At 61.5% G+C, this 57,671-nt stretch carries 49 protein-coding genes, 2 tRNA genes and 1 pseudogene (1 of these 52 running past the window's edge); 16 read left to right on the top strand and 36 right to left on the bottom strand.

Annotated elements, in window-relative coordinates; genetic code table 11:
- A protein-coding gene (locus DQ405_RS15980) for a DUF2333 family protein (RefSeq protein WP_168425135.1) crosses the window boundary here: on the bottom strand, positions 1-27 show its 5' end (the start). 1,029 nt of this gene lie to the left of the window's left edge; 27 of the gene's 1,056 nt are visible here — the first part of the coding sequence; its start codon is at positions 25-27; its stop codon lies off the left edge, out of view.
- 222 nt (positions 28-249) lie between these two features.
- Between DQ405_RS15980 and DQ405_RS15975 the strand changes: the two genes are divergently transcribed.
- Together DQ405_RS15975 and DQ405_RS15970 are read left to right on the top strand one after the other, a co-directional pair.
- Complete coding sequence (locus tag DQ405_RS15975) at positions 250-1,863, top strand: response regulator (RefSeq protein WP_168425134.1); 1,614 nt, start codon at positions 250-252, stop codon at positions 1,861-1,863.
- 48 nt (positions 1,864-1,911) lie between these two features.
- Entirely contained in the window at positions 1,912-3,876 is a 1,965-nt protein-coding gene (locus tag DQ405_RS15970; protein WP_168425133.1) for a methyl-accepting chemotaxis protein, read from the top strand.
- Positions 3,877-3,928: 52 nt separating this feature from the next.
- Here DQ405_RS15970 and DQ405_RS15965 read toward each other — a convergent pair whose 3' ends face one another.
- The 10 genes from DQ405_RS15965 to rnr form a co-directional block, all read right to left on the bottom strand.
- Positions 3,929-6,217, bottom strand: a complete 2,289-nt coding sequence (locus tag DQ405_RS15965) for a YgiQ family radical SAM protein (RefSeq protein WP_168425132.1) — start codon at positions 6,215-6,217, stop codon at positions 3,929-3,931.
- Between the two features lie 110 nt (positions 6,218-6,327).
- Positions 6,328-7,407: an alanine racemase gene (gene alr, locus DQ405_RS15960; RefSeq protein ID WP_168425131.1), complete on the bottom strand. Its 1,080-nt coding sequence runs from the start codon at positions 7,405-7,407 to the stop codon at positions 6,328-6,330.
- A gap of 111 nt (positions 7,408-7,518) precedes the next feature.
- Positions 7,519-8,913, bottom strand: coding sequence for a replicative DNA helicase (gene dnaB, locus DQ405_RS15955; RefSeq protein WP_168425130.1), 1,395 nt, complete (start codon positions 8,911-8,913; stop codon positions 7,519-7,521).
- Between the two features lie 110 nt (positions 8,914-9,023).
- Positions 9,024-9,470, bottom strand: a complete 447-nt coding sequence (gene rplI / locus DQ405_RS15950) for a 50S ribosomal protein L9 (RefSeq protein ID WP_168425129.1) — start codon at positions 9,468-9,470, stop codon at positions 9,024-9,026.
- Between the two features lie 20 nt (positions 9,471-9,490).
- Positions 9,491-10,384, bottom strand: coding sequence for a hypothetical protein (locus DQ405_RS15945; RefSeq protein ID WP_168425128.1), 894 nt, complete (start codon positions 10,382-10,384; stop codon positions 9,491-9,493).
- 34 nt (positions 10,385-10,418) lie between these two features.
- The gene (rpsR, locus tag DQ405_RS15940) at positions 10,419-10,649 is read right to left on the bottom strand and encodes a 30S ribosomal protein S18 (protein ID WP_019340128.1); all 231 of its coding nucleotides are present in this window, start codon (positions 10,647-10,649) and stop codon (positions 10,419-10,421) included.
- A gap of 28 nt (positions 10,650-10,677) precedes the next feature.
- The gene (rpsF, locus tag DQ405_RS15935; RefSeq protein WP_168425127.1) at positions 10,678-11,100 is read right to left on the bottom strand and encodes a 30S ribosomal protein S6; all 423 of its coding nucleotides are present in this window, start codon (positions 11,098-11,100) and stop codon (positions 10,678-10,680) included.
- Between the two features lie 180 nt (positions 11,101-11,280).
- Positions 11,281-13,449, bottom strand: coding sequence for a PAS domain-containing protein (locus DQ405_RS15930; protein ID WP_168425126.1), 2,169 nt, complete (start codon positions 13,447-13,449; stop codon positions 11,281-11,283).
- A 187-nt stretch (positions 13,450-13,636) separates the two neighbouring features.
- Positions 13,637-14,389 (bottom strand): 23S rRNA (guanosine(2251)-2'-O)-methyltransferase RlmB, encoded by a 753-nt coding sequence (rlmB, locus tag DQ405_RS15925; RefSeq protein ID WP_168425125.1) that lies wholly within the window; start codon positions 14,387-14,389, stop codon positions 13,637-13,639.
- A complete protein-coding gene (gene rnr / locus DQ405_RS15920; RefSeq protein ID WP_168425124.1) occupies positions 14,386-16,905 on the bottom strand; it encodes a ribonuclease R in 2,520 nt (839 codons plus the stop codon). The genes rlmB and rnr overlap by 4 nt, the downstream gene beginning before the upstream one ends.
- Before the next feature lie 204 nt (positions 16,906-17,109).
- On the opposite strand from rnr, the gene DQ405_RS15915 reads away from it, so the two are divergent.
- Both DQ405_RS15915 and DQ405_RS15910 read left to right on the top strand, forming a co-directional pair.
- Positions 17,110-17,196, top strand: a tRNA-Leu gene (locus DQ405_RS15915).
- Between the two features lie 103 nt (positions 17,197-17,299).
- A tRNA-Leu gene (locus DQ405_RS15910) sits at positions 17,300-17,386 on the top strand.
- A gap of 184 nt (positions 17,387-17,570) precedes the next feature.
- Here DQ405_RS15910 and DQ405_RS15905 read toward each other — a convergent pair.
- The 11 genes and pseudogenes from DQ405_RS15905 to DQ405_RS15855 form a co-directional block, all read right to left on the bottom strand.
- The gene (locus DQ405_RS15905) at positions 17,571-18,866 is read right to left on the bottom strand and encodes an adenylosuccinate synthase (protein WP_168425123.1); all 1,296 of its coding nucleotides are present in this window, start codon (positions 18,864-18,866) and stop codon (positions 17,571-17,573) included.
- A gap of 87 nt (positions 18,867-18,953) precedes the next feature.
- Positions 18,954-20,142: pseudogene (locus DQ405_RS15900) on the bottom strand (ATP phosphoribosyltransferase regulatory subunit).
- Between the two features lie 279 nt (positions 20,143-20,421).
- Entirely contained in the window at positions 20,422-21,294 is an 873-nt protein-coding gene (gene hflC / locus DQ405_RS15895) for a protease modulator HflC (protein ID WP_168425122.1), read from the bottom strand.
- A complete protein-coding gene (gene hflK / locus DQ405_RS15890; protein WP_168425121.1) occupies positions 21,294-22,475 on the bottom strand; it encodes an FtsH protease activity modulator HflK in 1,182 nt (393 codons plus the stop codon). The genes hflC and hflK overlap by 1 nt, the downstream gene beginning before the upstream one ends.
- A 98-nt stretch (positions 22,476-22,573) precedes the next feature.
- Positions 22,574-23,875, bottom strand: coding sequence for a ribosome rescue GTPase HflX (gene hflX, locus DQ405_RS15885; protein ID WP_168425120.1), 1,302 nt, complete (start codon positions 23,873-23,875; stop codon positions 22,574-22,576).
- Between the two features lie 12 nt (positions 23,876-23,887).
- Positions 23,888-24,142 (bottom strand): RNA chaperone Hfq, encoded by a 255-nt coding sequence (gene hfq, locus DQ405_RS15880; protein WP_168425119.1) that lies wholly within the window; start codon positions 24,140-24,142, stop codon positions 23,888-23,890.
- 89 nt (positions 24,143-24,231) lie between these two features.
- The gene (gene miaA / locus DQ405_RS15875) at positions 24,232-25,203 is read right to left on the bottom strand and encodes a tRNA (adenosine(37)-N6)-dimethylallyltransferase MiaA (RefSeq protein WP_168425118.1); all 972 of its coding nucleotides are present in this window, start codon (positions 25,201-25,203) and stop codon (positions 24,232-24,234) included.
- Between the two features lie 77 nt (positions 25,204-25,280).
- On the bottom strand, positions 25,281-27,158 hold the full coding sequence (mutL, locus tag DQ405_RS15870) for a DNA mismatch repair endonuclease MutL (RefSeq protein ID WP_168425117.1): 1,878 nt from the start codon (positions 27,156-27,158) through the stop codon (positions 25,281-25,283).
- A complete protein-coding gene (locus DQ405_RS15865; protein WP_168425180.1) occupies positions 27,155-28,570 on the bottom strand; it encodes an N-acetylmuramoyl-L-alanine amidase in 1,416 nt (471 codons plus the stop codon). The genes mutL and DQ405_RS15865 overlap by 4 nt, the downstream gene beginning before the upstream one ends.
- A 17-nt stretch (positions 28,571-28,587) precedes the next feature.
- Positions 28,588-29,058 (bottom strand): tRNA (adenosine(37)-N6)-threonylcarbamoyltransferase complex ATPase subunit type 1 TsaE, encoded by a 471-nt coding sequence (gene tsaE, locus DQ405_RS15860; protein WP_168425116.1) that lies wholly within the window; start codon positions 29,056-29,058, stop codon positions 28,588-28,590.
- Complete coding sequence (locus tag DQ405_RS15855; protein ID WP_168425115.1) at positions 29,046-30,545, bottom strand: NAD(P)H-hydrate dehydratase; 1,500 nt, start codon at positions 30,543-30,545, stop codon at positions 29,046-29,048. Before DQ405_RS15855 ends, tsaE begins: the two co-directional genes overlap by 13 nt.
- 171 nt (positions 30,546-30,716) lie before the next feature.
- Between DQ405_RS15855 and queG the strand changes: the two genes are divergently transcribed.
- Positions 30,717-31,790 carry a tRNA epoxyqueuosine(34) reductase QueG gene (gene queG, locus DQ405_RS15850; RefSeq protein ID WP_168425114.1) on the top strand — a complete coding sequence of 358 codons (1,074 nt, stop codon included), beginning with the start codon at positions 30,717-30,719 and terminating at the stop codon, positions 31,788-31,790.
- A gap of 178 nt (positions 31,791-31,968) precedes the next feature.
- Positions 31,969-33,117 (top strand): aldose epimerase family protein, encoded by a 1,149-nt coding sequence (locus tag DQ405_RS15845; RefSeq protein WP_168425113.1) that lies wholly within the window; start codon positions 31,969-31,971, stop codon positions 33,115-33,117.
- Between the two features lie 272 nt (positions 33,118-33,389).
- On the opposite strand, the gene dgoD is transcribed toward DQ405_RS15845, so the two are convergent.
- The 12 genes from dgoD to mpl form a co-directional block, all read right to left on the bottom strand.
- Entirely contained in the window at positions 33,390-34,538 is a 1,149-nt protein-coding gene (gene dgoD, locus DQ405_RS15840; RefSeq protein ID WP_168425112.1) for a galactonate dehydratase, read from the bottom strand.
- A 20-nt stretch (positions 34,539-34,558) separates the two neighbouring features.
- Positions 34,559-35,182 carry a 2-dehydro-3-deoxy-6-phosphogalactonate aldolase gene (locus DQ405_RS15835; RefSeq protein ID WP_168425111.1) on the bottom strand — a complete coding sequence of 208 codons (624 nt, stop codon included), beginning with the start codon at positions 35,180-35,182 and terminating at the stop codon, positions 34,559-34,561.
- Complete coding sequence (locus DQ405_RS15830) at positions 35,157-36,137, bottom strand: 2-dehydro-3-deoxygalactonokinase (protein ID WP_168425110.1); 981 nt, start codon at positions 36,135-36,137, stop codon at positions 35,157-35,159. The genes DQ405_RS15835 and DQ405_RS15830 overlap by 26 nt, the downstream gene beginning before the upstream one ends.
- Positions 36,138-36,174: 37 nt before the next feature.
- Positions 36,175-37,143, bottom strand: a complete 969-nt coding sequence (araH, locus tag DQ405_RS15825; RefSeq protein ID WP_168425109.1) for an L-arabinose ABC transporter permease AraH — start codon at positions 37,141-37,143, stop codon at positions 36,175-36,177.
- A gap of 21 nt (positions 37,144-37,164) precedes the next feature.
- Entirely contained in the window at positions 37,165-38,679 is a 1,515-nt protein-coding gene (araG, locus tag DQ405_RS15820; protein ID WP_168425108.1) for an L-arabinose ABC transporter ATP-binding protein AraG, read from the bottom strand.
- 84 nt (positions 38,680-38,763) lie between these two features.
- The gene (locus DQ405_RS15815) at positions 38,764-39,768 is read right to left on the bottom strand and encodes a substrate-binding domain-containing protein (protein WP_168425107.1); all 1,005 of its coding nucleotides are present in this window, start codon (positions 39,766-39,768) and stop codon (positions 38,764-38,766) included.
- Between the two features lie 134 nt (positions 39,769-39,902).
- Positions 39,903-40,721, bottom strand: a complete 819-nt coding sequence (locus tag DQ405_RS15810; protein ID WP_168425106.1) for an SDR family oxidoreductase — start codon at positions 40,719-40,721, stop codon at positions 39,903-39,905.
- A gap of 51 nt (positions 40,722-40,772) precedes the next feature.
- Positions 40,773-41,651, bottom strand: a complete 879-nt coding sequence (locus tag DQ405_RS15805; protein ID WP_168425105.1) for an SMP-30/gluconolactonase/LRE family protein — start codon at positions 41,649-41,651, stop codon at positions 40,773-40,775.
- 24 nt (positions 41,652-41,675) lie between these two features.
- Entirely contained in the window at positions 41,676-42,401 is a 726-nt protein-coding gene (locus tag DQ405_RS15800; RefSeq protein ID WP_045160726.1) for a FadR/GntR family transcriptional regulator, read from the bottom strand.
- A gap of 477 nt (positions 42,402-42,878) precedes the next feature.
- On the bottom strand, positions 42,879-43,178 hold the full coding sequence (locus DQ405_RS15795; protein WP_168425104.1) for a YceK/YidQ family lipoprotein: 300 nt from the start codon (positions 43,176-43,178) through the stop codon (positions 42,879-42,881).
- A gap of 73 nt (positions 43,179-43,251) precedes the next feature.
- Positions 43,252-43,881 carry a flavin prenyltransferase UbiX gene (gene ubiX, locus DQ405_RS15790; protein WP_168425103.1) on the bottom strand — a complete coding sequence of 210 codons (630 nt, stop codon included), beginning with the start codon at positions 43,879-43,881 and terminating at the stop codon, positions 43,252-43,254.
- 300 nt (positions 43,882-44,181) lie between these two features.
- The gene (mpl, locus tag DQ405_RS15785; protein WP_168425102.1) at positions 44,182-45,531 is read right to left on the bottom strand and encodes a UDP-N-acetylmuramate:L-alanyl-gamma-D-glutamyl-meso-diaminopimelate ligase; all 1,350 of its coding nucleotides are present in this window, start codon (positions 45,529-45,531) and stop codon (positions 44,182-44,184) included.
- A 204-nt stretch (positions 45,532-45,735) separates the two neighbouring features.
- Here mpl and exaC point away from each other — a divergent pair, with 204 nt between their 5' ends.
- From exaC to eutC, 4 genes are all read left to right on the top strand, one after another.
- Entirely contained in the window at positions 45,736-47,256 is a 1,521-nt protein-coding gene (gene exaC, locus DQ405_RS15780) for an acetaldehyde dehydrogenase ExaC (RefSeq protein WP_045160722.1), read from the top strand.
- A 163-nt stretch (positions 47,257-47,419) separates the two neighbouring features.
- Positions 47,420-48,868 (top strand): ethanolamine permease, encoded by a 1,449-nt coding sequence (gene eat, locus DQ405_RS15775; RefSeq protein ID WP_168425101.1) that lies wholly within the window; start codon positions 47,420-47,422, stop codon positions 48,866-48,868.
- Between the two features lie 13 nt (positions 48,869-48,881).
- Positions 48,882-50,276: an ethanolamine ammonia-lyase subunit EutB gene (locus tag DQ405_RS15770; protein ID WP_168425100.1), complete on the top strand. Its 1,395-nt coding sequence runs from the start codon at positions 48,882-48,884 to the stop codon at positions 50,274-50,276.
- 248 nt (positions 50,277-50,524) lie between these two features.
- Positions 50,525-51,334 carry an ethanolamine ammonia-lyase subunit EutC gene (gene eutC, locus DQ405_RS15765; RefSeq protein ID WP_168425099.1) on the top strand — a complete coding sequence of 270 codons (810 nt, stop codon included), beginning with the start codon at positions 50,525-50,527 and terminating at the stop codon, positions 51,332-51,334.
- A 101-nt stretch (positions 51,335-51,435) separates the two neighbouring features.
- Here eutC and DQ405_RS15760 read toward each other — a convergent pair whose 3' ends face one another.
- Together DQ405_RS15760 and DQ405_RS15755 are read right to left on the bottom strand one after the other, a co-directional pair.
- Positions 51,436-51,858 (bottom strand): RidA family protein, encoded by a 423-nt coding sequence (locus DQ405_RS15760; protein WP_168425098.1) that lies wholly within the window; start codon positions 51,856-51,858, stop codon positions 51,436-51,438.
- 18 nt (positions 51,859-51,876) lie between these two features.
- The gene (locus tag DQ405_RS15755; RefSeq protein WP_168425097.1) at positions 51,877-52,398 is read right to left on the bottom strand and encodes a carboxymuconolactone decarboxylase family protein; all 522 of its coding nucleotides are present in this window, start codon (positions 52,396-52,398) and stop codon (positions 51,877-51,879) included.
- A 150-nt stretch (positions 52,399-52,548) separates the two neighbouring features.
- Between DQ405_RS15755 and sigJ the strand changes: the two genes are divergently transcribed.
- The 6 genes from sigJ (at position 52,549) to DQ405_RS15725 (ending at position 57,619) form a co-directional block, all read left to right on the top strand.
- Positions 52,549-53,439 carry an RNA polymerase sigma factor SigJ gene (gene sigJ / locus DQ405_RS15750; protein WP_168425096.1) on the top strand — a complete coding sequence of 297 codons (891 nt, stop codon included), beginning with the start codon at positions 52,549-52,551 and terminating at the stop codon, positions 53,437-53,439.
- Between the two features lie 60 nt (positions 53,440-53,499).
- Positions 53,500-54,312, top strand: coding sequence for a M90 family metallopeptidase (locus tag DQ405_RS15745; RefSeq protein WP_168425095.1), 813 nt, complete (start codon positions 53,500-53,502; stop codon positions 54,310-54,312).
- Positions 54,313-54,451: 139 nt separating this feature from the next.
- On the top strand, positions 54,452-54,979 hold the full coding sequence (gene ppa, locus DQ405_RS15740) for an inorganic diphosphatase (RefSeq protein ID WP_045163730.1): 528 nt from the start codon (positions 54,452-54,454) through the stop codon (positions 54,977-54,979).
- 205 nt (positions 54,980-55,184) lie between these two features.
- Positions 55,185-56,474 (top strand): tyrosine-type recombinase/integrase, encoded by a 1,290-nt coding sequence (locus DQ405_RS15735; protein WP_168425094.1) that lies wholly within the window; start codon positions 55,185-55,187, stop codon positions 56,472-56,474.
- Between the two features lie 45 nt (positions 56,475-56,519).
- Positions 56,520-57,278 carry a DUF6387 family protein gene (locus DQ405_RS15730; RefSeq protein WP_168425093.1) on the top strand — a complete coding sequence of 253 codons (759 nt, stop codon included), beginning with the start codon at positions 56,520-56,522 and terminating at the stop codon, positions 57,276-57,278.
- A 113-nt stretch (positions 57,279-57,391) separates the two neighbouring features.
- Entirely contained in the window at positions 57,392-57,619 is a 228-nt protein-coding gene (locus DQ405_RS15725; protein ID WP_168425092.1) for a helix-turn-helix transcriptional regulator, read from the top strand.
- Positions 57,620-57,671: the final 52 nt, after the last annotated feature.

Raw genomic sequence — 57,671 nt, 5'->3', positions numbered from 1 at the left:
GCCGAAGCGGTTCTTCCAATCCAACATGGGCGTCTGTCCTTCTCGTTTTTCAGAAATTCAATGATTCGACCGCCGGTCACCGGGAGCGTTGCGGCATGTGAACCACTATAACGCAGCCGGTCCGCAGCAAGCCTCATAATGAGAACCAGACCGCCTTCGCAATGTCTTTCCAACAGCGAGATCAGTGGTAGCATGACGCCACTACAGAGGCCTCTGAAAGCACTGTTGCAGCAGGCCAGGGAACCGGACATGTCGGACCAGGAAGAATTAAAACAGCACTTCGCACAACGGGTCATTCACCAGGCACGTGAGGTGCTTGAAGTATGGCAACAGCTGCAGCGTAGCGAATGGAACGACAGCTACCGGACCGCGCTGGCCGACGCGAACCAGCGCTTGCGGCGGTTTGCCGAGCGCTTCGAGCAGACCGAGCACCGGCAACTCGCACTCGGCATCGAAGATTGCCTGGGTGATATCAAGGACAACCGTGGTCGATTGTCGAGCGACACCATCACCACCCTGAGCCAACTGATCTACCGCCTCGCCCGTACCGGCCTGCGTCATGGCGATCCTCGCGGGCAGTCCGGGTACGTCCCGCCATTAAGCAAGCCCGTCTATATCGCCCTGGAAGATCATGAGCGCGCCAACCACGTGGTCCGCCAGCTTGAGTTCTTCAGCATGACCGCCAGGGCATTCGCCAGCGACAGCGAGTTTCGTGCAGCCATGCATGAGCGCCATCCTGCGGCGCTGGTCATGGATGTCGATTTTCATGGTCCCGGCGAAGGCCTGAAGCTCGCCGAGCGCGTGCAGCTGGGGCTGGAGGAGAAGCTGCCATTGATCTTCTTCAGCCATCAGGAAACCGATACGCCCATGCGCCTGGCCGCCGTGCGGGCTGGCGGCCTTGAATTCTTCACCGGCACCATCGATGCATCGAGCCTTCTCGAGAAGATCGAAATATTTACCCGTACCGCCCACTACGAGCCCTTTCGCGTGCTCATCATCGATGACTCGCGCGCGCAAGCGACGCACACCGAGCGGGTCCTGAACAACGCGGGCATCATTACCCAGACGCTCAACGAGCCGATTCAAGCCATCGCCTATCTCGCCGAGTTCCAGCCGGACCTGATCATCCTCGACATGTACATGCCCGAGTGCATGGGCACCGAACTGGCCAAGGTGATTCGCCAGCACGAACGCTACGTGAGCGTGCCGATTATCTATCTGTCAGCCGAAGACGATCTCGACAAACAGCTCGATGCGATGAATGAAGGAGGTGATGACTTCCTGACCAAGCCGATCAAGCCCAGTCACCTGATCGCCACGGTGCGGACGCGGGCCGAGCGGGCTCGCCATCTCAAGGCCAGGATCGTTCGTGACAGCCTCACCGGGCTATACAACCATACGCACAGCCTGCAGCTGCTTGAGGATGCGGCGTCGCGGGCCCGCCGCGACGGCCAATCCCTGTGCTTCGCCATGATCGACATCGATCATTTCAAGAAGGTCAACGACACCTACGGACACCCCATGGGCGATCGGGTCATCAAGAGCCTTGCCCTGTTTCTCAAACAACGCCTGCGCAAGACCGATCATATCGGCCGCTATGGGGGCGAAGAGTTCGCCGTAGTGCTGCCGGACACCAATGCGCAAGACGCCATGAAAGTACTTGATGAGATCCGCCAGCGCTTTGCCGAGATCCGCTATCCGGCACAACCGGCCGATCTGGCTTGCACGTTCAGTTGCGGCATTGCCGAGCTTACGACTGACGCCGATATCAAATCACTGACGCAACAGGCGGACGAAGCCCTTTACCGCGCCAAAAAAGGCGGCCGCAACCGAGTGGAGCGTTTCACGCTGTCATGTGAGTGACATCAAATAGCCATACATTGCTGACCTCCCCATCGCTTGGAGGCCAGGATGCGCCTGAAGTCGCTCACCACACTCAACACTTTCCTGCTTATTGCGATCTGCCTCGCGCTGGGCCTCACTCTCTGGTGGTCGGAGCGCGAGCTGCAGCGTCCCTATCAATTGATGGATCGCTACCTTGGCCTTTCTCAGCGGTTCGAGCATCAGGTCGCGGGAAACGTCCGCGACTACCTGGCTGGCGGTAATGCGCTACGCCACAGCGCGGCCATGCAGGCACTGGATGGTCTCGCGACAGATCTAACAGCTTTGCCTAGCCAATTTGCCGATCGGCTACGACCAAGCCTGGAGCAGCTCAATCAGTTCACCGACACCGAGCTTCTAGCAGCCGGCAAGCTCGCAGGGGATCCTCAAGGCCTGTTGCTACAGGCCGAGCGGGAGATGGCCGGTACGCTATCACGGCTGCACCAGTATGCGGTGCAAACCACCCAGGTGGCGGCGAGCAGGTACCAGACGCCTCTGTTCGAGGCCGGCCGTCAACTGCTACGCCTTAGCCACGCGCGCGGCAAACTGGTCAGCAGCGGACAAGACGAACTGGCGGCTGACGTTGAGCAAGCCCTGCAGGCGCTGAGCAAGGAAGCCGCCCGGCTGGACGCACTGCCCTTGCTTGACATCACCAGCGAACAACGTACGGGCGCCAGTGCTTTCGCTGCATTACTGGACCTCGGCGATCAGCAGCAAGAGCAGGTCAGCGAAGACCAGGGCGTCGCACCCAAGCGTGAGCTGCTCAGCCTGATCAAGCGCTACCCCGCGGAACTTCAGCGAACCCGTGAGCTGATCCGCCAGCGCAGCGAACTGATGGCCAGCAGCGAGCAGAAGATCGCGGCGTTGCAGCGAGCGCTCGAGGAGCTGGAGCCGGTAATCCGGGCGGAGCATGGGCGTATACAGTCGGAGGTACGTCTCATCCAGGGCACCATCATCGCGCTGATCTTGCTGATAGCACTGGCGATCGATCGCCTGCAGCGCCAGTTGACCTGCGCATTGGGGCAGCTCGCACCGGCCCTCTCCGCCTGGGCCAAGGGAGATTTCGCCGAGGCCGCGCAGCTTAAGTCGAAAACTCCCGAGATGCTCGAAATCGAGGCCTCACTGAATCAGCTACGCAGCTACCTGCTGATGCTGGTCGGCACGCTGCGCCAGCATGCACAAGAGGTCGATCACAGCAGTCGCAGCCTGGCGCAAATGAGCAGCGACCTGCACCAAGGGGCCAGCCGCCAGACCGGTGACACGGCCCAGATTCGCGATTCGCTGGGCGAGTTGGAAGCGACCATTCAGGACGTGGCGAACGGGGCCAGCCAGACCGCAGAAGCCAGTCGCGCAGCAGGCCAGGCCGTCGGTCACGGCCAGCAGGTCATCGGCCAGAGCCTCACCGGTCTGCACGGCCTAGTAAACGAGGTGCAACACAACGCCCAAGCCATCGAGCGCCTGGCCGACGAAACCAACGTCATCGGCAAGGTGCTGATTGTCATCCGTTCGATAGCCGAGCAGACCAATCTGCTGGCATTGAATGCGGCGATCGAGGCCGCCAGAGCCGGCGAACAGGGCCGTGGCTTTGCAGTGGTGGCCGACGAAGTGCGCACGCTGGCGCAACGCACCAGCGGTGCCACCGAGGAGATACAGCAACTGATCGGCAATCTGCAAAAGGCTGTCCACCGATCTGTCGAAGCGATGCGGGCTCAGGTGAATCACGCCGAATCCACCGCCGAGCTCGCCGAAACGGCCGACCTGGCGCTGAAGCAGATCGTCGCCACCATCGGCACCATCGAACATATGGCGGGGCAGATCGCATCAGCGACGGCCCAACAGAGCGACACCGTGAGCGAGATCCGCGGGCACAGCGAGCGCATCCATCAGCTGGGCGACAGCAACCTGGCACACATCAGCCGCGGCCGCGAGCAAAGTGAGCAGATGCTGCGCCTGGCGAACGAGCTGAACCAGGCGACGCTTGCGTTCAAATGCTAGCTAGCTAAACGGTCCTGAATCGGCGCCAGCGACGCTCGCGCCGGAGGCTCGATCAGCGCGGCGCGACGGGGCGCTGCGACGGCTTGCGGTTCTTGCCGGACGGCTTACCAGCGCCACCTGCAGCAGCCTTGCGCCGGGCCTCGGCGTCCGCCTTGGCCTGCTCGCGCTTGTCCCAGGCATTGCCGTCGTGGCTACGCGGGGGCAAGCCGTTGTGCTGGGTAAGAATCTTGCCTCCCTGCCCCGCCTTCTTGCTGCCGACCGGGGTGGAGTTCTTGCGCCGCGCACTCTGATAGCCATCGATGGTCGGTTGATGAGCCGGAATCAGCTGATGCTTACCGCTACCGATCAGGTCGGCCCGCCCCATGCGCTGCAAGGCCTCGCGTAGCATTGGCCAACCCTTGGGATCGTGATAGCGCAGGAACGCCTTGTGCAACCGACGCTGCTCTTCGCTCTTGACGATGGCGACACCCTCGCTCTTGTACGTCACCTTGCGCAGCGGGTTCTTGCCGCTGTGGTACATGGCCGTGGCGCTGGCCATCGGCGAAGGATAAAAGGCCTGCACCTGGTCGGCACGGAAGCCGTTGGCCTTGAGCCACAAGGCGAGGTTCATCATGTCCTCGTCGGTGGTGCCGGGATGCGCGGCGATGAAGTACGGGATCAGGTACTGCTCCTTGCCCGCCTCCTTCGAGCACTTCTCGAACATCCGCTTGAACTTGTCATAGCTGCCAATCCCGGGCTTCATCATCTTGTCCAGCGGACCGCGCTCGGTGTGCTCCGGAGCGATCTTCAGGTAACCGCCAACATGATGAGTGACGAGCTCTTTTACGTACTCAGGCGACTCGACAGCCAGGTCATAACGCAGGCCGGATGCAATCAGGATTTTCTTCACGCCCGGTAGCGCACGCGCCTTGCGGTACAGCTCGATCAGCGAACTGTGGTCGGTGTTGAGGTTCTCGCAAATGCCCGGATACACACACGACGGCTTGCGGCAATGCGTCTCGATTTCCGGGCTCTTGCAGGCGATGCGGTACATGTTGGCGGTCGGCCCGCCGAGGTCAGACACCACGCCGGTAAAGCCCGGCAGCTTTTTCATCTCCTCGATCTCATGCAGGATCGACTCGTGGGAGCGGTTCTGGATGATCCGGCCTTCGTGCTCGGTGATCGAACAGAAGGTGCAGCCACCAAAGCAGCCGCGCATGATGTTGACCGAGAAGCGGATCATCTCGTAAGCGGGAATCTTCTCACCGCCATAGGACGGATGCGGAACGCGCGCGTAAGGCGAAGCGAACACATAATCCATCTCTTCGGTGGTCAGCGGGATCGGCGGCGGGTTCAACCAGATGTCGTGATCGCCGTGGCGCTGCACCAATGCACGAGCGTTGCCCGGATTGGTTTCCAGATGCAAGACGCGGTTGGCGTGGGCATACAGCGCCGAATCGTTGCGCACTTTCTCGAATGACGGCAGACGGATCACCGTCCTGTCACGCTCGATCTTCGGATTCGGCAACAGCTGAACAACCTTGGGTTCGTTCGGGTCTTCGACGGGCCCCTTCTCCTGCTCGATGGCGCAGGCTTGCAGATCCTGGGTGTTGACGTAGGGGTTGATGATTTTGTCGACCTTACCGGGCCGATCGATCCGGCTCGAGTCGATCTCGAACCAATCCTGCGGCGCATCCTTGCGGATGAAGGCGGTGCCACGCACATCAGTGATCTGATCGACTGCCTCGCCCCGCGCCAGACGCTGTGCCACCTCAACGATAGCGCGCTCGGCGTTGCCGTAAAGCAGAATGTCCGCAGTCGCATCCATCAGGATCGAGCGACGTACCTTGTCCGACCAGTAATCGTAATGGGCGATACGACGCAGCGACGCTTCAATGCCGCCGAGCACCACCGGCACGTGCTTGTAGGCCTCCTTACAACGCTGGCTGTAGACCAGGCTGGCGCGATCAGGACGCTTGCCAGCCAGGCCGCCGGCCGTGTAGGCATCATCGGAGCGAATCTTCCGATCGGCCGTGTAGCGGTTGATCATCGAATCCATGTTGCCGGCAGCAATGCCGAAAAACAGATTTGGCTCGCCGAGCTTCATGAAATCGTCTTTGCTCTGCCAGTTCGGCTGACTGATGATGCCGACGCGGAAACCCTGGGCTTCCAGCAGGCGGCCGATGATCGCCATGCCGAACGACGGGTGGTCCACATAGGCATCGCCGGTGACGATGATGATGTCGCACGAATCCCAGCCGAGCTGATCCATCTCCTCCCTGCTCATCGGCAGGAACGGTGCCGGACCGAAACATTCGGCCCAGTACTTTGGATAGTCGAACAGGGGTTTGGCGGCGTGCATGGCTAGAAACCGGGGCAACGAAAACGGGCGCGGAATATAGCACAAAAAATGATCAGGAAGACCGACTGTGTCGGCCGGCCTTTACCCAAACGCCGCAAGCGAAACACCACTCAGCCGTTGATATAGCGCCGCGGCACTCGTTGCGTAACCTTGGTCAGCAATTCATAGCCGATGGTGCCGCAGGCTCGGGCGAGCTCGTCGATCGACGCCTGCGCGCCCCATAGCTCGACCTCATCGCCGAGTGCCGCCTCTGGCAGATCGGTGATATCCGCCGCGAGCATATCCATCGAGACCCGCCCGACCAGCGGCATCCGCTGGCCTCGAATGATCACACTGGTGCCAGGCGGCGCCGTACGGGGATATCCATCAGCGTAGCCACAACTGACCGTGGCGATACGTGACGGGCGCTGCGCCACCCAGCCGGCACCGTAACCGACGCTTTCGCCTGCCATCACATCGCGGACCGCGATGATCGCAGCGGTCAGGGTCATTACTGGTTTTAATCCGAGCGTTTCCGCACTCAGCTCAGCGAAAGGTGAAGCGCCGTAAAGCATGATGCCGGGGCGCAGCCAGTCCATATGCGCGGCCGGCAGCGTCAACACGGCAGCCGAGTTGGCGAACGAGCGGTGATCGAAGCCCAGATCCAGCAGGCCGCTGAAGCGTTCGAGCTGCGCTTCATTGAGCGGATGACCGCGCTCGTCTGCACAGGCGAAATGGCTCATCAGGTTGATTTCGGCGACCTGTGGCGCGCCCTTCAGCCGCGAGTGCCACTGGCGCAGCGCCTCGGCGGCGAACCCCAGGCGATGCATGCCGGAGTCGAGCTTCAGCCAAACATTGAGCGGCTGGGTGATTGAGGCGTCCAGCAATGCAATCGCCTGCGCCTCGCCCTGCACCGCAATATCCAGCCTTAGCGCTGCCGCCCTGACGTACTCCTCGGGCTCGAAGCAACCTTCAAGCAACAACAGCCGCGCGTCGCGATCGACCGCCCTGACCTGCTCGGCTTCTTCCAGAGACGCGACTGCAAAACCGTCGGCAACGTCAGCCAGGCACGTCACGGCGGCCGGTGCACCGTGCCCATAGGCGTTGGCCTTGACCACCGCGAAGGCCTTGCGGCCCGGTGCGCACTGTTTGGCAAGCTGGTAATTGTGACGAAGCGCGGCCAGATCGACCGTGGCAACCAGGGGGCGCATGAGAAATCCTTTGGAGGGAGAACAGACGGCGCCCATTGTCCGGCGCCTTCCGCCAGGGCCGCAAGCGTCTGGCAACACATCCGCTCGCGCCGCCATCTCTCGGATCGACGATTATTCGTCGTCGAACTGGTAACTGCCAGGCGCCAGATTCTCGAAACGCGAATACTTGCCGAGGAATGCCAGTCGCGTGGTGCCGATCGGACCGTTCCGCTGCTTGCCGATAATGATCTCGGCGACGCCCTTGTATTCGGTCTCCGGGTGATAAACCTCGTCCCGGTAGACGAACATGATGATGTCGGCATCCTGCTCGATGGCTCCGGATTCGCGGAGGTCAGAGTTGACCGGGCGCTTGTTGGGCCGCTGCTCCAGGGAGCGGTTCAACTGCGACAGGGCAATCACCGGACAGTTGAATTCCTTGGCCAGGCCTTTCAACGAACGGGAGATCTCGGAAATCTCGTTGGTGCGGTTATCGCCGCTTGAGCCGGGAATCTGCATCAGCTGCAGGTAGTCGACCATGATCATGCCGATTTCACCATGCTCGCGCGCCAGACGCCTTGTCCGGGCGCGCATTTCCGAGGGTGATATGCCGGCGGTATCGTCGATGAAGAGTTTGCGATCGTTGAGCAGGTTGACCGCCGAGGTCAGCCGGGGCCAGTCATCATCGCTGAGCTTGCCGGTTCGCACCTTGGTCTGGTCGATGCGTCCAAGGGAAGCCAGCATACGAATCACAATGGAGTCGGCAGGCATTTCCAGCGAGAACACTAGAATCGCTTTGTCAGAGCGCAGCACGGCGTTTTCCACCAGGTTCATCGCAAAGGTCGTCTTACCCATCGATGGACGACCGGCCACGATGATCAGGTCCGCCGCCTGCAGACCACTGGTGGCCTCATCCAGATCGGTAAAACCGGTCGAGATCCCGGTGATCGCCTCGCCGGCATTGAATAGCGAATCGATCCTGTCGATTGCCTTGACCAGGATGTCGTTGATGCCCATCGGCCCACCCGTCTTGGGACGGGCTTCGGCGATCTGGAAGATAAGCCGTTCGGCTTCGTCGAGAATCTCTTCACCCGTGCGACCCTGTGGTGCATAAGCGCTGTCCGCAATCTCATTGCTGATACCGATCAGCTGACGCAGTGTCGCGCGCTCGCGGATGATCTGCGCATAAGCCTTGATGTTCGCGACGGATGGAGTGTTTTTTGCCAACTCACCGAGATAAGCAAGCCCACCGACCTGTGGCAGATGGCCTTCCTTGTCCAGCTGTTCGGACAGGGTCACCACGTCGAACGGCGAGTTGCGCTCGGCCAGGGTGAAAATAGCGCGGAAGATCAGCCGATGATCATGGCGGTAGAAATCACCATCGGAGACCTGATCAAGCACTCGTTCCCAAGCGTTGTTGTCCAGCATCAGCCCGCCAAGTACCGCCTGTTCGGCTTCGATGGAATGTGGCGGCACCTTGAGTGCGGCGGTTTCCAGATCGTACTGTTGAGGGACGCTGATGTCGTTCATGGCACTCAAAATTCTTTAACGTTCAGAAAGACAAAGGGCACGTTCCACTTACGCGGAAACGTGCCCGATGTTACGCGTCAGGCACCAGGGGTGCCAGACGCAGGCTGGTCTCAGCCAGCAACCACGATCAGCTTCACGGTCGCTTCGACGTCGGTGTGCAGATGCACAGCTACGTCGTACTCACCAACCTGACGGATGGTGCCGTTCGGCAGACGGATTTCGCTCTTGGCCACTTCAACGCCGGAGGCGGTCAGGGCGTCGGCGATGTCGTGCGTACCGATGGAACCGAACAGCTTGCCCTCATCGCCCGCGGTCGCGGTAATGGTGACTTCCAGTTCAGCCAGCTGAGCAGCGCGAGTTTCGGCAGATGCCTTACGCTCGGCAGCCGCTTTTTCCAGTTCAGCACGGCGAGCTTCGAACTCGGCGATGTTGGCCGGGGTTGCAGCAGTAGCCTTGCGCTGCGGCAGCAGATAGTTGCGGCCGTAACCAGACTTGACGTTTACCTTGTCGCCCAGGTTGCCCAGGTTTGCGACTTTTTCCAGCAGGATGACTTCCATTTGAGTCTTACCTCTTTAACTTAACCTTCACCGTTCGCAGGTCCCGCATCGTCATCACGAGATGCCCGACCGCGAAAATCAAACAAGCTGTCGACAATGGCCAATACGGCCAGTAACGGATAAATCAACTGCATGAACAGCACCAGCGTGACGTAAAGCCCCACCAGCCAGAACCGCGACATCCGGTTCTGCGCCACCAGTCCGTGCACCAGTGCAATACCGGCGAACACCAGCGGGACACTACACAGCGGAGCCAGCATTGCTACCTGTACCCCGAGGCTCGGCGTTAGCAACATGCCCGCGAGGAGCACCATTGCCGGCACGGGCGTAAAACGCAGCGCCCGAAACTCGAGACCGAAGCCACCCGGGTTGTACAGCAACGCCTGCCAGTATCGTCCGAGCATCAGACTGAGCAGGGTGGTGATTTGCAACAGCGCCGCCAACAAGCCGGTCAGAACCGGTGTCAGCAGTGCTCCCAACCGCACCTGCTCTTCCACCGAAAGCTGCTGATAGGCGTCCGACAGCATGTCGGGCAACACTTTCTGCAATTCGGTGGCGAGCGCCGCAATTGGCTCGCCAAATACCACTCCAAGCGCCCAGGCATACAACAACCCGAGCCCCACACTGCACAGCATCACAAGGCGCCAGGAGTTCTGATTGCGCAACAACAGCGCCAATCCGAACGATCCCAGCAGTACCAGCAGAGTCCGCGGATCGCCGAAGTACCACCAGGCCAATGCGGGCAATACAGCCCACACCAACACACCCAGTGCGTCGTTCAGCCCGCGACGCAGCAACACCAGGCTCCCTGCTGCAGCACACAGCCAGAACAACATCGGCAGCGCCGCAGAGCCAGCCACTACAACAATTGCCTGCATACGGCCGCGCATGATGAAGTCAGCCAGGGCGCGCATGCGATTTATCCTTTACGTCTGTCGAACAGTTCGATCAACGGCCGTGGCTGTCGGTGTAGGGCAGCAGGGCCAGGAAACGGGCGCGCTTGATAGCGGTAGCCAGCTGGCGCTGATAGCGTGCTTTGGTTCCGGTGATACGGCTAGGGACGATCTTGCCGGTTTCGGAAATGTAGGCCTTCAGCGTGTTGAGATCCTTGTAGTCGATCTCTTTCACGTTTTCTGCAGTGAAACGGCAGAACTTACGACGACGGAAAAAACGTGCCATGAAATAGGCTCCTCAATAGGTCCGTGGATTACTCGTCAGCGTTGTTGTCGCGGCTGTCGCTGTCATTGTCGTTTTCATTGACATTGTCAGATTCAGGGCGATCACGACGCTCACGGCGCTCGCTACGGTTTTCCTCGGCCTTCAGCATCTCGGACTGTTCAGTCTCGGCTTCATCGCGACGAATGACCAGGTTACGGATGACGGCGTCGTTGTAGCGGAAGTTGTCTTCCAGCTCAGCCAGTGCCTTGCCGCTGCACTCGACGTTCAGCATCACGTAGTGAGCCTTGTGCACGTTGTTGATGGCGTAAGCCAACTGACGGCGGCCCCAGTCTTCCAGACGATGAATCTTGCCACCGTCCTCTTCGATCAGCTTGGTGTAACGCTCCACCATGCCGCCAACCTGCTCGCTCTGGTCGGGGTGGACCAGAAAGATGATTTCGTAATGACGCATTGTTGCTCCTTACGGGTTGCAGCCTGCCGCACAACACGGATCAGGCAAGGAGTGAATGAGTATGTTTGTCTTGCCTGCCAGAGAGGCGCGCAAACGCCTGCCATCCGGGCAAGGGGCGCAATTCTAGAGAAGCCCGGTCAAGCGCGCAAGGCGCCTTGGTGATTATTTAACCAGCCGAACTCAGCTTCGCTGGGCGAGCGCGCGCTCGGCTCGGATACTTTCGAGCAGTGATCGGACCTGATGGATATCGTAGGGCTTGAGCATGGTTCGCAGATCGTCCAGACCTTCGTCACGTGCATTGATGGCATAACCGGATGCGATCACGATGCTCAGTGCGGAATCGCGCAACTTCGCCCGGCGCACCAGCTCGATGCCGCTCATACCAGCCAGCCCCACATCGGTCAGCAGCACATCGAAGCGGCGCTGCCCCAACTGCTCCAGCGCGGCCTCCGCCGACTCGCATGCATTGACTTCATGACCCAGCTCTTCCATCACCTCGCCAGTGAGCATACGCAGCGTAGGATCATCCTCGACAAAGAGGATGCTCAAGCCAACGGTCTGCTCCGGCAAGGCCTCGCCCGGCGATGTCGCCGGCGCCGAATCCGGATCACGGCTGGCGATCGCCTCATGAACGTCCTGCTGCCGCTCGGAGACGTACCGCGGCAGATATACACTCACGGACGTACCGCGTCCCTCTTCGCTTTCCAGCACAACGAATCCGCCACTCTGCTTGACGAAGCCATAGACCATGCTCAAGCCGAGACCTGAGGCATTGGTGTCCTGACGGGTGGTAAAGAACGGCTCGAATGCGCGCACTTTCACCTCGGGGGGCATTCCCACACCTTCGTCGATAACGCTCAGCTCGACGTACGGCCCTGCGGCGACATCCACCTGATCCACAAGCTGCGTGGCGTCCAGCGAGCGGTTACGCAAGCGTATGCACAACGCACCACCACCCACCATTGCGTCACGTGCATTGACCGCAAGATTGAGGATTGCGGCCTGTAAGTTGCCTACATCGGCGAAGACCGGCCACAGGTTCGGCTGAACGTCGACCTCCACCTGCACCGCCCGGCCCAGGGCGCCGCCCAGCAGCTCGCTCATCTGCCCGAGCAACTCCCCCAAATCGACCGATTGGGGCTGAAGAGGCTGGCGACTGGCAAACGCAAGCAGCTGCGACGCCAGGCGCGCACCTTTTTCCACGCCACCCACCGCGGACTCCAGACGCCGCTGCGCCGTCTCGTCAGCGCCCAGATTCCTGCGTAACAGCTGTAGGTTGCCGCCAATAATCTGCAGCATGTTGTTGAAATCGTGAGCGATGCCACCAGTCAGCTTGCCCACCGCTTCGAGTTTCTGCGATTGCATCAGCGCCGCCTCTGCCACGCGGCGTTCGGATTCGCTATGCAAGAGCTCACGCGTCCGATCACGAACCAGCTCCTCTAGATGCTCGCGGTGCTCGCGCAGCTCCTGCTGGTTGCGATGCTGCTCGGTCACATCATTGCCCTGCACGAAAATGCCCGATACTTGGCCGTCGCGCTCGACGATTGGCTGAAACACGAAATCGAGATAGACCTCCTCGGGACCTGCGCCGGGACGACGCTCAAACAGCGCTCGCATACCTTTGCCAACGTAGGGTTCCCCAGTGCGATAGGCCTGATCCAACAGCTCGATGAACCCCTGGTGCGCTAGCTCGGGCAGACCGTCGCTCATACGCTTACCGATCAGCTGGCGATAACCAGTTAGCCGCTGATGGGCCTCGTTGACCAACTCGTAGACGTGCTCCGGGCCACGCAGAAAGCAGACGAAACCCGGCGCCTGCGAAAAAAGCTGGCGCAGCTGATTGCCTTCTTCCTGCATCGATCTCGCGCGCGCCATGATCGCAGCCTGAATTTGCTGCAAAGGCTGGCCCCGGGACTCTGCCGAGCGCTGGGAGTCCTTGAGCGACTGCAGTTCGGTAATGTCCATGGTGTGCTGCAGGATAGCGCTCACTTCGCCGCGCCCATCCAGCACGGGTGTATGTGTCGCGCTCCAGTAACGATCCTGATAGGACGCGCCGCTATCGGAGCTCACCGCAATCGAGTACCGGATGACCGGTAGCGTATCGACGGCCTTGCTGCGAAGTACGCGGGCAAAGGAATCCAGCAGCTCATCGACATGGGTCGTTTCAGGCGCTTTCGGATCAGCCGCGAACGCCTCATGTATCCGCCGCCCAACGATCTCGTCGAGCGTACGCGCCGTAAGCTTCAGATATGCGTCATTGGCATCCAGTATGGTCAGCTCACGGTCAAGCAGCAGATAGGCGTTCGGAGAAATCCTGAACAGTGCCTCGAAAGGCGGGCGTTGCGGCATACAACCTCCATGACGCGTGCCTGTCGCGATCTACATCGAGAGTGACCACCGGACGCGCAAACCAACAGCCGAACGACGCCGACCGTAAATCAGGAATGGGCAGTTGACCGCGACTGAGGCGATCCGTTTCGAGGTGCGGCGATAACGCTGGGGCGATGGCACGTGCAACACCGCCACCGCCTGCCGATTAGCCCGACCTGCCAGCACGGCGCTGGCGTAGCGCCTCGAATAGACAGACGCCGGTGGCAACCGACACATTGAGACTACTGACACTCCCGGCCATTGGTAGTCTCACCAGGAAATCGCAATGCTCGCGTGTCAAACGCCGCATGCCCTTACCTTCCGCCCCCATCACCAGAACGATAGGACCACTGAGGTCCTGGTCGTAGATTTCCTGCTCAGCCTCCCCAGCGGTACCGACGATCCATAGGCCACGCTGCTGCAGCTTCTCCAGCGTCCGCGCAAGATTGGTCACAGCCACCAGCGGAATGACTTCCGCCGCACCACAGGCCACCTTGCGCACTGTGGCGTTCAAGGTTGCGGACTTGTCCTTGGGGATGATCACTGCCAGCGCCCCAGCCGCATCGGCGGTACGCAGGCAGGCGCCCAAGTTATGAGGATCCGTGACGCCGTCGAGCACGAGCAACAACGGCGCCCCTTCGGTCCGATCCAGCAGCTCTTCAAGCATCGCATCACCCCAGACCTGACTGGGGCTGACATCGGCCACAACGCCTTGATGGACGCCTTCGACCCAAGCATCCATTTCACGGCGTTCGCATTGGCCGACACGCACCTTCGATTGCGCAGCCAACTGGATCAGCGCCTGCACGCGTGGATCGTCGCGCCCTTCGGCCAGCCAGACCTGCTTGACCCGCTTCGGATGATGGCGAAGCAAGGCCTCTACGGCGTGTAGGCCGTATATTTTCTCCAGATCACTCATGACTTGGCCTTGCGCTTGCGTGGTGCGCTGCCGTCCGGCTTGCCGGATGGCTTGGCCTTCGAGGAGCTGCGCTTGGGTTTGCCTTTTGCCGCCTTGTCCCCCTTGGCTTCGCCAAGCAGAGCCTTTTTCATCTCGCGGCTTTTGCGCACTTCCGGACTGACGGACTCTCGCGCACTGGAGGATGGTGCATTCACCTTCTTGCTGCGCCCATCCTTACGCGCCCCCCGACCATCCGCCGAGCCGCGCTCAGCGATTCCAGTCTTAGTGCCGCCACTGATCAGCTCGAAGTCGATCTTGCGTTCGTCGAGATCGACACGCATGACCCGCACCTCAACGCTGTCGCCGAGACGGAAGCTGCGCCCACTGCGCTCGCCCGAAAGGCGATGATGCAGTGGATCGAAATGATAGTAGTCGCCGGGCATGGCGGTCACATGAACCAGGCCCTCGACATAGACATCGGTCAGCTCGACGAACAGGCCGAACCCGGTGACCGCCGTGATGACGCCCGGAAAGCTCTCGCCAACCCGATCCTTCATGAACTCGCACTTGAGCCAGTTCACCACGTCACGGGTCGCTTCGTCGGCACGCCGTTCGGTCATCGAGCACTGCTCACCCAACTGTTCCAGCGCCGCCTCGTCATACGGATAGATGCGCGCCTTGGGCATGCTGGTCGCACCCTCACGACGCACATGCGACGTGTCGCGGCGCGAGCGGATGACGCTGCGGATCGCACGATGGATCAGCAGATCCGGATAACGGCGGATCGGTGAGGTGAAGTGTGCGTAGGCCTCGTAATTCAGACCGAAGTGACCGTTGTTGTCGGGACTGTAGACCGCCTGGCTAAGCGAACGGAGCATCACCGTCTGGATTACGTGGAAATCGGGACGCCCCTGGATACGCTCAAGCAACGCCTGATAATCCTTCGGCGTCGGCCCCTCCTTTCCCTTGTGGAGCGTCAACCCCAGCTCACCGAGAAACGCTCGCAGCTTCTCCTGGCGCTCAAGCGGCGGGCCATCATGAACGCGATACAGACCCGGCATATCATGATCTTGAAGGAAGCGTGCGGTGGCCACGTTGGCGCACAGCATGCATTCCTCGATCAGCTTGTGAGCGTCGTTGCGCTCGGTGGGCTTGATCGCCGCGATTTTGCGCCCGGCACCGAAGACGATGCGCGTCTCCTGGGTTTCAAAATCGATCGCACCCCGACTGTGTCGCGCCTTGAGCAGCATTTTGTATAGCGCATACAGCTGCTTGAGGTGCGGCAGTACCTCGCCATACTCACCGATCAAACGCTTGCCTTCGGTCGAAGACGGTTGTTCGAGCATGCTACTGACCTTGTTATAAGTCAGCCGAGCATGGGAGTGAATGACGGCTTCGTAGAACTGGTAGTCCGTCATCTTCCCCGACTTGTTCAGGGTGATTTCACACACCATGGCCAGACGATCGACGTGCGGGTTCAACGAGCAGAGGCCATTCGACAGCTCCTCTGGCAGCATTGGCACGACGCGCTCGGGGAAGTACACCGAGGTGCCACGCAGCTCGGCTTCCTGATCCAGCGCCGAACCGACTTTCACGTAATGCGAGACGTCGGCAATCGCGACGTACAGGCGGAAACCACCGGAGAAAAGCTTCCAGCCGCTGAGCTTTTCGCAATAGACCGCATCGTCGAAGTCCCGCGCATCTTCGCCGTCAATGGTGACGAAAGGCAGATGACGAAGATCGACACGCTTCTGCTTGTCCTTCTCGTCCACTTCCGGCTTAAGCTTGGCCGCCTCACGCTTAACCGCGTCAGGCCAGACATGAGGGATGTCGAAGCTGCGCAGAGCGACGTCGATTTCCATACCCGGCGCCATGTAGTTGCCAATCACCTCGACCACATCGCCCTGAGGCTGGAAGCGCTGAGTCGGCCAGTGGGTGATCTTGATTTCGACGAACTGTCCCGGCTTGGCACCCATGGAGCGACCTGGCGTCACCAGAACTTCCTGCTGAATCTTGGGATTGTCGGCCATGACGAAACCGATTCCGCTTTCTTCCTGATAGCGGCCAACGATTGTTTCATGGGCGCGACTGATCACTTCGACAATGGCGCCTTCGCGGCGACCGCGGCGATCGAGCCCGGCCACGCGGGCCAGGCAGCGGTCACCATCGAATACCAGGCGCATCTGCGCGGGGCTCAGGAACAGGTCGTCGCTGCGATCATCGGGAATCAGAAAGCCAAATCCGTCGCGGTGGCCGCTGACACGACCGCAAACCAGATCCAGCTTGTCCACCGGGGCATAGGTGCCGCGCCGGGTATAGATCAGCTGACCGTCACGCTCCATCGCGCGCAGACGGCGGCGCAGAGCTTCGATATCGTCTTCGGAGGATAATCCGAACTCTTCCACCAGCTGCTCACGCGCCGCTGGCGAGCCACGCTCGCTCAGGTGCTGGATAATCAGCTCGCGGCTGGGAATGGGGTTTTCGTACTTCTCCGCTTCACGTGCGGCCTCGGGGTCGAGGGATTGCCAATCGGCCATTAAGAGATGTCACCTTTCATTCATTTATAGAGGCAGAACGCCCTATATCTATTGAAGCGCGAAACGCGTGCCGGCGGCAGCTTTCGAGCGAATTATTTTTCCTTTGCCGGGCTTTACAAGGCGCAACCCCGCCCGTATAGTTCGCGCCCACAATGTCTGGTAGACGTTGTAACACGGAAACGACGAAGTATCATCGTTTGCAGTGCCCAGGTGGCGGAATTGGTAGACGCACTAGGTTCAGGTCCTAGCGGTGGCAACACCGTGGAAGTTCGAGTCTTCTCCTGGGCACCATTTACTTGATGAAATTCTTGCCGATGGCGAGAGTCTCATAGACACGAGGTTTGTCGGCCTCGACCAGCAATCGACATAAGTCGGTGAGCAATCATCGCAATGTGCCCAGGTGGCGGAATTGGTAGACGCACTAGGTTCAGGTCCTAGCGATGGCAACATCGTGGAAGTTCGAGTCTTCTCCTGGGCACCACTTTTCAGAAAAAACCGAGCCACTGGCTCGGTTTTTTCGTTTCCGCACGCAAAGAAAACGCTTCGGCAGCGCTAGTTAACCGGACGTTTAGATTGCCAGCCCGCTGCGCGCAGCCTGCCACTCAGCGCGCCCAGCCGGAACGAAAAGACCGCCCGAAGGCGGTCCATTTTCGTTGCCGTGATAATCAGGCGTAAGGATGACGCAGCACGATGGTCTCGTTGCGATCAGGGCCAGTGGAAATGATATCGACCGGCGCCTCAACGAGCTCTTCGATGCGCTTGATATAGGCGCGGGCGTTCGCCGGCAGCGCATCGAGCGACTTGACGCCAACGGTGGACTCGCTCCAGCCAGCCAGCTCTTCATAAACCGGCTGCAACCCCTGATAGCTGTCTGCGTCGGTCGGCGCGTCAACCAGCGTTTCTCCGTTCCGATCTTTGTACGCCACGCAGATACGGATAGTTTCCAGGCCGTCAAGCACATCCAGCTTGGTCAGGCAGATCCCCGACACACTGTTGATCTCGATGGCGCGACGCAGGATGACTGCGTCGAACCAGCCACAGCGCCGCGCCCGACCCGTTGTAGACCCGAATTCGTGGCCACGCTCAGCCAGGCGAGCCCCCACATCATCGAACAGCTCCGTCGGAAACGGACCGGAACCGACGCGCGTCGTGTAGGCCTTGGTAATGCCGAGGATGTAGTCCAGATACAGCGGGCCGAAACCAGAACCGGTAGCCGTGCCGCCAGCCGTGGTACTGGAACTTGTGACATACGGATAAGTACCGTGATCGATATCCAGCAACGAGCCCTGGGCGCCTTCGAACATGATGCGCGCGCCCTGCTTGCGCAATTCATGCAGGCGAGCCGAAACGTCAGTCATCATCGGCTTGAGGATCTCGGCATAACCCAGCGCTTCATCCAATGTCTTCTGGAAATCGACCGGCTCGACTTTATAGAAATTCTGCAGGATGAAATTGTGATATTCGAGCAGCTCACGCAGCTTGACGGCAAAGCGTTCGGGATTGAACAGATCACCAATTCTAAGTCCGCGGCGCGCTACCTTGTCCTCGTAAGCCGGACCGATACCGCGTCCCGTGGTGCCGATTTTGCCTTCGGAGCGAGATGCTTCGCGGGCCTGATCCAGAGCCACGTGATACGGCAGAATCAGTGTACAGGCGGGACTGATGCGCAGACGCTCACGCACCGGCACACCCTTTTCTTCCAGCTTGGCGATCTCGCGCATCAGCGCGTCTGGCGCCACGACCACACCGTTGCCGATCAGACACTGCACGTTTTCGCGCAGGATCCCGGACGGAATCAGATGTAGCACGGTTTTTTCGCCATCGATGACCAGAGTGTGACCGGCATTGTGGCCGCCCTGGAAACGAACCACGGCCGCCGCCTGGTCGGTCAGCAGATCGACGATCTTGCCCTTGCCCTCATCACCCCATTGGGTGCCCAGGACCACGACATTCTTACCCATAAACCTTTGTCCTCTTGGCGAAGCATACCGGTCACGACCGGCGAAAAAATCTGGAAAACCAACCTGGCGCAGACAGCGAAACCCGCTTCAGCGGGCCAGGGGCGCTACGACCCAGGAACCTTCTTGCAATAGCAGCTGCCGGTCGCAGCCAACGCTCAGCGCCGCATCGCCCTGCTGCCCATCCAGAGCTTGCACCACGCGCTCGCCCTGCTCACGCAGCCGGCATACCACCTGCCATAAGGCCGGATCGGTACTGTACGGCGCCCAGATACCCACGACGGGAGCCACGAGCTGGGCATTGCCCAGGCTGACCAGGGTTTTCAGATCCGTTGAAAAGCCGGTCGCCGGTCGCGCCCGCACCAAAGTCCGCGCCAATGTCGTCATACCGACCGCCCTGAGCGATCGACTGCCCAACGCCCGGCACGAACACCGCGAACACAACACCGGTGTGGTAGTGATAACCACGCAGCTCACCCAGATCGAAATACAGCGGCAGCTGCGGATACCGCGCCGCCAGCTGATCGGCGATATGGACCAAGCCTTCGAGCGACTCGAGTACTGTAGCCGGCGCGCCGGCCAGCGCTGTACGCGCCGCATCGAGCGTCTCGCGCCCACCGCAAAGCCTCGCCAGCGCGCGTAACATGTCTGCCAGGGCCGGCTCGATGTCGGCTGTCAGAACGGAAATTTCATCCATCGCCTTACGCTGCAGCGCATCGAACAGCCGCTGCTCGGCATTCCCAGACAGGCCGGCGGCCCGCGCCAACCCGCGATAGATACCGACGTGCCCGAGGTCCATGTGCACATCAGGCACATCGGCGAGACCGAGGGTTTCCAGCATCAGACAGATCACCTCTATATCGCTGGAGGTGCTGCCATCGCCGTAAAGCTCTGCACCGAGCTGAATCGGGCTGCGCGAAGTGGCGAGCGCCTGGGGCTTGGCGTGCAGCACGCTACCGGCATAGCACAGCCGGCTGGGGCCTTCCCGGCGTAAGGTGTGGGCGTCCACGCGCGCAACCTGCGGCGTGATATCCGCGCGCAAGCCCATCTGTCTGCCCGACAACGGATCGATGACCTTGAAGGTCTTGAGATCAAGATCCTGCCCCGCACCAGTGAGCAGCGATTCGAGAAACTCTACATGAGGGGTGATGACCAACTCATAGCCCCAGCACTGGAACAGATCCAGCACGCGACGTCGTGCGGTCTCGATACGCGCCGCCTCGGGCGGCAGCACCTCTTCGATGCCATCTGGCAGGAGCCAGCGGTCTACCGTTGCCATTTCGCAATCACCTCTCGATACGGCAAGCCTAGTCAAGCAGACGAACACCGGAGCCACAGCCTGAGCCGCCCACCGGTCGCGCGCGATTGTGTTCGAACCATGGCGACAGCGCCATGCCCCGTAAGGGGATCAGCATGACTGGCCATGCCCGGATCCGCCTGCGACCCACCGGGACACAGACGCAAAAAAGCCGGGTTTTCCCCGGCTCGCGGATCATAGCAATGTTTCGCCAACGGGTCACCCGGCGGACGACATCGTCCGGCCGGATGACCCTTGCGCTCACTGCGCTGTTGAGGATTCCAGATAGCGGAAGAAGTCGCTATTCGGATCCAACACCAGCACATCTTCCTTGTTGGCAAAGCTTTCGCGATAGGCCTGCAGGCTGCGATGGAAGGAATAGAACTCGCGATCCTGGCCGTACGCCGCAGCATAGATCGCTGCCGCCTGCGCATCACCATCACCGCGCAACTCCTCGGCCTCACGGAACGCCTCAGCCAGCAGCACACGACGCTGACGATCGGCATCGGCGCGAATACCCTCGGCCAATTCCTTACCTTTCGCCCGGTGCTCACGCGCTTCGCGCTCACGCTCGGAGCTCATACGCTCGAACACGCTGCGATTCACCTCGCGAGGAAGATCAATGCCCTTGACACGAACATCGACCACTTCGATACCGAGCTCCTGCTGCGCTGCCCGATTCAAGCTGTTGGTCACCAGACTCATCAGCTCGTCGCGCTGACCTGACACGGATTCGTGCAAGGTTCGCTTACCGAACTGATCTCGCAGTGCAGCCTCCAGACGACGCGCAAGACGCTCGTCTGCAATCTGCTTCATACCTGAAGTCGCGGTATAGAAACGCTCGGCATCATCCACACGCCACTTGGCATAGGAGTCGACCATCAGCGCCTTCTTTTCCAACGTCAGGAACCGCGACGTGGTGGTGTCGAGCGTCATAAGACGGGCATCGAACTTGCGCACGCTGTTCACGTAAGGAATTTTCAAATGAAGACCCGGCTTCACGTCCGGCTCGACGATACGACCGAAGCGCAGCATTACCGCACGCTCTGTCTGGGAGACGATGTAGAAGCTATTCCACAACACGATCGCCAGCACCACACCCACAATCAGGGCGGTCAGGGACTTATTGCTCATCAGCGGACCTCCCTTGTACGCACTTCGCGTGGATCCAGCTCAGGAGGCAACCGCGTGGTCTGAGTCGAAGAACTCGACGCGGATGCCGCCGCAGAACGCTCGGAAGCAGCGCCACGGCTGTTGATCATCTTGTCCAGCGGTAGATAGAGCAGGTTGTTCTGTCCCTTCTCGCCAGTTACGAGGACCTTGCTGGTATTGCTCATCACTTCCTGCATAGTCTCCATGTACAGGCGCTCACGCGTCACGTCGGGTGCCTTTCGGTACTCGGCAACCAGCTTGGTGAAGCGATCCGCCTCGCCCTGTGCCCGTGAAATCACCGCATCACGGTAGCCGCTTGCCTCCTCCAACATGCGCTGAGCCTGACCGCGCGCCTCGGGAATGACGCCATTGGCATAAGATTCGGCCTGATTCTTCTCGCGCTGTTCGTCTTCACGAGCACGGATCACGTCATCGAAAGCTTCCTGTACCTCGCGGGGCGCTGCGGCGCTCTGAAGGTTGACCTGCGTGACGATGATGCCGGTGCCGTAGTTGTCGAGGAAGCGCTGCAGGCGCTCCTTGACCTCGCCAGCCATGGCTTCACGGCCTTCGGTCAGCACCTGGTCCATGGCGGTTGAGCCCACCACATGACGCACCGCACTGTCGGTCGCGTGCTGCAACGATGCTTCTGGATCATCGACATTGAGCACAAAGGCCTGCAAGTCGCTGATCTTGTACTGCACCGTCAATGGCACTTCGATGATGTTCTCGTCTTCGGTAAGCATTTGCCCCTGCTTGCTGTAGGAGCGCTCACGAGTGACGTTGGCCTGGAACTTACGATCGAACGGCGGGAAATATATATTCAAACCCGGCCCTACGGTTTCGTGATATTTGCCGAAGCGCAACACCACAGCCTGTTCCTGCTCATCAACGATATAGATCGCGTTGAACAGCCAAACGGCGAGCAGCAGCACCAGACCGATCCAGAGCAGCCCGAACCCGCCACGCCGGCCGGCACCACCACCTGACGACCCACCACTGCGCTTCTTGCCGCCAAACATGCCGTTGAGGCTGTCCTGTAATTTGCGGAAAGCCTCATCCAGGTCCGGCGGACCCTTCTGATCGCCACCACCGCGACGACCACCGCCACCGCTACCCCAAGGATCCTGGTTGTTCGAGTTGCCACCCGGCTCATTCCAAGCCATAGCGCTCTCCATTCAAATAAAGCTAAAGACGCGCCAACGGCGCGCCCGCCAATGCTACCGAAAGCCCGGAACGAACGGCTTAAAAGCCCCCCCGAGCTTTATTGCAAAGTGTGTTGCTCGAAAAACTGTTCCACCTCGATACCCGCGCGACTAATCAGACGATGCAGTTCGACACGCTGCAATCGCACATCAAGCAGGCTGCCACCCTCTTCATCATGAGACTCGGACTGAACCGCACCCAACTCGAAGAGCTGCGCCCGCAGTCGCCCGAGGTTTTGAGGGAGCCGAAGCGTTCCCACGAACAAATCGTTACCAAGCAGTTCGGCGATCGCCTGCTTCAGCAGATCGAGACCCAACCCCTGCTGCGCCGATACCCAGACCCGCTGCGGCACGCCATCGGCGTTACGCTGAATTTGCGGCTCGATACCTTCCAGCAGATCTACCTTATTGAAGACCTCCAAGATCGGCAGCTCGTGTGCACCGATCTCAGTCAACACCGCCAAGACCTGCTCAATCTGTTGATCACGCTCGGGCTCGTGAGCATCGATGATATGCAACAGCAGATCGGCATTGCTCGACTCTTCGAGCGTCGCCCGGAACGACTCAACCAGCTTATGCGGAAGATGACGAATGAAACCCACTGTATCGGCGAGCACCACCGGCCCGAGGTCATTCAGCTCCAGGCGACGCAAGGTTGGATCAAGCGTGGCGAACAGCTGGTTGGCGGCGTAAACGTCAGATTCGGTCAGGGCATTGAACAGCGTAGACTTGCCAGCGTTCGTGTAGCCCACCAGGGAAATCAGCGGAATGTCGGCACGCCGCCGACCCCGACGGGCCTGTTCACGCTGACCGCGAACCTTTTCCAGGCGTTGTTTGATTTGCCGAATACGCACTCGCAGCAGGCGCCGATCGGTTTCCAGCTGAGTTTCACCCGGGCCGCGCAGACCGATACCACCCTTCTGCCGCTCAAGGTGGGTCCAACCACGTACCAGGCGCGTGCTCATATGCTCCAACTGGGCCAACTCAACCTGCAACTTGCCCTCATGGGTACGCGCACGCTGAGCAAAGATATCCAGGATCAGGCCGGTTCGATCAAGCACGCGACATTCGAGCGCTCGCTCGAGGTTACGCTCCTGACTAGGCGTCAGTGTGTGATTGAAGATGACCAGCTCGACCTCGCCATCCTTGACGAGATCATGCAGTTCTTCGACTTTGCCGCTGCCGATCAAAAACTTGGCGGAAGGTTGATGCCTGGCGATATTGACGAAGCCAACGGTTTCGGCGCCGGCTGATCGTGCCAACTCCCGAAACTCCTGAGGGTCTTCACGCGCCGCTGGATCCTGGCCATCCAGATGAACCAGGATGGCCCGCTCACCGCCACCGGGACGTTCGAAGAACAAAGAACGCCCCCTTTAGTCGTTACCCGACTCGGACTGCTCTGCATCACCTGTGGCAGGCAGGCGTACCGGACGGCCAGGAACGACAGTCGAAATGGCGTGCTTGTAGACCATCTGGCTGACCGTGTTCTTCAAGAGAATGACGAATTGGTCGAATGACTCGATCTGTCCCTGGAGCTTGATGCCATTGACCAGGTAGATGGAAACCGGAACGCGTTCCTTACGCAATGTGTTCAGGTAAGGGTCTTGTAGCGAATGCCCTTTTGACATGTGCCGCACTCCTTAAAGGATCTTTTCATTAATTTTTAGAATCAAACACGGCCGTTCAATGATTGAGGATAGCCGGTCAAATTACAGTGTCAGCTCAATATGGTGAGCCTCTCCAAGTATTTCAATGCTCGCGGCAGATTGTCGCAGGCCGAGCTTTCCAGCCAGTGAACCCCCTCCCATCCCCGCAGCCAGGTCATTTGACGCTTGGCCAGCTGTCGAGTAGCGATGACGCCGCGCTGCACCATCTCGTCCCGCGAATAGGCGCCGTCCAGGTAACTCCAGACCTGGCGATAGCCTACGGAACGCATGGAGGGCAGCTCGGGATGCAGATCGCCACGCCCACGGAGTTTTTCGACCTCTTCGACAAAGCCCTGTTCAACCATCGCCACGAAGCGCTGTTCGATACGCTGATGCAAGACCTGTCGCTGCGCGGGCGCAACGGACAACTGGGCGACAGTATAAGGCAAGACGCCGCCGTCTGGCGTGCCCGCTACGGCTTTTTGCATCCGTTGCCGAACGCGGTGCTCGCTCATGCTGATACCGCTGACACGGTAAACCTCTAGCGCCCTGATCAGACGCTGAGGATCGTTGGGGTGAATCCGCGCCGCAGACTCCGGATCGACCTCGGCCAGCCGCCGATGGAGCACTCCCAACCCTTCGGTCTGCGCCTGTGACACCAACTCGGCGCGCATAGCGGGATCGGCCGGAGGCATATCGGCTAGACCCTCGATCAACGCCTTGAAGTAGAGCATGGTCCCGCCAACCAACAACGGAATGCGCCCCGCAGCGGTAATGTCAGACATCGCCGCCAGCGCGTCGTCGACAAACTCCGCAGCCGAGTAGCTTTGCGCCGGGTCACGGATATCGATCAGCCGATGCGGAAATTCCTGAAGCACTTCGGCCGGTGGTTTGGCGGTGCCGATATCCATCCCCCGATACACCAAGGCCGAATCGACGCTGATCAGATCACAGGGCAGCGCGCGCGCAAGCTCCAGCGCCAGATCGGTCTTGCCTGCGGCTGTGGGACCCATGAGAAAAATGGCGGGCGGTAATCGGGTCATCGACGGCTCGAAAGTAAGGTGGTTCGGGTATGCGGCATGAAATCGATGCGGCAATGGGGCGATCCGCCTATGGGAGGCTAACGCCCCCTGAGAAACAGCTTATCCAGATCCCCCATACCCATCTGGGTCCAGGTCGGGCGGCCGTGGTTGCACTGGCCACTGCGCTCGGTTTGCTCCATATCGCGTAGCAGGCCGTTCATTTCCGGCAGCGTCAGGCGTCGGTTGGCACGAATTGCTCCGTGGCACGCCATAGTGCCAAGCAACTCATTGAGATGCGCCTGAATCCGGTCACTGGTGCCGTATTCCAGAAGGTCGGCGAGCACATCCTGTACCAGTCGCGTCGCCTCGGCCTGTTTGAGCAAAGAAGGAATTTGGCGAATGGCCAGACTTTCCGGTCCCAGACGTTGCAGCTCGAAACCGAGCATTTTGAACCAATGGGCGTGCTCCTCGGCACAGTCCGCCTCGCGCTGAGCGACCGCGATCGACTCGGGCACCAGCAATGGTTGTCCGCGCAGCCCTTCGCTGGCCATCGCGGCTTTCAGCCGTTCATACATGATCCGCTCATGAGCGGCATGCATATCCACCAGCACCAGGCCGTGCGCATTCTCGGCAAGGATGTAAATCCCCTTGAGCTGGGCCAGCGCATAGCCCAGGGGCGGAACGTCGTGCCGGCTCTCCGGCAACGCGGCCGGACCGACTTCAGCGAGCGGGGAGAAGAACTCGCGATAAGCGCCCTGCACTTCCCCGACATTGCCTGTCGGCATTGACCGAGGGGCCTGATAGCCGGCACCTGACCCACGCCAGGCCGGCTGTTCGACCTGAGGTTGTTCGAGCACGCTGGCGGCAAGGCTCATTTCGTTCTGCCCGGCGAATTCTCCGGCGGCGATACCACTGGCCTGGGTGACTGGCGTCATGCTGGCCGGCGCCGCCAACTGATCTTCCGGGCGTACATCGCCTAGTGCACGATGGAGCGTGCCGTAAAGAAAGTCGTGGACCATGCGGTTGTCGCGGAAACGGACCTCATGCTTGGTCGGATGAACATTAACGTCCACCACTGCCGGATCCACATCGAGGAACAGCACGAAGGTCGGATGCCGGCCGTTGAACAACACGTCGCGATAGGCCTGGCGCACTGCATGGGCGACCAGCTTGTCACGCACCATGCGCCCATTGACGTAAAAATATTGCAGGTCCGCCTGGCTGCGTGAAAATGTCGGCAGACCGACCCAGCCCCAGAGGTGCAGACCGTTGCGTTCGATTTCCACCGGCAGTGCCTGCTCGAGAAATGCCGGACCGCACACCGAAGCCACACGCCGCGCCCTCGATGCGGCATCGCTGGCTTGATGCAAGGCGAACACCACCTTGCCGTTGTGCCGCAGATGAAACGCCACATCGAAGCGCGCCAGCGCCAACCGCTTGATCACTTCCTGCAGATGATCGAATTCGGTCTTCTCGGTGCGCAAAAACTTGCGCCGGGCCGGTGTGTTGAAGAACAGATCGCGCACCTCGACCGACGAGCCCACCGGATGCGCCGCGGGCTGCACCCGCGCCGCCATGTCCCGGCCTTCGGTTTCCACCTGCCAGGCCTCGGCGGCATCGGCAGTGCGCGAGGTCAGTGTCAGCCGCGACACCGAGCTGATCGACGCCAGCGCCTCGCCACGGAAGCCCAGGCTCATTACCCGCTCGAGATCTTCCAGGTCACGGATCTTGCTGGTTGCATGCCGAGCCAGGGCCAGCGGCAGGTCGTCGGCCGGAATGCCGCAGCCATTGTCGCGAACGCGCAGCAGCTTGATCCCGCCCTGCTCGACATCCACCTCGATACGGTCGGCGCCGGAGTCGAGACTGTTCTCCAACAGCTCCTTGATCACCGAAGCAGGCCGTTCGACTACTTCTCCGGCGGCGATCTGGTTCGCCAGCCGCGGGCTGAGCAGCTGGATACGCGCCGCTTCGGTCATGGCTGCGATGCCAGGGTGGTAGCGGGAATGTTCAGCGTCTGACCGACCTTGATCGTGTCACCTTTCAGACTGTTGGCGTTGCGCAATGCGAGCAGGCTGATCTGATAACGCTCGGCGAGCAGGGCCAGGCTTTCGCCAGAACGGACCACGTGCTCACGAGGCACGCTGGCGATCTTGCCGGAATCCCGCAGCCAAGCGACGTAGGTGCCAGGCGGCGGGTTCTCGTGGAAAAACTGCCGAACGCCGCTGTGAATCGAGCGCGCCAGCGACTGTTGATGGGATGCGGTTTGCAGCTTGCGCGCCTCTGACGGATTGGAGATGAATCCGGTTTCCACCAGGATCGATGGGATGTCTGGAGATTTCAGTACCATGAACCCCGCCTGCTCCACGCGGCTCTTGTGCAGTGGGGTAATGCGGCCCATGTTGCTCAGTACTTTCTGCCCGACATTGAGGCTGGACGACAATGACGCAGTCATCGATAGATCCAGCAGCACGCCGGCCAGCATCTGGTCCTTGTCACCGAGGCTGACATTACCGGCACCGCCGATCAGATCAGAACGGTTTTCGCTGTCAGCCAGCCATCGTGCGGTTTCCGAGGTAGCGCCGCGGTCCGACAACGCAAACACCGAGGCTCCATAAGCGGCCGAACGCGGAGCCGCGTCGGCATGTATCGAGACGAACAGGTCGGCACCCTTCTTGCGCGCGATCTCGGTGCGTTTGCGCAGCGGGATGAAGTAATCACCGGTCCGCACCAGCTCGGCACGAAAACCCTTTTCGGCATTGATCTGGCGTTGCAGCTCCTTGGAAATCTGCAGCACGACCCCTTTCTCATAGACCTTGCCCGGGCCGATCGCGCCCGGGTCCTCGCCACCATGACCGGCGTCGATGGCAATGACGATGTCTCGCTTGCTGCTTGGTAGCGGCGGCAGTTTCAGCGCAGGCAGGGTCGGCGACACGGGCGCAGCGGGAGTACTTGGCGTGACAGTCGCCGGGACTTCGGCGCCGCTGGAAGGGTCGGCACCTTCATCGAACAGATCGACCACGAGTCGATGGCCGTACTGCTGATTGGGCGTCAGGGTAAAACTCTTGGGTGTCACCTGCGCAGAGAGATCAATGACCACTCGCAATGTATCGGCGTCGAACTTTGCCGCACGCAGGCCGGAGATGGGGGTGTTTTTCAGCGGGAGCTGTTCGAACGGCTTCGGCAGATTGCCGCCGTCGACGTCGATGACGATGCGGTCCGGCGCCGTCAGGGTGAAGACGTTGTGCTGAACCGGACCGGAAAGATCAAATACCAGACGAGTGTTGTCCGGCGCCCGCCACAAACGCACGCTCTGCACGTCGGAAGCAGCCAGGACCTGTACCGAGGCAAGCATTAATGCCAAACCACTTACTAGCGCGCGCATGCGCATACCCAACCCCATGATTTTCATTGATTAGCGATGGTCAGGATGGAACACCAGCCTTCACCGCGCTCGCCTCGTGGCGTCAGGCGCAGCATACGACCGGCCCCGTGCGGCGTAATGGTAATGTCCAGGTCAGCCTTTGGCAAAATGCCGGCGCCACGTTCCGGCCACTCTACCAGGCACAAGGCATCCCCTTCGAAATAGTCGCGAATGCCGAGAAATTCCAGTTCCTCCGGATCGACAAGCCGGTACAGATCGAAATGAAAGACCCGCGCGTCGGGCATTTCGTAGGGTTCGACCAGGGTAAAGGTCGGGCTTTTGACCTTGCCCTCATGACCGAAACCGCGAATCAGCCCGCGCGAGAGCGTGGTCTTGCCTGCCCCGAGGTCCCCGTGAAGGTAGATCACGCCCCGACCACCGGTCGCCTGGGCGATGCGCGCGCCAAGCGCGAGCATGGCGTCTTCGTCGGCTGCGAAAAGCGTTACCTGCGGCATGGTGATTGCTCCTCGAGCAACTGGCGGATGGCTGGAATCAGATCGGCGGCTGCCAACCCGCGCCCGCCCTCGCCGGTATTTTCGCCGGCAACGGCATGCAGCCATACCGCCAGACAGGCCGCATCGAACGGCGCCAACCCCTGCGCCAACAATGCTCCAGCAACACCCGCGAGGACATCACCAAGACCGGCGCTGGCCATCGCCGGGTGACCGCGGCTACACAAAGCTAAGCGGCCATCACGGTCGGCAATCAATGTTCCCGCGCCCTTGAGCAGTACCGTGCAACCGTAGCGACCCGCCAACTTCCGCGCCGCCGCAGGGCGATCGGCCTGGACCTCCGCAACGGACGCATCCAGCAATCTCGCAGCCTCCCCCGGATGCGGTGTCAGCAGACAGCCAGCCGGCAAGTCGACCGCACCGGCGGCGAGCAGATTCAACGCATCGGCGTCCCATACCTGCGGCACCTGACATTGCGGTGCAAGCGACAGCAGGCTACGCCCCCAGGGCGCCTGCCCTAGGCCTGGACCGATGACCAGCACATCGGCACGCCGGGTCAACTCGGTCAGTGCATAGGTAGACTCAACACCGCTGCACATGATCTCCGGGCGCCGTACCAGCGCCGCCGTCACGTGCTCAGGCCGGGTTGCCAGCGTGACCATGCCGGCCCCGCAGCGCAACGCAGCCTCAGCGCTGAGCAATGCCGCACCGCCGGTGCCGAGATCGCCACCGATCACCAGTACCTGACCGAAGCTGCCCTTGTGCGCCGTCGGCGAACGGGGCGTTACTACCGGAAGATTTGCTTCACTGAGGCGCTCGATACCGGGCTCGACTAAATCGAGGATGGCGGCGTCGGCCTGTAGATCGTCGAATGCCAGCTCACCGACTCGGTCCGGCCCTTCGCCAGTGAACAACCCGACTTTGAGGCCGATGAAAGACACCGTAAGGTCGGCGCGCACCGCATGGCCGAGCACGCGCCCGGTATCGGCGCAAAGGCCGGACGGCAGATCGACCGCCAGGACTGGCAACGCGCTTTCGTTCATCGCGCGAATAGCACTGGCATAAGGCTCGCGCACCTCGCCGGCAATTCCGGTACCGAGCAGCGCATCGACCAGCACGCCGTGCAGTTTGGCCTTCGTCGACCATTTCGCCGGCGTCACGCCAGCTTCCTTGCACTCAGCGAACGCTTGCGCGGCATCGCCTTGCAAGTGCTGCGGATCGCCCACCGCAAGCACCTGAACCTGACGGCCGGCACGCTGCGCCAACGCCGCGATGAGATAGCCGTCCCCGGCGTTGTTGCCCCGCCCTGCCAGCACGGTGATTCGTTGCTCGTCAGGCCAACGTCTGCGCAGTGCACGCCAGGCAGCATGGGCCGCGCGCTGCATCAGTTCGAAGCCGGGAGTGCCGGCGGCGATCAGGCGAGCATCGATATCTCGTACCTGGGTGGCGGTATATAAAGCAGTAGGCAAGGTATCGGTGGTCTGAGACATGAATCACCCGAGCGAATATCTGGCAGAATTATACGCATGCGCCTGCCGAGCCGCCCGCGGCGCGTCGAGATTCACGCGTTTCAGGCGCATGGTGGCAGTCGATCGGCGCAACTTGCCGAATAGACACCTTCACCCCGCAATCAACGCCGCAACGCCCGACGACCCAAATCCATGCCCAGCACATCACTCGACCCAGCCGCTCTTGCCGACTCCATCAAGGAATGGGGCCGCGAGCTTGGCTTCCAGCAGGTCGGCATTACCGGCGTCGATCTGGGTGAGCATGAGGCGCACCTCGAGCGCTGGCTGGCTGCGGGCTATCAGGGCGAGATGGACTATATGGCTGCCCACGGCAGCAAACGTTCCCATCCAGAGCAGCTGGTGCCGGGCACCCTGCGGGTCATCTCGCTGCGCATGGATTACCTGCCGGGCGATACACGCATGACCGAGCGCCTGGCGCAGCCGGAGAAGGCCTATGTGTCGCGCTATGCGCTGGGCCGCGACTATCACAAGCTAATCCGCAAACGATTGCAGCAACTGGCCGAGCGCATCCAGCAGGTGATCGGCCCCTTCGGCTTCCGTGCGTTCGTCGACAGCGCGCCGGTACTGGAGAAGGCCGTGGCGCAGCAGGCTGGCCTTGGCTGGATCGGCAAGAACACCCTGGTGCTCAACCGAAAGGCTGGCAGCTGGTTCTTCCTCGGCGAACTCTTCGTCGACATCGCCCTGCCCGTCGACGAGCCCACAGCACGCGATCACTGTGGCAGCTGCCACGCCTGCCTGGACATCTGCCCCACCGAAGCCTTTGTCGGCGATCGCGTGCTGGATGCGCGGCGTTGCATCTCTTACCTGACCATTGAACTCAAGGGTCCGATCCCCGTGGAGCTGCGACCGAAGATCGGCAACCGCGTGTTCGGCTGCGATGATTGCCAGATCGTCTGTCCCTGGAACCGCTTCGCGCGCCCGACCGGGCAAACCGATTTTCAGCCGCGCCATAGCCTGGACAACGCCGAACTGGCGGCGCTGTTTCGCTGGACCGAAGAGGAATTCCTCAACCGCACCGAAGGTTCGCCGCTGCGCCGGACGGGCTACCAGAACTGGTTGCGCAACCTGGCCGTCGGGCTGGGCAACGCGCCGTCCAGCATTCCCGTGCTGGAAGCGCTGGAGGCGCGCCGCGAGGATCCGTCCGAGCTGGTGCGTGAGCACGTCGAATGGGCATTGGCGCAGCATGAGGCCCGCCAGCACAGCTGAACCTTCCGCGTCTTTTTAGGCCCGGAAGACATACCGATTCGCGTATCGCAGAGACCGCAATTCGTATTGGGAGGGAATGGCTCGGCTGTCTAGGCTTTAGCCGGCGCAACGCCGTCAGACCTTTCGACCTTGGCGCCGTGCATCCACGCAAAAAACAACAACAATGTCAGGTGAAGCCATGCAACCCAGATTGCTACTCAACGGAATTGCCCTGTCTCTCATGATCAGCACATTCGGCGCCCAGGCCGCGGGCCTGTCCAACCAGCACGGCAGCTTCGGCAAGATGCCGGACGGCACGCCCATCGAAAAGTACACATTGAAAAACAGCCAGGGGATCGAGGCGGTGGTGATCACCTACGGTGGCGTGCTGCAGTCGCTCATGGTGCCAGACAAAAACGGCAAGCTCGACGACATCGTGCTCGGCTTCGATGATGTCGACGGCTATATCGAGAACGGCAATGTCTACTTCGGCGCCACCATAGGTCGCTTCGGCAATCGCATCGCCGATGGCCGCTTCGAACTCGACGGCACGACCTACCAGATTCCACAGAACGATGGCAGCAACGCCCTGCATGGCGGACCCGAGGGCTTCGACAAGCGAGTCTGGAAGGCCAAACCCGCAGACGAGGACGGATGGGTCGGCGTCGAGCTGAGCTACGTGTCGCCCGATGGCGAGATGGGGTTCCCCGGCACCATGACCACCCACGTGACCTACAGCCTCAACGAAGACAACGAGCTGCGCATCCAGTACCGCGCCACCACCGACAAACCCACGGTGCTCAACCTGACCAACCACAGCTACTTCAACCTCGCCGGGGCCGGCAGCTCGAGCGTGCTGGATCAGGTCGCGACGCTGCACGCCTCGCGCTACACGCCGGTCACCGAGAAGCTCATCCCCACCGGCGAGCTGGCCGAGGTGAAGGGCACGCCGATGGATTTCCTTCAGCCGACTCGCTTCGGTGAGCACATAAAGGATGACCATCAGCAGCTGAAATTCGCCGAGGCCAAGGCCGGCGGCTTCGATTTCAACTGGGTGCTGGATACCGATGGCGACCTGAGCAAGCTGGCCACCGAAGTGCACGACCCCGCCTCCGGGCGACGGCTGCTGATGTACACCACCGAGCCCGGTGTGCAGCTCTATACCGGCAACTTCCTCGACGGCAGCATCAAGGGCAAAGGCGGCAAGGCGTACCCGCACTGGAGTGCCTTCACCCTGGAAACACAGCATTACCCGGACTCGCCCAATCAGCCGGACTTCCCGAGCACGCGCCTCGACCCGGGCGAGACCTACACCCAGACCACTATCTACAAATTTCCCAAGCCCTGACGCGGAAGGCCCCGCAAGGGGCCTTCAGGCTGTAACGAGCCTCGCGGTTGGCGAGGTCGTTTTTAGCAGCCGCTTTGCTTGCAGCACGGTTGGTTTCATAGACCGTTGTGGATCCGAACCAGCGTTCGCCGCGGGGCGCGCCTCCTACAGCGGTTCGGTGCGCACTGGCCGCTTTTGTGGGAGGCCCGCCTCGGGGCGAAGCTTTTGGCTCTTGCTGCAGCCTACGGGCCCGTGAGGCCTGCCGTGCGCCTGACCACAACCATGTCGCCGCCCTACCACTCGGCCAAGCTGCCGTCGGCGTGGCGCCAGATCGGGTTGCGCCAGCGATGGCCAATGCGCGCCTGCTCCAGCACGTAGGCCTCGTTGATCTCGATACCCAGCCCTGGCCCGTTGGGAATTGTTACGAAGCCATCCTGGTACTCAAACACCTCGCGATTGCTGATGTAATCGAGCAGGTCGTTGCCCTGGTTGTAGTGGATGCCCAGGCTCTGCTCCTGAATGAAGGCGTTGTAACAGACGCCATCCAGTTGTAGGCACGCCGCCAATGCGATCGGCCCGAGCGGGCAATGCAACGCCAGCGCGACATCATAGGCCTCGGCCATGCTGGCGATTTTGCGCGTCTCGGTGATGCCACCGGCGTGCGAGATGTCCGGCTGGATGATGTCCACGTAGCCTTCAGCGAGGATGCGCTTGAAATCCCAACGCGAGTACAACCGCTCGCCCAATGCGATCGGTGCGCAGGACAGCGGCGCTAATTCCTTCAGCGCCTCGTAATTTTCGCTGAGCACCGGCTCCTCGATGAACATTGGCCGATACGGCTCGAGCTCCTTGATCAGGATCTTCGCCATCGGTTTATGCACACGACCGTGGAAATCCACGCCGATACCGATCTCGCTGCCCACGGCCTCGCGCACGGCGGCCATGTTCGCCAGCACCGCATCGACCTTGGCGTGGCTGTCGACGAACTGCATTTCCTCGCTGGCATTCATCTTTACCGCACTGAAACCGCGCGCCACCGCATCGCGAGCCGCGCTGGCGGTATCCGCCGGGCGATCGCCGCCAATCCAGGAATAGACGCGGATGCGCTCGCGCACGCGCCCGCCGAGCAGCTCACTGACCGAAATCCCGAGCGCCTTGCCCTTTATGTCCCACAGCGCCTGATCGATGCCGGCAATAGCACTCATGTGCACGGGTCCGCCGCGGTAGAAGCCGCCGCGGTACATCACGGTCCAGAGGTCTTCGATGTTGCGTGGATCGCGACCAACAAGGTAGTCGGACAGCTCCTCCACGGCAGCGGCAACGCTATGTGCGCGGCCCTCGACCACAGGTTCGCCCCAGCCGGTGATGCCTTCGTCGGTATCGATTTTCAGAAACAGCCAGCGTGGCGGCACGACCAGCGTAGTAAGGCGGGTTATTTTCATCGCAAGCCTCTCGGAAGTAATCAGCCCAACGCCGCGTGGCGGGCCTGAATGAAGGATCGCGCCCGGCGACCGACCTCGGGGGCGGGCAGGCCTGGCGAATAGAGCGCCGAGCCAAGGCCGAAACCGGCCGCCCCGGCGTGGAGATAAGGGGCCATGCTGTCCGGCGTGATACCGCCCACCGGCAGCAATGCCGTGCCGGCCGGCAGCACGGTCAGCCAGGCTTTCATGGCACCGATGCCGATCTGCTCGGCCGGAAACAATTTGAGCGCGTCGGCCCCTGCCGCCAGTACGGAAAAAGCTTCGCTGGGCGTGGCGACACCGGGCGTGCAATACAGCCCGGCGATCTTGGCGGCGCGCACCACCTCGACATCGCCATGCGGCATGACGATCAACTGTCCGCCCGCTTCGCGCACGTCCAGCACCTGCCTATCTGTGAGCACGGTGCCGGCCCCAACCAGGCAGTCTGCGGGCAGGCTCCGCCGCATCAGTTCGATGCTACGCAGCGGCTGCGGCGAGTTGAGCGGCACCTCGATGATCCGCATGCCCGCGGCATAGAGCGCGCCGCCCACCGTCTCGGCCTCCTCGGGACGTAGGCCTCGAAGAATCGCGATCAACCCGTTAATGGCCAGCGTCCTGTCGAACATCGCGTTCTCCCGTGGCTTGAGCGGCGACCAGGCCGGCGCCTGCGGCAATTTTCCAGAGCCCCGCCGCCGTGGCTTCCGGCGCGAAACGCAGCGATTCGAACCCGAAATATTCCAGGGCCCACAGATAGCGGGCACACAGCGTCGAATTGCCAATGAGGACGATCGGCTGGGACGGCGGCAGTTGCAGCCCGGACGTCATGGCAGCCAGCTCATGACCGATGAGCAGCCCGGACAGGTAATCGGCCTGAGCCGAGCCGCTAAGTTCTCCGGTCAGCACCAGGGTGCGGCTGCTGAAGATGGTCGACAACGGGCCACCTTGCCCTTCGTTTGATCTGGCCACGCGCAGGCCCCGCTCGAAAGCCGCAGCGTTAAAGGCGTCACCGATCACCGCCGTGCGACCGAGAATGGTGTGGCCGAGCAGCGCTTGATAGACCTCTCCGGTCATGAACGTCTGGAACTGGCTGAGCTGGCCATCTTCAACCATCACCCACTTGCTATGGCTGCCGGGCAGGCCGATCAGCAACGGCCCCGCGTGATCGGCGTCGCCGTCGAACAAGCCGAACACCTGCGTTTCCTCGCCGCGCATAACATTGGGCAGGGCACCACGCTGAATCACACCCGGCACCAGCCACAGCGGCATACCTTGGGAGCGGTGAATCGGTAGCAGCGCCGTACCCAACCCGTCAGCGCCAAGCGGCGCCTCGACATAGCTGACCTGGCGCCAGCCCTGCGCGCTGCCGATCATGCCGCAGGCAATCATCGGCACCGCCGGACCCGACCGCTGCCAGTCGCCACAGGCTTGGTCCAGCGCGCGTTCGAAGTCGGCCTCGCTGCCATCGAGCTGCATGACGCCTAACGGCAGGCTGCGTTCTTCCAGCGTTTCGCCAGCCGCACCGAGCCGATAAGCGCGCAATGAACTAGTGCCCCAGTCCAACGCTATCAGGTGTGTATTCACGGATTCTCCAGCGCGCCGGCACGCGACGCGAACGGGTTCAGCGCTGCTTCAGCCGATCGATGATCACCGCGATCAGCAGGATCGTGCCGCGGATGACGTACTGATAGAAGGTGTCGATGTTCTTCAGGTTCATCGCGTTCTCGATAATCGCCAGGATCAACACCCCCGCGATCACGTGGCGAATCATGCCGATGCCACCACTGAGCGACACGCCACCCAGCACGCAAGCGGAGATCACCGTCAGCTCGAATCCCTGACCGATCATCGGCTGCCCGGACGTCATCCGCGACGCCAGCACCACACCGGCCAGCGCACCGATCAGGCCGTGCACGGCAAAGATGATGATCTTGGTGCGATCGACATGGACCCCGGCCAGCAGCGCTGCTTCCTGATTGCCGCCGATGGCCATGGTGTTGCGGCCGTAGGTGGTGTAGTTGAGCAGCCAGCCAAAGAAGGCGAAGCACACAAGAGTGATCAGAATGGGCACCGGCACACCGAACAGGCTGCCGTTGCCGAACAGAAAGAACTCCTCCTGCATCACCCCCACGGCTTTACCGTTGGAAAAGATGTACGCCAGTCCGCGGACGATCTGCATCGTCGCCAGCGTGGCGATCAGCGCATTGATACGCAGCTTCGCGATCACGATGCCGTTAACCAGCCCGACCACCAGCCCCATCGCCAGCGCCGCCGAGACGCCGAGGAAGACGCTTTCGGTATCGCGCATCACCACTGCCGCCACCACACCGGCGCAGGCGATCACCGACCCGACCGACAGATCGAAGTGCCCGGATGCCAGGCAGAACAGCATGGTGCAGGCGGCAATGCCGACGGTCGAGATCGCCAACCCGAGCCCGCGCATGTTCAGCGGCGAGAGGAAGTTCTCGATGAAGATCGCCGACAGCACGAAGATGCCGAGCGCGGCCAATACCATGACCCAGTCATCAAGGAAACGGCGCATATTGAGGCCCTGCCGCGGCGCGGACAGAGCGTTCTGTTGAGCAGACATAAAGCACCTCATCATTGTTGTTCAGCCGCGCGAACGCGGGAGTGCCAGTTGCAGCAGGTGGGACTCATCGGCCTGATCTCGAGGGAGCTCGCCAGTGATCGCGCCTTCGCTCATCACCAAAATACGGTCAGAGATACCGATGACTTCCATCAGATCGCTGGACACGACGATCACCGCGATACCGCTCGCCGCGAGGTCATGAATGATCTGGTAGATCTCGGCCTTGGCGCCGATGTCGATGCCGCGGGTGGGCTCGTCGAGCAGCAGCACCTTCATCGGCATCGACAGCCAGCGACCGAGAATCACCTTCTGCTGGTTGCCGCCGGAGAGGTAGACGATCTGCTGATCCGGCGATGGCGTCTTGATGTTCAGCGCGCGAATCTGTCGGTCGGCGTTCTCACGTTCCCAGCGGCCTGGCACCAGGCAACCCAGGCGCGCGTTGCGGCTGCGCGCGCCGATATTGATGTTCTCCGCCACGCTGGCCAGCGGCACGATGCCTTCTTTCTTGCGGTCTTCGGGACAGAGCAGAATGCCTGCGGCGATGGCATCGCGCGCCGACTTCAGCTTCAGCGGTTGCCCATCGAGCTGCACCGTACCGGCCTTGTGCGGAGCAAGCCCGGCAAGCAAGCGCAACAGCTCGGTACGCCCAGCACCGACCAGGCCGAAAAAGCCGAGGACCTCGCCACGGCTGACCGAGAAGCTCACCGGCTCCTGCAAACCGTGGCCAAGCAGACCCTCGACGCGCAAGGCCTCGCCTTGCTGCTCGCGCGGACGGTAGTTGTAGATGTCCTGGATATCGCGCCCGACCATGCAGGTCACCAGCGCGTCATGGGTCAGCTCGCTCATATCGTCGAAGGTGCAGACGAAGCGGCCGTCCTTGAACACCGTGACCGCGTCGCAGATACGGAAGATCTCTTCCATCCGGTGCGAGACGTAAAGCACCACTCGCCCCTCGTCCCGCAGCCGGCCGATGATCGTCATCAGCCGCTCGATTTCCCGCGCCGAGAGGCTGCTGGTTGGCTCGTCGAAGGCGATCACATGGGCGTTGCGCGACATCGCCTTGGCGATTTCCACCAGCTGGCGCTGCCCCAGCGACAGGCTGCCCAGGCGTGCAGACGGATCGATCTCGTCGGCCAGTCCCTTGAGCAGTTCACGCGCCTGACGCAGCATCGCCCTCCGGTTCACCAGCCCGAAGCGCGAAGGCATGTGCCCGAGCATCAGGTTTTCGGCCACGCTCATTTCCGGCACCAGATGCAGCTCCTGGTGGATCACCGCGACACCGCTGGCGATGCTTTCCCCGGCGGAGCGAAATGCCAGTGTGCGCGCACCGATCTGCAGATCGCCGCTGCTCGGCTGATAGGCGCCGCCGAGAATTTTCAGCAGCGTTGACTTACCAGCGCCGTTCTCACCCATCAGGGCGTGAACGGTGCCGGGCCGGGCTTCGAAGCTGATTTCCGACAGCGCACGCACGCCGGGGAAGTTCTTGCCGATGCCGCTGAAACGCAGGCTGTCGCCCGAATTGACTTGTTGAAGCATGGAGCGTCTCCACCCTCGCCCGTTTGACCGGGCGAGTTCGATACTGAAATCGACCTGAGATCAGGCCTCCCGCGAATGACCGGCTTATTTCCAGAGGCCGATCTTTTCCAACTCTTCCTGGAAGTTCTCGCGGGTAATCAGGGTGACTTCGTCCATCGCGGTGTACTTGGGTGGCTCTTTGCCGGTGGTGACCCACTCGTACATCATCCGCGCCGTCTCGTAGCCCTCGATATGCGGGCTGGGCAGCATCGAGCCGTAGAAGCCGCTGTTGTCCTTCTTCAGCTCGCCGATGGCATCGGTGCCATTGATGCCGATACCGATCACGTTCTCCGCGCTGAAGCCGGCGCTCTCGGTGGCGCGCACACCACCCAGCACTGTGTTGTCGTTCATGCCGCCGATGATCAGGTTCTTCGCGCCGCGCGGCAGCTTTACCAACGCCGAGGTGGTGGCGTTCATGCTGCCCGGCACGTCGAGGGTTTTCTGCGGGGTATAGAGGATGTGGTCTTCTGGAAAGCCGGCCTTCTTCAGCGCATCCACCGAGCCGTCGGTGCGCTTCTTGCCGGTGTCCAGCTCGTTATAGGTGTTGATCACCGCGTAGGTATCGTTCCAGTCCCAGCCGCGCTTCTTGGCTTCCTCGGCCATGGCTGCGCCCTGCTTCTGACCGACCTCGAAGGCGGCCATGCCGAGATAGGGCACCTCCTCCATGAACTCGCCCTTGGCATCGACGAAACGATCATCGACCGCCATGACCTTCAGGTCGTTGAACTTGGACTTGGCGACGATGGCCGGGCCGAGCGCGACGTCGGGCGGGCAGATGACGAAGCCCTTAGCGCCATTGGCCGCCAGGCTGTCGATGGCGGCGAGGGTCTTCTCGCCGTCCGGTACGGCGATCTTCAGCAGGGTAAAACCGTGCTCTTTGGCAGCCTTCTCCGCGAACGCCCATTCGGTCTGGAACCAGGGCTCTTCGGGTTGCTTGACCAGAAAACCGATCTTGACTTCTTCTTGGGCCAGGGTCGCAGCGGCGAAACTCATCGCACCGACCGTTAACGCCGCACAGCAAAGCGAACGGATTCCGAAAGAACGGAACATAGCTACCTCCATTATTTTTATTGAATAGCTTTTATTGACTGGTCAGATCGCCATCACCTGATCCAGCACCACCGAATGCTCTCTGGCGGTTTCCCGCAAGGCCGCAGCCTCTTGAAGCGAATCCCTGTAGCGGGTCAATCGTGGTAGAGCACCGAACGCCCACCATCAATGGTGATGCAGGACGCGTTAATGAACGGCGCCTCATCGGTCGCCAGAAACAATGCGGTCATCGCTACCTCGATCGGCTGACCGATGCGCCGCGGCGGATGCATGTCGAAGGCGCGCTGGCGCTCGGCGTGGGGGTCGGCGAAATCGTTCCAGTAATCGACGTTGAGCTGCGTCTCGATGTAGCCCGGCGCGATGGCGTTGACGCGGATGCCCTTGGGCGCATATTCGATGCCCAGTGCGCGAGTCAGCCCGAGCAGGCCGTGCTTGGCGACGGGGTATGGAAAGCAGCCGGGAATGATGTTGGTCGAGTGAACCGAGGCGATATTGATGATGTTGCCGACGCCGCGTTGCACCATATGCGGCAGCACTGCCTTGCAGCCGAACCAGACGCCGTCCAGATCAATGGCGAAACAACGCCGCCAGTCCTCTTCGGTCATTTCCAGCGGGTCGCGGAACACGTTGACCCCGGCGCAGTTAACCAGCACATCGACCTGGCCGTAGTGCTCCATCGCCAGGGCAATCAGAGCCTCGAGCTCGGCGGGTCGGGTGACGTCGGTTTTCTGTGCACGCACTTCACCGCCCCGCTCGCGCCAGCCAGCAGCCACTCGCTCGGCCTTCTCGCCCTGGATGTCCCCAATAACGACTTTGGCTTGCTGCGCCTGGAAGCAGGCGACGATGGCCTCGCCGATGCCCTGAGCGCCGCCGGTGACGACCACGACCTTGCCTTTCAGGCGTTCGCCGCGTTGGGGTTCGGGTGTCGGTGGCAGTGAAAGCGGTGAAGCCATGTGAACAACTCCTAAGCAGTTAAGTGGCCGCGGTGCGGCCGGATAAACAGATCAACCGGCGAAACGTGTACAAGGCGTGCCGGTGATACCGACATCAGCCATCAGCACGGCGCCGTCCAGTTCAGTCGGCGCCTCGCCCGTCCTGGCGGAGGTGACATACAAATGGGTCAGGTCGGCCCCGCCGAATACGCAGCTGGTGGGGTGACTGACGGGCAGTTCGACGATGCGATCCAGGCAGCCATCCGGTGCGAAACGCAGCAGGCAGCTACCGCCCCAGCGGGCGTTCCAGACGTAGCCCTGGGCATCTAGGGCGGAGCCGTCAGGCACGCCACGCGGATGCGGGCCGGCCCAGGTGTCTCGATCGATCAGCTGCCCGTCGTCAGCGACGCGGTGGCTGTACAGCGATTCGTCCAGCGTGTCGCCGCAGATGACGCGATCACCCGCCTCGTTCCACAGCAGCGTATTGACGATGCCCAGATCGCTGAGCAGCTGCGTGACCGAACCATCCGGATCGACTCGAAACAGACCACCGGAACGCCGGGTGATAGGCAGGTCGCCGCCATCCTCATCGATGTTGTTCTGCATGGTGCCGAGCCAGAGCCGCCCCTGGGCATCGCAGCGCGCCTCGTTGGCGCGGTTGCCGGGCGTACCGTCGGCGATGCAGAAGCGCTTGAGCGCAGACGCGTCGTCAGCGGCGTGGAGGTCGAGGCGGTAGACGCCGCTGGCCAGGGTTACCAGCGCGTCGCCACGCCGGCAGGGAATGAACGCCGAGACCGGCTCGGCCAGCTGCCACTGACGGTAGCCGTCCGTGCCCAGCCGGCAGGCCCGTCGGCCGACTATATCGACCCAGTAGAGCGTCTGCTGCCGGCCATCCCAGAAAGGGCCTTCGGCCAGCAGATAACGTTGTTGCGAGATGGGCAGCCATTGCATGGTCGCACTCCGCTTTCATTGTTTTTATGGCGCAGTCTGCTCGCCGCGTAATACGACCAGCTCGGGGTAATGACGTGAAATGGTCAGGGCCGCACGCTCGATCAGCGTCATGCACGCCCAGACCCCGCGCGCGCCATCGCGGCTGGCGATGGCGTCGGCAATTTCCTTGTGCAGCGGCAGGGTCAGGCCGAGTTCGTCAGGCACCGTCGATGACACTTCGAAGGACACCGCCAGCAAGGCGCCCAGCGCGGGCACCATGCGTTCGATGAATTGGTTGTGGCTGGCAGCAAGCACCGCCTCGTGGAAGAGCTTGTCGGCGCGGTTGTAGTCGTCCTTGTCGCCCAGGGACGCGGCAAGCGCCTGATAGGCAGCCTGGATTTCAGCAATCTGCTTCGGCGTCGCGCGTTCACATGCCCAGCGCACGGCGGTCGGTTCGATGGTTCGGCGCAGATCGATCAGGTCCATCACGAAACTTTCCGGCAGGCCGTTCTCAGCCAACCAACCTACGACCTGGACGTCGAACAGATTCCAAGAACGCACCGGCGTCACTCGTGTGCCCACCTTCGGCCCGACGTCGAGCATGCCCTTGGCCACCAGCGTCTTGATCGCTTCGCGGATCACGGTGCGGCTGACGCCCAGCTCTTCGCAGAGACCGGCTTCGACCTTGAGCGTCTCGCCAGGTTGAACCTTGCCCGAGGCGATCCAGGAACCCAGCCATTCCACCGTTGCGCTGTGATAGTTGTTCGACATGCGAGCCTCTGTGCGACTGCCCTTGAGTCTACCGAACCCTATCATCATATGATTGACTGTCAAATGCAGTTGGCAACTCTCACATCGAAATCGCCCGAACGATTGAGCGGGCAAGCGGCCGGCGCCACGCCACGGAGTCAACCTGACGAATCGAATACAGCTTTCAGGGGCAGGGGCGGTTACAGGAAAAGCACCATGTCGTGCCGAACGGCGGTTGTTGATTCCGCCAACCGCCTGGTGACCCAGCAGGCCAGCCTTCTGATCATATGAATAGAGAATGTCGGGCGTTTGCGCGCCACGCTCGGGATTCGCGATCAGGCAAAGCCTCATCGTCTTTCCTCGCTTTTATTGTTCTGGGTGCCGGCCACTCTAAGAAGCACCGCGAGCGCTGCCTAGTGACAGCTGCTGATCGCGCGATAACCAATACTTATCGGCAAACGAGCCTCGTCACGAAGGCAAGCGCATCGAACCGAGGGGTTAGAGACCGCCTTGTACGTTGATCCCCAGCCCAAGCACGGCCGCGAGCGAGAGCGGCAGTAGCAGGGTGTCCAACAAAACGCTGGCAGGCAGGTCGAGGGCCGCATATTTCGGCGCTTTGGCCCCGAAGCGGTCCAGCGGGCAGCAACCGCCGTTGAGGCTGTACCAGTCCAGCCGAGTGCCGGAATAGACGATGGGCGCGCCGGGCTTGGCGGCGTCGAGGGTGCGCACCGTGGCGCAACCGGAGAGCAGCAGGACGAAAAGTAACGTCGATCCGCATCGCACGGTTGCTCGCTTCATCGCCGCTCTCTCTTGTCGTCGCTTCAGGTTGGATGATCGGATCGCGACGCGCACGCAAGCCCACGCCATGGTGTCAGTCGTCGGTGACGATATGGTGCTCTCCCCAGCGCGGCAGCATGTCCTGTGGAATGTTGAGCAGGTTGAGAATCCGCGCCACGACGAAGTCGATGAGGTCATCGATGGTCTGCGGTTGATGATAGAAGCCCGGCGACGCCGGCAGGATGGTCACGCCGAGATTGGACAGCTTGAGCATGTTCTCCAGATGAATGCTCGAGTAAGGCGCTTCACGCGGGACCAGGATCAACTGGCGGCGCTCCTTGAGGACGACATCGGCGGCGCGCTCGATCAGGTTGTTGCACGCACCGGTGGCGATGGCCGACAGGGTACCCGTCGAGCATGGCAGCACCACCATCGCGGTCGGCGCGCCAGAGCCCGAGGCGGGGGGCGCCATCCAGTCTTCCTTGGCAAACACCCGAATCTGCCCGGCCGCGGCGCCGGTGTACTCCGACAGAAACGCCTGCATGGCCTGCGGCTTGGCCGGCAGCACAACATCGGTCTCAGTGGCCATCACCAGCTGCGCGGCCTTGGAGATCAGGAAGTGCACCTCGCGGTCTTCCTGAATCAGGCAGTCGAGCAGGCGCAGGCCGTACTGCGCGCCGGAGGCGCCGGTCATGGCCAAAGTGATGCGTTCCGGTCCGCTCATGAATTTGCTCCCAAAGCTGCTGCGCTTGCTAATGCTGCGTTGAAACCTTACTCGAAATGCTCACTTGCACCAGCAAGCTCCGCTTTCTCGCAAGGTTTCGCCTTGCCTAAGCTTCGCTCGCGACGCTTCGAAAACAAATTCGCCGTATTCCTAAACTCGCGGGTGGAAAATCGCGAAGCGTTTTCCACCGTTACCCGATGCTGGCGCTTTCACCGTCGCAACCTTACGCGTGGAAATGCCTTCGGCGATTTCCACCCTACGTAGGGTGGAAAACCGCGAAGCGTTTTCCACCTTGAGCGATCAGCTCAAAGCGGCGGCCAGCTTGACGTGCAACCCACCAAAACCGCCATTGCTCATCACCACCACCTGCGTACCCGGTTTGGCGTCGGCTTTCACCTTGGCGATGATCGCGTCCAGCGAATCGCAGACGGTCGTCTCGACCGGCGAGCCGGCCACGGTAGCGGCCAGATCCCAGCCGAGGTTCGGCGGCGCGTACCAGATCGCCCGATCGGCCAATACCACCGAATCGGCCAGGCCTTCGCGGTGAGCACCAAGCTTCATGGAGTTGGAACGCGGCTCGATCACGGCAATGATCGGCGTATCGCCCACCCGCTTGCGCAGGCCATCGAGGGTCGTGGCGATAGCGGTCGGGTGATGGGCGAAGTCATCGTAGATGGTGACGCCATTGACCTCGGCGACCTTTTCCATGCGCCGCTTGACGCTCAAGAACTCGCTCAGCGCCTCGGCGCCCTGCTTGGGCAATACGCCGACATGCCGGGCTGCTGCAAGTGTGGCCAAGGCATTGTTGACGTTGTGCTGGCCGGTCAGCTCCCAGTCCACCACGCCCTGCACGGCACCGTCGAAGATGACCTCGAAACGCGAGCCGTCGGCGCTGAGCAGCTTGGCCTGCCATTGCCCACCTTCGCCGGTTGTCTGCACTGGCGTCCAGCACCCCATGCCGACCACCCGTTTGAGCGCTGCTTCTGACTCGGGATGAATGACCAGCCCTTCGCTCGGCACGGTTCGCACCAGATGGTGGAACTGCCTTTCGATCGCGGCGAGGTCCGGGAAAATATCGGCGTGGTCGAATTCCAGATTGTTGAGGATCGCCGTGCGCGGACGGTAATGGACGAACTTGCTGCGCTTGTCGAAGAAGGCACTGTCGTATTCATCCGCCTCGACCACGAAGAACGGGGTGCCGCCCAGCCGCGCCGAGATACCGAAGTTCTGCGGCACACCGCCGATGAGAAAGCCCGGGCTCATGCCGGCATGCTCCAGCACCCAGGCGAGCATGCTGCTGGTGGTGGTCTTGCCATGGGTGCCGGCAGCGGCCAATACCCAACGCCCCTGCAACACGTGATCGGCCAACCACTGCGGACCGGACACGTAGGGCAGCCCTTTGTTCAGCACGTACTCCACCGCTGGGTTGCCACGCGACAACGCATTGCCGATTACTACCAGATCCGGTGCCGGTTCGAGCTGACTGGGCTCGTAGCCTTGGGTCAGCTCGATACCCTGGGCTTCCAGCTGGGTGCTCATCGGGGGATAGACGTTGGCGTCGGAGCCAGTGACGCGGTGGCCCAGTTCCTTGGCCAGCACCGCCAGCGAGCCCATGAAGGTGCCGCAGATGCCGAGAATGTGGATATGCATGAATGACCTCTGAAAAACGCCGCGCCGAACAATCGGATCAGGCGGCACAGCCGCGCCCGTCGGCGCCAAAAACTGCGGCGCAGATTAGCACAGCACCGGCCCGCCAGCGGCCGCACCGCACGTCGCCTCGCCAACCGACGAACGGGCTTTGTTCTACGCTGAATTACAGTAGTCCCACACAATTACAAGTCCCGGAGACTCACCATGCGTTACGCCCATCCCGGCAGCGAAGGCGCTGTCGTTTCCTTCAAGTCCCGCTACGGCAACTTCATCGGCGGCGAGTTCGTCGAGCCGGTCAACGGCCAGTATTTCACCAACCTGTCCCCGGTCAACGGTCAACCCATCGCCGAATTCCCCCGTTCCGACGCGGCGGATATCGAAAAGGCCCTGGACGCCGCCCATGCCGCTGCCGATGCCTGGGGCAAAACCAGCGCGCAGGCGCGCTCGCTGGTCCTGCTGCAGATTGCCGATCGCATCGAGCAGAACCTCGAGATGCTCGCCATCACCGAAACCTGGGACAACGGCAAAGCCGTGCGCGAGACGTTGAACGCTGACATTCCGCTGGCCGCCGACCACTTCCGTTACTTCGCCGGGTGCATCCGCGCCCAGGAAGGCACCAGCGCCGAGATCGATGAAAACACCGCGTCCTATCATTTCCACGAGCCACTGGGCGTAGTCGGACAAATCATCCCGTGGAATTTCCCAATCCTGATGGCCGCCTGGAAGCTTGCGCCGGCTCTGGCGGCGGGCAATTGCGTGGTGCTGAAACCCGCTGAGCAGACGCCGCTGGGGATCGCCGTTTTGATGGAGGTGATCGGTGACCTGCTACCGCCGGGCGTGCTCAACGTCGTGCAAGGCTACGGCCGTGAAGCCGGCGAGGCCTTGGCCAGCAGCAAGCGCATCGCCAAGATCGCTTTCACCGGCTCGACCCCGGTGGGCTCGCACATCATGAAGCGCGCCGCCGAGAGCATCATCCCGAGCACCGTCGAGCTGGGTGGCAAAAGCCCGAACATCTACTTCGAAGACATCATGCAGGCCGAGCCGACCTTTATCGAGAAGGCCGCCGAAGGCCTGGTGCTGGGCTTCTTCAACCAGGGCGAAGTCTGCACCTGTCCGTCGCGGGCGCTGGTGCAGGAGTCGATCTACGGGCCGTTCATGGAAGCGGTGATGAAGAAGGTTTCGCAGATCAAGCGCGGCGATCCGCTGGACACCGACACCATGGTCGGCGCACAGGCCAGCCAGCAGCAATTCGACAAGATCATGTCCTACCTGGAAATCGCCAAGCAGGAAGGCGCCGAAGTACTCACTGGCGGCGGTGTGGAGAAACTCGAAGGCTCACTCGCCACCGGCTATTACATCCAGCCGACGCTGCTCAAGGGCACGAACAAGATGCGTGTGTTCCAAGAGGAAATTTTCGGCCCGGTCATCGGTGTCACCACCTTCAAAGACGAAGCCGAAGCACTCGCAATCGCCAACGACACCGAGTACGGCCTCGGAGCGGGCGTCTGGACCCGCGACATCAACCGCGCCTACCGCATGGGCCGGGCGATCAAGGCTGGCCGTGTCTGGACCAACTGCTACCACCTCTACCCCGCGCATGCGGCGTTCGGTGGCTACAAGAAGTCCGGCGTCGGTCGCGAGACGCACAAGATGATTCTCGACAGCTATCAACAGACCAAGAACCTGCTGATCAGCTACGACATCAATCCTCTCGGGTTCTTCTAGCCCGCTCGCTGAAACGCTCCACCAAGGTGCCAGCCCGACGCCATGCGCGCCGGGCTGGTGCGGCGGTGCCTGCAATAAGGCGCAGCAGAGCGTGAGAAAACACCAGGCACAGCGCTTGCTTTAACGATCCTGCCGTACCCGAACCCATCAAAGGATGATTCCCATGGCTCTCGAACACAGCAGTGCGACACCTCCAAATCACGCCATCGATTTCGAAACAGTTGGCAGCACCTATTTCAAGGAACGCGAACTGAAGAAAGGCGCCGCCGGTTGGGTGCTGCTGGTAGGCCTGGGCGTTGCCTACGTGATATCCGGCGACTACGCCGGCTGGAACTTCGGCCTGGCTCAGGGCGGCTGGGGCGGGTTGTTCATCGCCACACTGCTGATGGCGACCATGTACCTGTGCATGTGTTTTTCGCTGGCCGAGCTGTCCTCGATGATTCCCACCGCAGGCGGGGGTTACGGCTTCGCCCGTAGCGCGTTCGGCCCCCTGGGCGGTTTTCTCACCGGCACGGCGATCCTTATCGAATATGCCATCGCGCCGGCGGCCATCGCGGTATTTATCGGCGCCTACTGCGAGTCGCTGTTCGGCATCGGCGGCTGGGCGATTTACCTGGCCTTCTACATCATCTTTATCGGCATTCACATCTTCGGTGTCGGCGAGGCGCTGAAGCTGATGTTCATCATCACCGCGGTCGCCGCGCTGGCCCTGGGCGTGTTCATCGTCGCGATGGTGCCGCATTTCTCTGTGGACAAGCTGCTCGACATCGCACCGACCACCGCCGCAGGCGCCAGCAGCTTTCTGCCCTACGGCTATGTCGGCATCTGGGCGGCGATTCCCTACGCGATCTGGTTCTTCCTTGCGGTCGAAGGCGTGCCGCTGGCTGCCGAAGAAACCAAGAATCCACAGCGTGATATGCCGCGCGGGCTGATCGGCGCCATGCTGATTCTGGTGGCCTTTGCCGGGCTGATCCTGCTGGTCGGCCCCGGTGGTGCGGGTTCCAGCACACTGGTCGAGTCCGGCAACCCGCTGGTCGAAGCGCTTACCATCGCCTATGGCTCGTCCACCTGGATGAGCGGCTTCGTCAATCTGGTCGGGTTGGCCGGGCTGATCGCCAGCTTCTTCTCGATCATCTACGCCTACTCGCGGCAGATCTTCGCGCTGTCGCGGGCCGGCTACCTGCCGCGCAAACTGTCGCTGACCAACAAGAACAAGGCGCCGGTCATGGCGCTGGTTATTCCGGGCATCATCGGCTTCCTGCTCTCACTGACCGGCCAGGGCGACCTGCTGATTCTCGTCGCGGTGTTCGGTGCGACCATCTCCTACGTGCTGATGATGGCCTCGCATATCGTCCTGCGCCTGCGCCGGCCGGACATGCACCGTCCGTACAAGACGCCCGGCGGCGTGCTGACTTCCGGGGTGGCGCTGGTGTTGGCCTGCATCGCAGTGGTGGCCGGTTTCCTGGTCGATCCTCGGGTGGTGATCGCCGCCGTGGTGATCTACGGAATATTCATCGCCTACTTCGCCTTCTACAGCCGGCATCACCTGGTGGCCGGCACGCCGGAAGAGGAATTCGCGGCGATCGAGAACGCCGAGGCATCGCTGAACTGATTGGAGACCTGTCATGGCGGGATACACCCACAGCGTAGGCGGCACCAATTGGCGCTTCGACAGCCTGCGCGAGGTCATGGCCAAGGCCAGCCCGGCGCGCTCCGGCGACTTCCTCGCCGAAGTCGCGGCGGGCAGCGACGCCGAGCGCGTCGCCGCACAGATGTGCCTGGCGCAGATCCCGCTCAAGCGCTTCCTCGACGAAGCGCTGATCCCTTACGAAACCGATGAAGTCACCCGCCTGATCATCGACAGCCACGACGCAGCAGCCTTCGCCCCGGTCAGTCACCTGACCGTCGGTGATTTCCGCAACTGGCTGCTGGGTGACGACGCCGATGAAGCCTCGCTGAAAGCCTTATCGCCGGGACTGACGCCGGAGATGGTCGCCGCGGTATCGAAGATCATGCGCGTGCAGGACCTGATCCTGGTGGCGCAGAAAGTCCGCGTGGTCAGCCGATTCCGCAACACCATCGGCCTGCGCGGGCGCATGTCCACCCGCCTGCAGCCCAACCACCCGACCGACGAGGCCGCCGGCATCGCCGCGAGCATCGTCGACGGCCTGCTCTACGGCAACGGCGACGCGGTGATCGGCATCAACCCGGCCACCGACAGCACCAGCGGCATCTGCGAACTGTTGAAGATGCTCGACGCCATCATCCAGCGCTACGAAATCCCGACTCAGGGCTGCATCCTCACCCACGTCACCACCTCCATCGAAGCGATCAACCGCGGTGCGCCGCTGGATCTGGTATTCCAGTCCATCGCCGGCACCGAGGCGGCCAATAGCAGTTTCGGCATCAACCTCGCCGTGCTGCAGGAGGGCTACGAGGCCGGCCTGTCGCAGAAGCGCGGCACGGTCGGCGATAACCTGATGTACTTCGAAACCGGCCAGGGCAGCGCCTTGTCGGCCAGTGCGCACCATGGCGTCGACCAGCAAACGTGCGAGGCGCGCGCCTATGCCGTGGCGCGCAAGTTCAAGCCGCTGCTGGTCAATACCGTGGTCGGTTTCATCGGCCCGGAATACCTCTACAACGGCAAGCAGATCATCCGCGCCGGGCTGGAAGATCACTTCTGCGCCAAGCTGCTCGGCGTGCCCATGGGCTGCGACATTTGCTACACCAACCACGCCGAAGCCGATCAGGACGATATGGACGTGCTGCTGACCCTGCTCGGCACTGCCGGCATCAACTTCATCATGGGCATCCCCGGCTCGGACGACGTGATGCTCAACTACCAGACCACCTCCTTTCACGATGCCCTCTACCTGCGCCAGAGCCTAGGGCTCAGGCCGGCGCCAGAATTCGAAGAATGGCTGGCGAAAATGGACATCCTGCGCCAGGACGGCGGCCGCCTGCAGATGGGCGACCAATTACCACCAGCGTTTCGACAGGCGCTGGAGCGGATGGTATGACGATGTTGAGGCACTGCGCCTCCCGCAGGAACGAGGGGGACGCCCAGTCCTTGCTCGCGAACCTGACCGGCACAGTCGTTTCGAACCGATTCGCCAGCAAGCTGGCTCCTACGAAAAGCGTCACCGCACACATACGCCATGCCCATTTTTGTAGGAGCCAGCTTGTTGGCGATCAAGGCCATGAGCGAGCCCGATGGGTAGAGCGATACGTGATCACCGTCCGCCGAATACATTAACGGAGCAACAGAATGAGCACGCGCCCGCCCACCGCAATCACCAACCCCTGGAGCCACCTGCGTCAGCTCACCCCGGCCCGCATCGCCCTGGGCCGCGCGGGCGCCAGCCTGCCGACCGACGCCCAGCTGGATTTTCAGTTCGCCCATGCCCAGGCACGCGATGCCGTGCATCTTTCCCTCGATACTGATGACCTCGCCGAGCAACTGGAGCATCGCGGCCACCGTGTATTGCGGCTGCATAGCGCAGCAGCGGACCGGAATACCTATCTGCAACGCCCCGACCTCGGACGGCGATTGAGCGACGACTCGACCGAGCGGGTGAACGATCACGCGCAGCAACACGCGGCGGGCTACGACCTGGCCATCGTCATCGCCGATGGCCTGTCGGCGCTGGCGGTGCAGCGTCACGCCCTGCCCTTGCTCCAGCGCATCGAGGAGCAGATCGAAAAGGACGGCTGGAGCCTCGCGCCGATCTGCCTGGTACAACAAAGCCGCGTCGCGCTCGGTGACGAGGTCGGCGAGCGGCTCAAGGCGAAAATGGTGGTGATGCTCGTGGGCGAACGCCCCGGCCTCAGCTCGCCGGACAGCCTCGGCCTGTACTTCACCTTCGCGCCGAAAGTCGGCCGCACCGATGCCGACCGCAACTGCATTTCCAACATCCGCCTGGAAGGCCTGAGCTACAACCTCGCCGCCCACAGGCTGATCCATCTGATGCGCGAAGCCTGCCGCCGCCAGCTCTCGGGCGTGACGCTCAAGGACGAAGCGGACGTGCTCAGCTTGGATGAAGGCACGCCGAAAGCGGGCAACTTCCTGCTCGGTTAAGCCAAACGCATTCGCCGAAGCTGCGGCTGCACGTGGGGCGAGGCGGCAAAGCTGTCTCACCCACAACAGCGTCGGACCAGTGACGCCCCCAAGTCAACGGATCAGGCTTCCGTCAACGCCACCACCGCATCGATTTCGAACAGCATCCCGTCCAGTGCCAGCCGCGGCACCGGAATCAGCGTACAGGTCGGTTTCAGCTGCTCGCCAAACAGCCGCGCCAACTCCTCGCCGAGGATGCCCAGGCGCTGCTCACTGTGATCGACGATCAGTACCGTCAGCTTGACCACCTGCGACGGTCGCCCTCCGGCGGCCTCGATGGCGATCGAAAGATTGTCCATGGCTTGCCGCACCTGCTGCTGGAAATCGCTCGGCAGCCGACCGTCCGCCGTTTCGCCGCCCTGGCCAGCGATGAACGCCAACCGCGTACCAGCCGGCACGATGCCGACATGCGAATAGCCATTCGGTGCCGGGTCGTACAGGCCGGGCGGATTGAGCAACGTCAGGGTATTTCGGGGTTCGCTCATGTTCGTCTCCATACAGGTTCAGGTACGTGGCGCCGGCCGTAGATCCTCGAAGCGTTGCAACGCCTGAGTGAAGCGAGGCTGCAGATCGCCGGTGCGATAGTCGTCGGGCTCGCGACCGAAGGCCACATTGAGGCGGTTCCATCCGTTGATCGCAATGATGGCAAAGGTCAGCTGGGTAATGGCGCGTGGCGAATAGTGCTCGGCCAGGTCGCGATAGCAGCGATCCAGCGAGGCGCCATCAGGCAGTTCGGTCACCGCCTCGGTCCAGGCCAGAGCCGCTCGCTCGGCAGGGCTGTAGACGGCCGTCTCGCGCCAGGCGGGCAGCAGATAGATGCGCGGCAGCGGCGTATCCATCCCCAGCAGGTCCTTGGTGTGCATGTCGAGACAATAGGCGCAGCCGTTGAGCTGCGAGGCGCGCAGATCGATGAGCATGCGCAGCTGCGGATCGATGTCGCTCTCATGCACATAGGCGCTGACGGCAGTCAGTGCCTGCATCGGCAACGCATCGACATGTTTCAGAAAATCCAGTCGTGTGGTCATGGCAAGATCGCTCCATAGGCAGTGTCGAAAATGACACTGCCAGGACGCATGCCTTTGTCGATGTGTGACAGCCCAGCCTCCAGCGGAGGCGCTGTCACAATCGACCGGGCTCATTCGTTCATGCTGGAGAGGAATGCCTGCGGAGCGAACGTGAACGACAAGATCGATTTCTATCAGGGGCTGCGGCCGAAGCTCTTCGGCCTCGCCTATCGGCTACTGGGCAGCCGCGTGGACGCCGAAGATCTGCTGCAGGATGCCTGGTTCAAGTGGAGCGAGGCCGACTGCACCTCGATCCGCGACGCCGAAGCCTGGCTGGTTACAGTGGTGACGCGCCTGGGCATCGATCAGTTGCGCCAGCGCCGTGCTCGTCAGGAGGACTATTACGGTCCGTGGCTGCCGGAACCGCTGCTGGGGTTTACCGGCAACCAAGCCGAGCAGGCCATCGATCTGCGAGCCGACCTGTCCATGGCGTTCATGGTCGCGCTGGAACGCCTGGCCGCCGAGGAACGCGCAGCGCTGCTGCTGCGCGAGGTGTTCGATTGCAGCTATGACGAGATCGCACAAGTGCTGGGCAAACAAGCGGCCGCCAGCCGGCAGATCGTCAGCCGTGCGCGCAAACGGATACGTGAAACTCAGCCGCGCTTCACGGTGGATCCGCAGGCACATCGACGGCTGGTCGAGCGCTTCGCCGAGGCTTTGCTGGCGCCGGGCGGCGATGCCTTCGTCGACCTGCTGGCTGACGAGGTCAACTGGGTGGCGGACGGCGGCGGCCAGGCGGCCGCCGCCTCGAAAGTCGTGCACGGCGTGCGGGCCGCGCATCGACTGGCCATTGGCATCGCACGCCGCGCCGCCGGCCAGTGGCGTGCCAGCGTCGAATCGATCAACGGCGAACCCGGCGTGGTGATCCGCTGTGGCGAGCGCATTCACGCCGCCATGACGCTGGTCAGCGATGGCCAACGCGTCGTGACCATCTACTCGGTGGTCAACCCCGACAAACTGGGCCAACGATCGAACATTTCAGCGACGCCGCTGCCAGCCTGATCGCTTGCCGCAGACCCTCGCCCCGCTTAAGGTTTGGGTCCCCAGGCTGGAAGCTCTCCCATGTGGTCTTTTCGCGATTGGCACCGCAAGCGCATCCTCGCCCGCTTCGCCATCGAGCCCACCGTCTGGCAGCGCGTGCTCGACAGCCTGCCGATTCTCGACGGCCTGACTGCAGAGGAAACCGAGCGGCTCTACCAGCGCAGCATCCTGTTTCTGCATGCCAAGCGAATCACCGCCCTGGCTGGCGTCGAGCTGCAGACGGAAGACCGCCTACGACTGGCGGCCCAGGCTCAGCTGCCGCTGCTGCATCTCGCCGATCTGAACTGGTACCAGGGCTTCCATGAAATCGTCATCTATCCGGGCGACTTCCACAGCCCACAGAAACACCGCGATTCGGCCGGTGTCGTGCACGAGTGGGACGGCGAGCACAGCGGTGAAGCCTGGCTGCAGGGTCCGGTGATCCTGGCCTGGCCGGGCGTGCAGGAAAGCGGCGCCTGGGAAGGCTACAACCTGGTGATTCACGAACTCGCGCACAAGCTCGACATGCTCAACGGCGATGCCAACGGCCTGCCGCCGCTGCACCGCAACATGCGCATCGAGGACTGGGCGCACACGATGCAGAGCGCGTACGACTCGCTCAACGCCACACTGGACGCCGATCCCGACGCCGACACGGCAATCGATCCCTACGCCGCGGAGAACCCAGCCGAGTTCTTTGCCGTCACCAGCGAGTATCTCTTCAGTGCACCGGACGTCCTGCATGAGGCTTACCCCGAGGTCTACCGGCAGCTTGCAAGCTTCTATCGACAGGACCCGCTGATGCGCTTGCAGCAACTGCAGCAGAGCCATCCGCAGTACGCGGAACCTCACTGATTTCCGGCCGTCGAATGCGCGCATTGCCAGTCCAGTGAGCTTCGCCACCACTGGCATGGCAAAACGCCCGACAGTGCGCCTATAATCGCGCCCACTTTTTTCGCCCCAGGCCGCCTCGGCCGACCACGGAGCAATGTTCATGAGCTACAGCAAAGTCCCGGCCGGCAAAGACCTGCCAAACGACATCTATGTCGCCATCGAAATCCCGGCCAACCACGCGCCGATCAAATACGAAATCGATCACGACACCGACTGCCTGTTCGTTGACCGCTTCATGGCCACGCCGATGTTCTACCCGGCGAACTACGGCTTCATCCCGCACACCCTTGCCGATGACGGCGACCCGCTCGACGTACTGGTCGTGACCCCCTACCCGGTTGCCCCAGGCTCCGTCATCCGCTGCCGTCCGGTAGGCGTGCTGAACATGACCGACGAAGCCGGCGGCGACGCCAAGCTGATCGCCGTCCCGCACGACAAGCTGAGCCAGCTGTACGTGGATGTGAAGGAATACACCGACCTGCCGCCACTACTGATCGAGCAGATCAAGCACTTCTTCGAGAACTACAAGGATCTCGAGAAGGGCAAGTGGGTCAAGGTCGAAGGCTGGGAAGGCGCCGACGCCGCCCGTGCAGCAATCACCAAGGCTGTGGCGGCTTACCAAAAATAAGCCAATACCGCTAACGGAAAGCCGGCCACAAGCCGGCTTTTTTATTGTCTAGTGATTTCTGCCCACCTCCATCAGACCTAGACGCTATGCGGGCTACGGCCTAATATGCGTCCATCGACAGCCAGCCGCCTCTTGCCTCATCCGGGGGTGAAGTGGGGGAACAAGTGGGGGAATGATTGCCGCTCCCCCACCCATGGAGGGAAGCATGGGCAAGCTGAATTCGAAGCAGGTCGAGAACCTGAGCGAACCGGGCACGCATGAGGATGGCGAGGGCCTGCGCCTAGCCGTAAAACCATCCGGACGTAAGTCATGGGTACTTCGCTTTCAGATCGGGGGCAAGCGCCGGGAGATGGGCATCGGCAGCTATCCCAAGGTGAGCTTGAAGGAAGCGCGCCTTGTCGCTGCCGGGCATCGCAAGCAACTGGCAAACGGCATCGATCCGATGGCTGCCAGGGATGCCCAGCGAGAAGCCGAGCGAGAGTCACAGCGGGCAAAAGAAGCGCAGCGCGTGACCTTCCAATCGCTCGCCATTGACTACCACACCGCGCACAGCTCTACATGGTCAGCAAAGTGGCGCAAGGGCTGGCTACGCAAGCTCGAGCTATACGCCTTCCCGACCATTGGCAAGAAGTCCGCAGGCGATATCGAAACCGAGGACGTCTTGCGCGTCCTGCAACCTATCTGGGGTAGCAAGACCCGCACTGCTGATGAAGTGCGCGGACAAATCGAACAGATACTAGACGCTGCCAAGTCCCGCAGACTGCGCAAGGGCGACAATCCGGCTCGTTGGCGAGGGCACCTGGACAACTTGCTGAGCCGCGCGGAAAAGAAGCAAGCCCGCAAGCGCGAGCACTTCGCCGCGATGAAATGGCAGGACGTACCGGCACTAATGACAACGCTCGCCGCCCACGATTCAAACGCCGCCGTTGCCGCTCGCCTGATGATATTCACCGGGGCTCGAGCGCAGATGATCCGACTGGCTTCATGGGAGGAGTTCGACCTTAACGCCGGCGTTTGGTCGCTGCCTGCCGAACGTATGAAGATGCGCAAAGCATTTGATATCCCGCTAGCACGACCAGCTGTGGAAATGCTCAAGGAGCTGCAACCCATTGATGGCAGCCCTTTTCTTTTTCCGGGCCAAGGTAAGTCCGGTGCCATCCATGCGAATGCCATCCGCAACTTGCTACATAGCCTGGGACACGACGACGTTACTCGCCATGGTTTCCGATCTAGTTTCCGCGACTGGGCAAACGAGCGGACGCATTACCCGCGCGAGGTTTGTGAGCTAGCGCTAGCTCATGATGAACGCGACCAAACTGAGGCAGCCTACTCCCGCTCCGGCTTCCTGGAAAAGCGCCGGGCGCTAATGGACGAATGGGCGCAGTTCATTACCACGCTACCAGCGGCAAACCTAATCCATGGCGATTTAAACGCAGCTTATCGAGCACCGGCGGAGCCTAGGCCCGATGGGGCGCAGTTGGGTTTCAACCGCTAGATTGGCCAATGTGATTGAACGTGAAAGCTAAAAGGAGGCATAAAATTGGCAAAGGTAAGTCGTCTTGAAGATTTGCCAGACTGGTTCGACTTGCGAGAGTACGAGTCTTGCGTGTCTTTTAATGCTTTCGATTGGCTGATTGTTCTTAAAGATCGCGCGTCTATTCTCGAACTGATATCGAAAGGGGATAACGTTGACGCGAACGATTTAGCAGAGCGCGCCAGAAAAGACCCTACGGATTGTTTTCGCTTCGACTGGCAAACACCGGAAAGTCCAGTAAGACCATTGAGCTTCGGTGATATAGCCTTCAAAAGTGGGATAGCCGTGCTAGCGGGTTCGGCCTCCTCCAGCAAAGCCGAGCAATGGATTGGTACGTTAAACATGATAAGTACTGGCAATTGGCTGTCAGCCTCGTTAAACAAGGAAGCTATTGAGAACCGCAGCGATCATTCTCGCTCCCTTTCGGTCAATTTACTCGCCAACGACTCCGTGCTGATGGACGCCTTCAACGCATGGTTGAAAGATGCTCGATCACAGCAAGACGCCGTCAGCAAACGAGAATTACCTGCCTATAAGAGCTGGGCCAGCTACGGCCTTCTGCCATACCTTGATCTTTTTATCTGGATGGAGCTGACAGAAAACCGAATCTCATATCAGCTAATGTCCGAAGCGGTGGGCTATCGGAAAGGAGGCGACAGTTTTCGAAAAACAGTCCCAAAGCTGCGCATCGAAATAGCGCAGCACCTTGCCGAGCTTGAAGCACTTGCCTCGATCGAGGAGTGCGCGGAAAGACTCACCGCCTAAATCCCTCCGGAAAAATTAAGCAGTCAAATCTCGGCATGGTCGGCCACCGTTCCGATGTATTTAATCGGTAGCCAATTCCACTACGCGCCACCGAGCGCACAGGAGGTTTGGCTATGTCCGCCATCGCTACCACTCCCTTCAATCGCTTCACCCGCGCGGAGCACCGCATCTACCGCTTGCGGCAAGTCATGGACGCCACCGGCTTTGGCCGCGCTTGGATTTATGAGTTGATGAAGCGGGGAGATTTCCCAAGAGCGCGCAAAATCGGCACTCGCGCGGTGGGTTGGAGCAGCCTGGAAGTAGATGCCTGGGTAATAGCTCAGCTGAACAAGGAGGCCTAATGCGCAAGCCTGCCTCTACTAGCGACATTACTCGCATCCCAGCATTCCGGAT

Source organism: Pseudomonas sp. SST3 (assembly GCF_003325755.1).
Note: the sequence above shows the minus strand (reverse complement) of the source record. Positions and strands in the feature narration are given on the sequence as shown.

Coding starts and splice junctions, on each gene's coding strand:
- DQ405_RS15975 (WP_168425134.1), top strand. CDS start 250: ATGTCGGACCAGGAAGAATTAAAACAGCACTTCGCACAACGGGTCATT.
- DQ405_RS15970 (WP_168425133.1), top strand. CDS start 1,912: ATGCGCCTGAAGTCGCTCACCACACTCAACACTTTCCTGCTTATTGCG.
- DQ405_RS15965 (WP_168425132.1), bottom strand. CDS start 6,217: ATGCACGCCGCCAAACCCCTGTTCGACTATCCAAAGTACTGGGCCGAA.
- alr (WP_168425131.1), bottom strand. CDS start 7,407: ATGCGCCCCCTGGTTGCCACGGTCGATCTGGCCGCGCTTCGTCACAAT.
- dnaB (WP_168425130.1), bottom strand. CDS start 8,913: ATGAACGACATCAGCGTCCCTCAACAGTACGATCTGGAAACCGCCGCA.
- rplI (WP_168425129.1), bottom strand. CDS start 9,470: ATGGAAGTCATCCTGCTGGAAAAAGTCGCAAACCTGGGCAACCTGGGC.
- DQ405_RS15945 (WP_168425128.1), bottom strand. CDS start 10,384: ATGCGCGCCCTGGCTGACTTCATCATGCGCGGCCGTATGCAGGCAATT.
- rpsR (WP_019340128.1), bottom strand. CDS start 10,649: ATGGCACGTTTTTTCCGTCGTCGTAAGTTCTGCCGTTTCACTGCAGAA.
- rpsF (WP_168425127.1), bottom strand. CDS start 11,100: ATGCGTCATTACGAAATCATCTTTCTGGTCCACCCCGACCAGAGCGAG.
- DQ405_RS15930 (WP_168425126.1), bottom strand. CDS start 13,449: ATGCCGCAACGCCCGCCTTTCGAGGCACTGTTCAGGATTTCTCCGAAC.
- rlmB (WP_168425125.1), bottom strand. CDS start 14,389: ATGAGTGATCTGGAGAAAATATACGGCCTACACGCCGTAGAGGCCTTG.
- rnr (WP_168425124.1), bottom strand. CDS start 16,905: ATGGCCGATTGGCAATCCCTCGACCCCGAGGCCGCACGTGAAGCGGAG.
- DQ405_RS15905 (WP_168425123.1), bottom strand. CDS start 18,866: ATGGGTAAGAATGTCGTGGTCCTGGGCACCCAATGGGGTGATGAGGGC.
- hflC (WP_168425122.1), bottom strand. CDS start 21,294: ATGAGCAATAAGTCCCTGACCGCCCTGATTGTGGGTGTGGTGCTGGCG.
- hflK (WP_168425121.1), bottom strand. CDS start 22,475: ATGGCTTGGAATGAGCCGGGTGGCAACTCGAACAACCAGGATCCTTGG.
- hfq (WP_168425119.1), bottom strand. CDS start 24,142: ATGTCAAAAGGGCATTCGCTACAAGACCCTTACCTGAACACATTGCGT.
- miaA (WP_168425118.1), bottom strand. CDS start 25,203: ATGACCCGATTACCGCCCGCCATTTTTCTCATGGGTCCCACAGCCGCA.
- mutL (WP_168425117.1), bottom strand. CDS start 27,158: ATGACCGAAGCGGCGCGTATCCAGCTGCTCAGCCCGCGGCTGGCGAAC.
- DQ405_RS15865 (WP_168425180.1), bottom strand. CDS start 28,570: ATGCGCATGCGCGCGCTAGTAAGTGGTTTGGCATTAATGCTTGCCTCG.
- tsaE (WP_168425116.1), bottom strand. CDS start 29,058: ATGCCGCAGGTAACGCTTTTCGCAGCCGACGAAGACGCCATGCTCGCG.
- DQ405_RS15855 (WP_168425115.1), bottom strand. CDS start 30,545: ATGTCTCAGACCACCGATACCTTGCCTACTGCTTTATATACCGCCACC.
- queG (WP_168425114.1), top strand. CDS start 30,717: ATGCCCAGCACATCACTCGACCCAGCCGCTCTTGCCGACTCCATCAAG.
- DQ405_RS15845 (WP_168425113.1), top strand. CDS start 31,969: ATGCAACCCAGATTGCTACTCAACGGAATTGCCCTGTCTCTCATGATC.
- dgoD (WP_168425112.1), bottom strand. CDS start 34,538: ATGAAAATAACCCGCCTTACTACGCTGGTCGTGCCGCCACGCTGGCTG.
- DQ405_RS15835 (WP_168425111.1), bottom strand. CDS start 35,182: ATGTTCGACAGGACGCTGGCCATTAACGGGTTGATCGCGATTCTTCGA.
- araH (WP_168425109.1), bottom strand. CDS start 37,143: ATGTCTGCTCAACAGAACGCTCTGTCCGCGCCGCGGCAGGGCCTCAAT.
- araG (WP_168425108.1), bottom strand. CDS start 38,679: ATGCTTCAACAAGTCAATTCGGGCGACAGCCTGCGTTTCAGCGGCATC.
- DQ405_RS15815 (WP_168425107.1), bottom strand. CDS start 39,768: ATGTTCCGTTCTTTCGGAATCCGTTCGCTTTGCTGTGCGGCGTTAACG.
- DQ405_RS15810 (WP_168425106.1), bottom strand. CDS start 40,721: ATGGCTTCACCGCTTTCACTGCCACCGACACCCGAACCCCAACGCGGC.
- DQ405_RS15805 (WP_168425105.1), bottom strand. CDS start 41,651: ATGCAATGGCTGCCCATCTCGCAACAACGTTATCTGCTGGCCGAAGGC.
- DQ405_RS15800 (WP_045160726.1), bottom strand. CDS start 42,401: ATGTCGAACAACTATCACAGCGCAACGGTGGAATGGCTGGGTTCCTGG.
- DQ405_RS15795 (WP_168425104.1), bottom strand. CDS start 43,178: ATGAAGCGAGCAACCGTGCGATGCGGATCGACGTTACTTTTCGTCCTG.
- ubiX (WP_168425103.1), bottom strand. CDS start 43,881: ATGAGCGGACCGGAACGCATCACTTTGGCCATGACCGGCGCCTCCGGC.
- mpl (WP_168425102.1), bottom strand. CDS start 45,531: ATGCATATCCACATTCTCGGCATCTGCGGCACCTTCATGGGCTCGCTG.
- exaC (WP_045160722.1), top strand. CDS start 45,736: ATGCGTTACGCCCATCCCGGCAGCGAAGGCGCTGTCGTTTCCTTCAAG.
- eat (WP_168425101.1), top strand. CDS start 47,420: ATGGCTCTCGAACACAGCAGTGCGACACCTCCAAATCACGCCATCGAT.
- DQ405_RS15770 (WP_168425100.1), top strand. CDS start 48,882: ATGGCGGGATACACCCACAGCGTAGGCGGCACCAATTGGCGCTTCGAC.
- eutC (WP_168425099.1), top strand. CDS start 50,525: ATGAGCACGCGCCCGCCCACCGCAATCACCAACCCCTGGAGCCACCTG.
- DQ405_RS15760 (WP_168425098.1), bottom strand. CDS start 51,858: ATGAGCGAACCCCGAAATACCCTGACGTTGCTCAATCCGCCCGGCCTG.
- DQ405_RS15755 (WP_168425097.1), bottom strand. CDS start 52,398: ATGACCACACGACTGGATTTTCTGAAACATGTCGATGCGTTGCCGATG.
- DQ405_RS15745 (WP_168425095.1), top strand. CDS start 53,500: ATGTGGTCTTTTCGCGATTGGCACCGCAAGCGCATCCTCGCCCGCTTC.
- ppa (WP_045163730.1), top strand. CDS start 54,452: ATGAGCTACAGCAAAGTCCCGGCCGGCAAAGACCTGCCAAACGACATC.
- DQ405_RS15735 (WP_168425094.1), top strand. CDS start 55,185: ATGGGCAAGCTGAATTCGAAGCAGGTCGAGAACCTGAGCGAACCGGGC.
- DQ405_RS15725 (WP_168425092.1), top strand. CDS start 57,392: ATGTCCGCCATCGCTACCACTCCCTTCAATCGCTTCACCCGCGCGGAG.